Annotated in this window: 56 protein-coding genes (1 of these 56 only partly in view); 26 read left to right on the top strand and 30 right to left on the bottom strand. The window is 72.7% G+C overall.

Annotation, left to right across the window (positions count from 1 at the left end):
- Positions 1-219 precede the first annotated feature (219 nt).
- Complete coding sequence (locus tag AW271_RS21690; protein ID WP_062339237.1) at positions 220-1,254, top strand: LacI family DNA-binding transcriptional regulator; 1,035 nt, start codon at positions 220-222, stop codon at positions 1,252-1,254.
- A 108-nt stretch (positions 1,255-1,362) separates the two neighbouring features.
- Complete coding sequence (gene xynC / locus AW271_RS21695; RefSeq protein ID WP_275935771.1) at positions 1,363-3,066, top strand: glucuronoarabinoxylan endo-1,4-beta-xylanase XynC; 1,704 nt, start codon at positions 1,363-1,365, stop codon at positions 3,064-3,066.
- A gap of 1 nt (position 3,067) precedes the next feature.
- Here xynC and AW271_RS21700 read toward each other — a convergent pair whose 3' ends face one another.
- Positions 3,068-6,181 carry an ATP-binding protein gene (locus AW271_RS21700; protein WP_062339238.1) on the bottom strand — a complete coding sequence of 1,038 codons (3,114 nt, stop codon included), beginning with the start codon at positions 6,179-6,181 and terminating at the stop codon, positions 3,068-3,070.
- 98 nt (positions 6,182-6,279) lie between these two features.
- Here AW271_RS21700 and AW271_RS21705 point away from each other — a divergent pair, with 98 nt between their 5' ends.
- A complete protein-coding gene (locus tag AW271_RS21705) occupies positions 6,280-6,909 on the top strand; it encodes a DUF998 domain-containing protein (protein ID WP_062339239.1) in 630 nt (209 codons plus the stop codon).
- Here AW271_RS21705 and AW271_RS41540 read toward each other — a convergent pair.
- The 16 genes from AW271_RS41540 to AW271_RS21785 form a co-directional block, all read right to left on the bottom strand.
- Positions 6,899-7,555, bottom strand: a complete 657-nt coding sequence (locus tag AW271_RS41540) for a response regulator (protein ID WP_062339240.1) — start codon at positions 7,553-7,555, stop codon at positions 6,899-6,901. The two genes, AW271_RS21705 and AW271_RS41540, sit on opposite strands and share 11 nt — an antisense overlap.
- Complete coding sequence (locus AW271_RS41545; protein WP_218008119.1) at positions 7,552-8,664, bottom strand: sensor histidine kinase; 1,113 nt, start codon at positions 8,662-8,664, stop codon at positions 7,552-7,554. Before AW271_RS41545 ends, AW271_RS41540 begins: the two co-directional genes overlap by 4 nt.
- A 9-nt stretch (positions 8,665-8,673) precedes the next feature.
- Positions 8,674-9,420: a CPBP family intramembrane glutamic endopeptidase gene (locus AW271_RS21720; RefSeq protein ID WP_062339241.1), complete on the bottom strand. Its 747-nt coding sequence runs from the start codon at positions 9,418-9,420 to the stop codon at positions 8,674-8,676.
- Positions 9,421-9,509: 89 nt separating this feature from the next.
- The gene (locus AW271_RS21725; RefSeq protein ID WP_063818069.1) at positions 9,510-12,428 is read right to left on the bottom strand and encodes a right-handed parallel beta-helix repeat-containing protein; all 2,919 of its coding nucleotides are present in this window, start codon (positions 12,426-12,428) and stop codon (positions 9,510-9,512) included.
- Positions 12,429-12,510: 82 nt separating this feature from the next.
- Positions 12,511-13,506 (bottom strand): alpha/beta hydrolase family protein, encoded by a 996-nt coding sequence (locus AW271_RS21730; RefSeq protein WP_062339242.1) that lies wholly within the window; start codon positions 13,504-13,506, stop codon positions 12,511-12,513.
- Positions 13,503-14,507: an amidohydrolase family protein gene (locus AW271_RS21735; RefSeq protein ID WP_062339243.1), complete on the bottom strand. Its 1,005-nt coding sequence runs from the start codon at positions 14,505-14,507 to the stop codon at positions 13,503-13,505. Before AW271_RS21735 ends, AW271_RS21730 begins: the two co-directional genes overlap by 4 nt.
- A complete protein-coding gene (locus tag AW271_RS21740; RefSeq protein ID WP_062339244.1) occupies positions 14,507-15,031 on the bottom strand; it encodes a 3-hydroxyanthranilate 3,4-dioxygenase in 525 nt (174 codons plus the stop codon). The genes AW271_RS21735 and AW271_RS21740 overlap by 1 nt, the downstream gene beginning before the upstream one ends.
- Positions 15,028-15,453, bottom strand: a complete 426-nt coding sequence (locus AW271_RS21745) for a RidA family protein (RefSeq protein WP_062339245.1) — start codon at positions 15,451-15,453, stop codon at positions 15,028-15,030. Before AW271_RS21745 ends, AW271_RS21740 begins: the two co-directional genes overlap by 4 nt.
- 31 nt (positions 15,454-15,484) lie before the next feature.
- Positions 15,485-16,210 carry a 2-keto-4-pentenoate hydratase gene (locus AW271_RS21750; RefSeq protein ID WP_062339246.1) on the bottom strand — a complete coding sequence of 242 codons (726 nt, stop codon included), beginning with the start codon at positions 16,208-16,210 and terminating at the stop codon, positions 15,485-15,487.
- Positions 16,207-17,214 carry a 4-hydroxy-2-oxovalerate aldolase gene (gene dmpG, locus AW271_RS21755; protein WP_062339247.1) on the bottom strand — a complete coding sequence of 336 codons (1,008 nt, stop codon included), beginning with the start codon at positions 17,212-17,214 and terminating at the stop codon, positions 16,207-16,209. The genes AW271_RS21750 and dmpG overlap by 4 nt, the downstream gene beginning before the upstream one ends.
- Positions 17,211-18,086, bottom strand: a complete 876-nt coding sequence (locus AW271_RS21760) for an acetaldehyde dehydrogenase (acetylating) (protein ID WP_062339248.1) — start codon at positions 18,084-18,086, stop codon at positions 17,211-17,213. Before AW271_RS21760 ends, dmpG begins: the two co-directional genes overlap by 4 nt.
- The gene (locus AW271_RS21765) at positions 18,083-18,871 is read right to left on the bottom strand and encodes a 2-keto-4-pentenoate hydratase (RefSeq protein ID WP_062339249.1); all 789 of its coding nucleotides are present in this window, start codon (positions 18,869-18,871) and stop codon (positions 18,083-18,085) included. Before AW271_RS21765 ends, AW271_RS21760 begins: the two co-directional genes overlap by 4 nt.
- A complete protein-coding gene (locus AW271_RS21770; RefSeq protein ID WP_245653151.1) occupies positions 18,868-20,361 on the bottom strand; it encodes a 2-hydroxymuconic semialdehyde dehydrogenase in 1,494 nt (497 codons plus the stop codon). Before AW271_RS21770 ends, AW271_RS21765 begins: the two co-directional genes overlap by 4 nt.
- Positions 20,358-21,683, bottom strand: a complete 1,326-nt coding sequence (locus tag AW271_RS21775; protein ID WP_062339250.1) for an FAD-dependent oxidoreductase — start codon at positions 21,681-21,683, stop codon at positions 20,358-20,360. Before AW271_RS21775 ends, AW271_RS21770 begins: the two co-directional genes overlap by 4 nt.
- The gene (kynU, locus tag AW271_RS21780) at positions 21,680-22,915 is read right to left on the bottom strand and encodes a kynureninase (protein WP_062339251.1); all 1,236 of its coding nucleotides are present in this window, start codon (positions 22,913-22,915) and stop codon (positions 21,680-21,682) included. Before kynU ends, AW271_RS21775 begins: the two co-directional genes overlap by 4 nt.
- Positions 22,916-22,928: 13 nt before the next feature.
- Positions 22,929-23,786 (bottom strand): tryptophan 2,3-dioxygenase, encoded by an 858-nt coding sequence (locus AW271_RS21785; RefSeq protein WP_062339252.1) that lies wholly within the window; start codon positions 23,784-23,786, stop codon positions 22,929-22,931.
- 120 nt (positions 23,787-23,906) lie between these two features.
- On the opposite strand from AW271_RS21785, the gene AW271_RS21790 reads away from it, so the two are divergent.
- On the top strand, positions 23,907-24,356 hold the full coding sequence (locus AW271_RS21790; RefSeq protein WP_062339253.1) for an Lrp/AsnC family transcriptional regulator: 450 nt from the start codon (positions 23,907-23,909) through the stop codon (positions 24,354-24,356).
- Here AW271_RS21790 and AW271_RS21795 read toward each other — a convergent pair.
- The 3 genes from AW271_RS21795 to AW271_RS21805 are packed head-to-tail and all read right to left on the bottom strand — an operon-like array spanning position 24,328 to position 26,221.
- On the bottom strand, positions 24,328-25,347 hold the full coding sequence (locus tag AW271_RS21795) for an LLM class flavin-dependent oxidoreductase (RefSeq protein WP_062339475.1): 1,020 nt from the start codon (positions 25,345-25,347) through the stop codon (positions 24,328-24,330). The genes AW271_RS21790 and AW271_RS21795 overlap by 29 nt on opposite strands.
- A 20-nt stretch (positions 25,348-25,367) precedes the next feature.
- Complete coding sequence (locus AW271_RS21800; RefSeq protein ID WP_062339254.1) at positions 25,368-25,688, bottom strand: TIGR04076 family protein; 321 nt, start codon at positions 25,686-25,688, stop codon at positions 25,368-25,370.
- The gene (locus AW271_RS21805) at positions 25,685-26,221 is read right to left on the bottom strand and encodes a helix-turn-helix domain-containing protein (RefSeq protein WP_062339255.1); all 537 of its coding nucleotides are present in this window, start codon (positions 26,219-26,221) and stop codon (positions 25,685-25,687) included. Before AW271_RS21805 ends, AW271_RS21800 begins: the two co-directional genes overlap by 4 nt.
- 247 nt (positions 26,222-26,468) lie before the next feature.
- Between AW271_RS21805 and AW271_RS21810 the strand changes: the two genes are divergently transcribed.
- The 10 genes from AW271_RS21810 to AW271_RS21860 are packed head-to-tail and all read left to right on the top strand — an operon-like array spanning position 26,469 to position 37,721.
- Complete coding sequence (locus tag AW271_RS21810; protein WP_062339256.1) at positions 26,469-28,055, top strand: ABC transporter substrate-binding protein; 1,587 nt, start codon at positions 26,469-26,471, stop codon at positions 28,053-28,055.
- The gene (locus tag AW271_RS21815) at positions 28,042-29,124 is read left to right on the top strand and encodes an ABC transporter permease (RefSeq protein WP_083977016.1); all 1,083 of its coding nucleotides are present in this window, start codon (positions 28,042-28,044) and stop codon (positions 29,122-29,124) included. The genes AW271_RS21810 and AW271_RS21815 overlap by 14 nt, the downstream gene beginning before the upstream one ends.
- A complete protein-coding gene (locus AW271_RS21820; protein ID WP_062339258.1) occupies positions 29,121-29,957 on the top strand; it encodes an ABC transporter permease in 837 nt (278 codons plus the stop codon). The genes AW271_RS21815 and AW271_RS21820 overlap by 4 nt, the downstream gene beginning before the upstream one ends.
- A 2-nt stretch (positions 29,958-29,959) precedes the next feature.
- Positions 29,960-30,934, top strand: coding sequence for an ABC transporter ATP-binding protein (locus tag AW271_RS21825; protein ID WP_062339477.1), 975 nt, complete (start codon positions 29,960-29,962; stop codon positions 30,932-30,934).
- The gene (locus AW271_RS21830) at positions 30,931-31,872 is read left to right on the top strand and encodes an ABC transporter ATP-binding protein (RefSeq protein WP_062339259.1); all 942 of its coding nucleotides are present in this window, start codon (positions 30,931-30,933) and stop codon (positions 31,870-31,872) included. The genes AW271_RS21825 and AW271_RS21830 overlap by 4 nt, the downstream gene beginning before the upstream one ends.
- Positions 31,873-31,890: 18 nt before the next feature.
- Entirely contained in the window at positions 31,891-34,230 is a 2,340-nt protein-coding gene (locus AW271_RS38680; protein WP_218008120.1) for a DUF885 family protein, read from the top strand.
- Complete coding sequence (locus AW271_RS21845; RefSeq protein WP_062339260.1) at positions 34,227-35,231, top strand: LLM class flavin-dependent oxidoreductase; 1,005 nt, start codon at positions 34,227-34,229, stop codon at positions 35,229-35,231. The genes AW271_RS38680 and AW271_RS21845 overlap by 4 nt, the downstream gene beginning before the upstream one ends.
- The gene (locus AW271_RS21850) at positions 35,228-36,466 is read left to right on the top strand and encodes an amidohydrolase family protein (protein ID WP_062339261.1); all 1,239 of its coding nucleotides are present in this window, start codon (positions 35,228-35,230) and stop codon (positions 36,464-36,466) included. Before AW271_RS21845 ends, AW271_RS21850 begins: the two co-directional genes overlap by 4 nt.
- The gene (locus AW271_RS21855; protein ID WP_218008121.1) at positions 36,463-36,894 is read left to right on the top strand and encodes a nuclear transport factor 2 family protein; all 432 of its coding nucleotides are present in this window, start codon (positions 36,463-36,465) and stop codon (positions 36,892-36,894) included. The genes AW271_RS21850 and AW271_RS21855 overlap by 4 nt, the downstream gene beginning before the upstream one ends.
- Before the next feature lie 23 nt (positions 36,895-36,917).
- A complete protein-coding gene (locus AW271_RS21860) occupies positions 36,918-37,721 on the top strand; it encodes a hypothetical protein (protein ID WP_157554473.1) in 804 nt (267 codons plus the stop codon).
- On the opposite strand, the gene AW271_RS41130 is transcribed toward AW271_RS21860, so the two are convergent.
- Positions 37,711-38,277, bottom strand: a complete 567-nt coding sequence (locus AW271_RS41130) for a hypothetical protein (RefSeq protein WP_174553109.1) — start codon at positions 38,275-38,277, stop codon at positions 37,711-37,713. The two genes, AW271_RS21860 and AW271_RS41130, sit on opposite strands and share 11 nt — an antisense overlap.
- A 113-nt stretch (positions 38,278-38,390) precedes the next feature.
- On the opposite strand from AW271_RS41130, the gene AW271_RS21870 reads away from it, so the two are divergent.
- The 4 genes from AW271_RS21870 to AW271_RS21885 all read left to right on the top strand — a co-directional run bounded on the left by AW271_RS21870 (position 38,391) and on the right by AW271_RS21885 (position 42,953).
- Positions 38,391-38,594 (top strand): hypothetical protein, encoded by a 204-nt coding sequence (locus tag AW271_RS21870; RefSeq protein ID WP_062339263.1) that lies wholly within the window; start codon positions 38,391-38,393, stop codon positions 38,592-38,594.
- Positions 38,595-39,022: 428 nt separating this feature from the next.
- Entirely contained in the window at positions 39,023-40,531 is a 1,509-nt protein-coding gene (locus AW271_RS21875) for a hypothetical protein (RefSeq protein ID WP_174553110.1), read from the top strand.
- Positions 40,532-40,722: 191 nt separating this feature from the next.
- Positions 40,723-41,925 carry a hypothetical protein gene (locus AW271_RS21880; RefSeq protein ID WP_062339264.1) on the top strand — a complete coding sequence of 401 codons (1,203 nt, stop codon included), beginning with the start codon at positions 40,723-40,725 and terminating at the stop codon, positions 41,923-41,925.
- 47 nt (positions 41,926-41,972) lie between these two features.
- Positions 41,973-42,953 (top strand): hypothetical protein, encoded by a 981-nt coding sequence (locus tag AW271_RS21885; RefSeq protein ID WP_062339265.1) that lies wholly within the window; start codon positions 41,973-41,975, stop codon positions 42,951-42,953.
- Here AW271_RS21885 and AW271_RS21890 read toward each other — a convergent pair.
- Positions 42,928-43,419: a winged helix-turn-helix transcriptional regulator gene (locus AW271_RS21890; protein WP_062339266.1), complete on the bottom strand. Its 492-nt coding sequence runs from the start codon at positions 43,417-43,419 to the stop codon at positions 42,928-42,930. The genes AW271_RS21885 and AW271_RS21890 overlap by 26 nt on opposite strands.
- Before the next feature lie 76 nt (positions 43,420-43,495).
- On the opposite strand from AW271_RS21890, the gene AW271_RS21895 reads away from it, so the two are divergent.
- Both AW271_RS21895 and AW271_RS21900 read left to right on the top strand, forming a co-directional pair.
- Positions 43,496-44,092, top strand: coding sequence for a dihydrofolate reductase family protein (locus AW271_RS21895; RefSeq protein ID WP_062339267.1), 597 nt, complete (start codon positions 43,496-43,498; stop codon positions 44,090-44,092).
- Complete coding sequence (locus tag AW271_RS21900) at positions 44,086-44,895, top strand: MBL fold metallo-hydrolase (protein ID WP_062339268.1); 810 nt, start codon at positions 44,086-44,088, stop codon at positions 44,893-44,895. Before AW271_RS21895 ends, AW271_RS21900 begins: the two co-directional genes overlap by 7 nt.
- Here AW271_RS21900 and AW271_RS21905 read toward each other — a convergent pair.
- A complete protein-coding gene (locus AW271_RS21905; RefSeq protein ID WP_062339269.1) occupies positions 44,892-45,326 on the bottom strand; it encodes a hypothetical protein in 435 nt (144 codons plus the stop codon). The genes AW271_RS21900 and AW271_RS21905 overlap by 4 nt on opposite strands.
- 93 nt (positions 45,327-45,419) lie before the next feature.
- Between AW271_RS21905 and AW271_RS21910 the strand changes: the two genes are divergently transcribed.
- Positions 45,420-46,493, top strand: coding sequence for a serine hydrolase domain-containing protein (locus AW271_RS21910; RefSeq protein WP_062339270.1), 1,074 nt, complete (start codon positions 45,420-45,422; stop codon positions 46,491-46,493).
- A gap of 3 nt (positions 46,494-46,496) precedes the next feature.
- Here the strand turns inward: AW271_RS21910 and AW271_RS21915 are convergent, their stop codons facing one another.
- Positions 46,497-46,946 (bottom strand): TIGR03618 family F420-dependent PPOX class oxidoreductase, encoded by a 450-nt coding sequence (locus AW271_RS21915; RefSeq protein WP_218008122.1) that lies wholly within the window; start codon positions 46,944-46,946, stop codon positions 46,497-46,499.
- Between the two features lie 91 nt (positions 46,947-47,037).
- On the opposite strand from AW271_RS21915, the gene AW271_RS21920 reads away from it, so the two are divergent.
- Positions 47,038-47,487, top strand: a complete 450-nt coding sequence (locus AW271_RS21920) for a winged helix-turn-helix transcriptional regulator (protein ID WP_062339271.1) — start codon at positions 47,038-47,040, stop codon at positions 47,485-47,487.
- Here the strand turns inward: AW271_RS21920 and AW271_RS21925 are convergent.
- Positions 47,462-48,115 carry a maleylpyruvate isomerase family mycothiol-dependent enzyme gene (locus AW271_RS21925; RefSeq protein ID WP_245653152.1) on the bottom strand — a complete coding sequence of 218 codons (654 nt, stop codon included), beginning with the start codon at positions 48,113-48,115 and terminating at the stop codon, positions 47,462-47,464. The two genes, AW271_RS21920 and AW271_RS21925, sit on opposite strands and share 26 nt — an antisense overlap.
- Before the next feature lie 55 nt (positions 48,116-48,170).
- Between AW271_RS21925 and AW271_RS21930 the strand changes: the two genes are divergently transcribed.
- Complete coding sequence (locus AW271_RS21930; protein ID WP_062339273.1) at positions 48,171-49,139, top strand: sigma-70 family RNA polymerase sigma factor; 969 nt, start codon at positions 48,171-48,173, stop codon at positions 49,137-49,139.
- Here AW271_RS21930 and AW271_RS21935 read toward each other — a convergent pair.
- The 3 genes from AW271_RS21935 to AW271_RS21945 are packed head-to-tail and all read right to left on the bottom strand — an operon-like array spanning position 49,090 to position 50,881.
- Positions 49,090-50,058, bottom strand: a complete 969-nt coding sequence (locus tag AW271_RS21935) for an aldo/keto reductase (RefSeq protein ID WP_062339274.1) — start codon at positions 50,056-50,058, stop codon at positions 49,090-49,092. The genes AW271_RS21930 and AW271_RS21935 overlap by 50 nt on opposite strands.
- A complete protein-coding gene (locus AW271_RS21940; protein WP_062339275.1) occupies positions 50,055-50,459 on the bottom strand; it encodes a MerR family transcriptional regulator in 405 nt (134 codons plus the stop codon). Before AW271_RS21940 ends, AW271_RS21935 begins: the two co-directional genes overlap by 4 nt.
- Positions 50,460-50,515: 56 nt before the next feature.
- The gene (locus tag AW271_RS21945; protein ID WP_062339492.1) at positions 50,516-50,881 is read right to left on the bottom strand and encodes a DoxX family protein; all 366 of its coding nucleotides are present in this window, start codon (positions 50,879-50,881) and stop codon (positions 50,516-50,518) included.
- A 72-nt stretch (positions 50,882-50,953) separates the two neighbouring features.
- Here AW271_RS21945 and AW271_RS21950 point away from each other — a divergent pair, with 72 nt between their 5' ends.
- Positions 50,954-51,331: a winged helix-turn-helix transcriptional regulator gene (locus AW271_RS21950; RefSeq protein WP_062339276.1), complete on the top strand. Its 378-nt coding sequence runs from the start codon at positions 50,954-50,956 to the stop codon at positions 51,329-51,331.
- Between the two features lie 33 nt (positions 51,332-51,364).
- Here AW271_RS21950 and AW271_RS21955 read toward each other — a convergent pair whose 3' ends face one another.
- Complete coding sequence (locus AW271_RS21955) at positions 51,365-53,062, bottom strand: glycoside hydrolase family 6 protein (protein WP_062339277.1); 1,698 nt, start codon at positions 53,060-53,062, stop codon at positions 51,365-51,367.
- A 100-nt stretch (positions 53,063-53,162) separates the two neighbouring features.
- Positions 53,163-54,311: an FAD-dependent oxidoreductase gene (locus AW271_RS21960; protein ID WP_062339278.1), complete on the bottom strand. Its 1,149-nt coding sequence runs from the start codon at positions 54,309-54,311 to the stop codon at positions 53,163-53,165.
- 43 nt (positions 54,312-54,354) lie between these two features.
- On the opposite strand from AW271_RS21960, the gene AW271_RS21965 reads away from it, so the two are divergent.
- Together AW271_RS21965 and AW271_RS21970 are read left to right on the top strand one after the other, a co-directional pair.
- On the top strand, positions 54,355-54,915 hold the full coding sequence (locus AW271_RS21965) for a PadR family transcriptional regulator (protein ID WP_245653153.1): 561 nt from the start codon (positions 54,355-54,357) through the stop codon (positions 54,913-54,915).
- 28 nt (positions 54,916-54,943) lie between these two features.
- Positions 54,944-55,775 carry the 5' portion of an NAD(P)/FAD-dependent oxidoreductase gene (locus AW271_RS21970; protein ID WP_062339280.1) on the top strand. It continues 407 nt past the right edge of the window, so 832 of the gene's 1,239 nt are visible here — the first part of the coding sequence; it begins with the start codon at positions 54,944-54,946; its stop codon lies off the right edge, out of view.

Consider the following 55,775-nt stretch of genomic DNA (forward strand, 5'->3'; position numbering starts at 1 on the left):
CGCCAGCTTTGCTTTCGGTGCGAGGTGGCGGTTCTCCCGCCGCACCGCCGGATTGCCGCGCAAGGGAGTGTCCCTGGTCAGTGAAACTTTTCTCGCCAGATTCGATAGTTTTCAGAACAATGTTCCGCCCACATTTGATGGAGCGAACCCCTCTATGCCCGGGGATCAGCGGAAACGAAGCCATGTATCGGCCGAAAACTTACGCGTAAACTTTCCGGTATGACCTCGACCGAGGATGTCCCTCGTGCCCCCTCCGACGCCCTGACCCTCGCCGAGATCGCCGGACTGGCGGGTGTGTCGGTGGCCACCGTCTCCAAGGTCGTCAACGGCCGGTCCGAGGTCGGCTCCGAGACCCGGGCCCTGGTCGAAGGTCTCATCCAGGAACGGGGGCTGCGGCGGCAGCGTCGTCGTATCAAGCCGGCGGGCCTGGTCGAGGTCGTCTTCCACGAACTGGCCGGCGACTACCCGATAGAGATCGTCAAGGGCGTCCGGGCGGCGGCGGAGCACCACGGCGTCAACGTGATCGTCTCCGAGCTGGGCGGACGGCACGTGCCCGGCCAGCGGTGGATCAAGGACGTGCTCGGGCGGCGTCCCGCCGGGCTCATCACGGTGTTCTCCGGCCCGACCGAGGAGCAGCGCCTGCTGCTGGCCACGCGTGACATGCCCCTGGTCGTGCTCGACCCGGCGGGCGACCCCGGCCGCGGGGTGCCGTCGGTCGGGGCGACCAACTGGAGCGGCGGCCTGGAGGCCACCCGCCACCTGCTCGAACTCGGCCATCGCCGGATCGCGATGATCACCGGCCCCGAGTTCGCCTTCTCCGGCCGGGCCCGCCTCGACGGCTACCGCACCGCGCTCGACGCCGCCGGGATCCCGGCCGATCCCGTGCTGATCCGCCGGGGGAACTTCCAGATCGAAGACGGCGTCGTGCACGCCCGCCGCCTGATGGAACTGCCCGACCCCCCGACCGCGATCTTCACCGCCAACGACGGGATGGCCATCGGCGTCTACCGGGCCGCCCACGAGCTCGGCCTGCGTGTCCCCGACGACCTCAGCGTGGTCGGGTTCGACGACATGGCCGCCTGGCGGTGGGCCAATCCGCCCCTCACGACCGTCCGGCAGCCCTTGGCCGAGATGGGGTCGGCGGCCACCGAGATGCTGGTCAAACTAGCCACGGGGGAGCCGCTGCCGCAGCGACGGGTGGAACTGGGCACCGAGCTGATGATCCGGGGCAGCACGGCCGGCCCGGGGCGCTGATTCCTTTCGGGTGTTCACCTGCGTCGACGGGTGAAATTTTCACCGCCTTCTGCGGATTCGCGCAGCGTGCCGCCCGGCCGGGCCGGGTCCTGTTTGACGCTTCTCGTGATGCGGCGTTCGGGTGTGCGGGAACAGCACCCCAGCGACGCCGGAGACGTGATGACGGAAGACCAGAACGAGCCCAGGAGCGGCGGGCTGAGCCGCCGAGCCGTGCTGACCACCATGGGGGCCCTGCCGGTGATCACGGCGGCGTCGGTCGTGGGGGCCTCGGAGGCGGCGGCCGCGACGGCGGTCATCGACCCTGCGACGCAGCGGCAGACGATCCGCGGGTTCGGGGGCATGGCCCACGCCGCGTGGATCGGCGATCTGACGGCGGCGCAGCGGGAGACGGCGTTCGGCACCGGTGAGGGCCGGCTGGGGTTTTCGGTGCTGCGCATCCCCGTGCCGGAGAGCTCGGCCGACTTCAGCCGCGACCTGGCCACCGCCCGGCGCGCGGCCGAACTGGGCGTGCTGGTGTTCGCCTCACCGTGGAACCCGCCCGCCTCGATGATCGAGACCTTCACGCGCGGCAGCCAGACCAACGCCAAACGGCTGCGGTACAACGCCTACGCCGCCTACGCCCAGCACCTGAACGACTTCACCACCCACCTGCGCAACAACGGCGTGAACCTGTACGCCATCTCGGTGCAGAACGAGCCTGACTACGCCCACGACTGGACCTGGTGGACCGCTGCGGAGATGCTGCGTTTCCTGCGCGAGAACGCCGGCTCGATCAGCACCCGGGTCATCGCGCCCGAGTCCTTCCAGTACGTCAAGAGCATGTCCGACCCGATCCTGAACGACGCCACCGCGCTGGCCAACGTCGACGTCATCGGCGCCCACCTGTACGGCACCTCCTACGCCAACTTCCCCTACCCGCTGTTCCAGCAGCGCGGCGCGGGCAAGGAGTTGTGGATGACCGAGGTGTATTACCCCAACAGCAGCGACTCGGCCGACCTATGGCCCCAAGCGCTGGACGTGGGCGAGCACATCCACCGCGCCATGGTCGACGCCGAGTTCCAGATGTACGTCTGGTGGTACATCCGGCGCGGCTACGGCCCCATGCGCGAAGACGGCACGGTCAGCAAACGCGGCGCGATGATGGCCCACTACGCCCGCTTCGTCCGCCCCGGCTCGGTCCGCATCGCCGCCACCGCCACCCCCGCCTCCAACGTCTACGTGTCGGCCTACCGCAACGGCACCACGGTCGTCATCGTGGCCGTCAACAAGAACACCTCAGCGGTCAGCCAGCAGTTCACCATCTCCGGCAGCACCGCCACCAGCGCCTCCTCCTGGGTCACCGACGCCAACCGCACCGTCGCCCCGCAGGGCGCCACGGCCATGACGAACGGCTCCCTGACGGTGTCGCTGCCCGCCCGCAGCATCACCACCTTCGTCACCAACGCGGGCCCCGTCCCATCGCCCACGCCCACGCCGTCTCCCAGCGGCGGGACGGGGCAGTTCCGGGTGGCGTACACGATGAACGCCTGGAACAACGGCTTCACCGCCAACATCAGCATCACCAACACCGGCACCTCACCGGTCAACGGCTGGACGCTGGTCTTCACCCTGCCCTCCGGGCAGACGATCACCTCCGGCTGGAACGCCACCTACTCGCCGACGAGCGGCCAGGTCAGCGCCCGCAATGTCAGCCACAACGCCACGCTCGCCCCCGGCGCGACCATCGACGTCGGCTTCCAGGCCACCCACACCGGCAACACCGCCGAACCGGGGGCGTTCACCCTCAACGGCGTGGCCTGCACCGTGATCTGACTCAGGGCTCCGGTTCCCAGCCCTGGGTGTACGCCGACCCGAACCCCGCTTCACCCAGGGCGGCGTGGCCCCGGAGGGTGAGCTCGCGGACCCGGGGATCGGTGTGGTCGTGGGCGCCCCGCAGCCGGGCGGCGGCGCCCAGCAGCACGGCCGCCTCGTGCGGCCGCCCGCGTGCCTCGGCGAGCGCGGCCGCCTGCACCGCCACCAGTGACAGGACCGGCAGCTCCCCGGTGGCCAGCGCCGCCGCGCACGCCTCGCGCAGGGAATGGTCAGCGCCCGGAAGGTCGCCCTGCGCGAGGCGGAGCGCGGTCCGCGCGGTCGCGGCCGAAGCGCGGGCGGTGTCGCCGGGCGACCCCCGTCCGGCGGCGTCGAGCAGCTCGGCGGCCCGGCCGAGGTCGCCGAGCCGGATGCGCAGGTCGGCCTCGCGGGCGTCGATCAGGGCCGGGAGCTCCGCCGACGACGCGTGCGGCGCGCGGTCCCTGGCGGCGGCGAGCAGCGTGAGCGCCTGGTCGGTGTCGCCGCGCCGCACGTGCAGGTCGATCCAGCGCAGGTCGGCGTAGAGCTGGTCGCCGACGCTGAGCGAGCCGAACTCGGCGGCCAGGCTCCTGGCCTCGCGCAGGTCGGCCAGCGCGCCGTCGAGGTCGTCGTAGCGGCGCAGCTGGGCGCGCATCGGCAGGGTGGCGGCCCGGCCCCAGCGGTCGCCGGCCTCGTGGAAGCGGGCCAGGGCCGCCGCCACGTGGACGCGGGTGCGGTCGAGCGCGCCCGCGTTCTCGGTGAGCTCGGCCAGGAACATGTGGGCCAGGCCGGACAACCACACGTCGTCGCCGTCGGCCAGCCGCGCGAAGGCCGCGAGGGCGGCGTCCTTGTCGTACAGGAACAGCAGGATCGGGCCGAACACGCGGTGGTGGCCGGGCAGTTCCGTGTGGGCGAGCAGCCGGCCGGCCAGGTCCCGCTCATCGCCGACGGTGGTCTCCGGGCGCAGGTCGGCGCGGTTGAGCAGGCAGGCGGCCAGCGCGCAGTCGCGTTCGGGAGTCGGCCCGCCGCCGGGCACCGCGAGGGCCTCTTCCAGCCAGTGGGCGGCGTCGGCGTGGCGGGCGAACATCTGCCAGTACCAGATCAGGCTCAGGGCGAGGGCGAGCGCGCCGGGGGAGTCGTGCGTGGCGCACCGGTGGCGCAGGGCGGCCAGGACGTTGTCGTAGTCGGCGCCGACGGCCTTCATGGCCGCGACCTGGCCGTGTCCGCGCAACTCGGGATCGTGGCGGGCCATCAGCCCGGTGAAGTGGGCGGCGGCCAGGTCGCGGGCGACGCCCAGCTCGCCGGTGTCGGCCAGGCGCTCGGCGCCGTACTCGCGGATGGTCTCCAGCATGCGGTGGCGGCCCGGGGCGAGCTGCAGCAGGGACCGGTCGACCAGGGCGGCGAGCAGGTCGGGCACGTCGGCGGCGGCCACGGCGGTGCCCGCGCACACGGCCGCCGCCGACTCGGCGGTGACGCCGCCGGGCAACACGGAGACCCGCGCCGCGACCGTGCGTTCGGGCTCGTCGAGCAGGTCCCAGCTCCACGCGATGACGGCGCGCAGGGTCCGGTGGCGGGGCGGCGCGGTGCGGCTGCCGGCGGTGAGCAGCCGGAACCGGTCGGAGAGGCCGTCGGCCAGGTCGGGCAGCGCCAACGTGCGCAGCCGGGCGGCGGCCAGTTCGAGGGCGAGCGGCAGGCCGTCGAGGCCGCGCACCAGGCGCACGACGTCGGGCAGCGTGGTCTCGTCGAGGTCGAAGCCGGGGCGCACGGCGGCGGCCCGCTCGGTGAACAGGCGGACCGAGGCGGCCGTCCGGGCCTGCTCGACGCCGTCGCCGGGGCCGGGCAGCGCGAGCTCGGCCAGCGGCAGCAGCGCCTCGCCGTCGACCGCGAGGGGTTCGCGGCTGGTGGCGAGCACCCGCAGCCTGGGGCAGCGGGACAGCAGCGCCACGACCAGGTGCGCCACGGGGTCGATCAGGTGCTCGCAGTTGTCGACCAGCAGCAGGCCGTCTCGGTGGGCCAGCTCGCCGACGAGCACGTCGAGCTCGGCCCGTCTGCGGGCGTCGAACATGGTGCCGCGCAGCCCGATCCCGGCCAGCACGGCCGTGACGATCTCCGCCGGTTCGGTGACGGACGCGAGGTCGGCGAGCCAGACGCGCTGCCCGCGACGGCGGGCGGCCTCCAGCGCGAGCCGGGTCTTGCCCGCGCCGCCGGGGCCGACGACCGTGACCAGGCGTCCGGTGGCGAGCAGGGCGTCGATGCGGGCGAGGTCGTCGTCGCGGCCGACGAAGCTGGTCAGCGGCGCGGGCAGGGCGGCCGGGGCGTCCGGCGCGGGGAGGGGCAGGTCGGCGCGCAGCAGGCGCAGGTGGCGGTCGCGCAGGGCGGTGCCCGGGTCGGCTCCCAGGTCGTCGGCCAGGGCCCGGCGGATGTGCTCGTAGACGGTCAGCGCCTCGGCCTGCCGTCCCTGGGCGGCCAGCGCGTCCATCAGCGCCGCGGCCGCCCGCTCGTGCGTCGGCTGCTCGGCCAGCACGCGGGTCAGCCGGTCGGCGGCCGCCTCGGGCAGCCCCAGGGACGTCTCGGCCTCGGCGAGGTCGGCGACCGCCTCGACCGACAACCGCGCCAGCCGGGTCGCGACGGCGGGCGCGACCTCGGCGACGAGCGCCGGTTCGACGCCCGGACGGTCGCCCCACGACGCCACCGCCTCGGCGAGGGCCGAGCGGGCGGCCTCCGGGTCGCCCGCCCGCAACCGCTCCCGGCCGGTGGCGGCCAGTTGTTCGAAGCGCACCGTGTCGACGTCGGCCGGGTCCACCGCCAGCCGGTAGCCGCCCGGCCCCTGCACGACGACGTCACCGGCCGTGCCGGCGGGGTCGAGGGCGCGGCGCAACCGGGAGACGAGGGTCTGCAGGGCGTGGGCCGGCACGCCCGGCGGCCGTTCGGCCCAGATCGCGTCGATCAGGGCGCCGGGCTCGACCGGCCGTCCACCGGCCAGCGCCAGCCGGACGAACAGGCCGCGCAACCGCGCGCCCGGCACCGGCAGGACGGCCGTGCCGCGGGACGCCCGCAGCGCGCCGAGCAGGGTGACGCGCAGCCGCGCCCTCTCGTCCATCCGCCCATCTTCGCGTGCCGCCGTGTGAGCGCGGTGACCGCCTCGTGCGAGCGACCGGCCCCAGGCTGTGCGGACCGTTTCGAATCACAGGAGGAACCATGTCGAACCGAGCAGCGGGGGCGGCGCTCATCGTCAGCGCGGCCGTCTACTTCACCGCCGAGTTCGTCGCCGCGGCGGCGTGGAGCGACCCGCCCTACAGCTACACGCACCACTTCATCAGCAACCTCGGCGTGCACGGCCCGGTGACCGCGTTCGGGCAGTTCATGTACTCGCCGCTGGCGTGGGTGATGAACACCGGCTTCTTCCTGTTCGGCCTCGCCGCGCTGGCCGGCGTCGTGCTGCTGCGTGGGCTGCCCGGCGTCCGCCGGTGGCCGGCGGTGGCGACGGCGGCGCTGCTGGGGGCCGGGGGCGTCGTGCTGGCGTTCTTCCCGGGATCGGGCGAGGCCGACCTGCACGCGGTGGGCGCCTTCCTGGGCTTCATCGGCGGCAACGTGCTCGCGATCCTCCTCGGCGGCCTGGGCCGCCACCTCGGGTTCTCCCGGAGGCTGGGCCGGGTTCTGGTGGCGGCCGGGGTGCTCGGGCTGGCGTTCCTGGTGGGTTACCTGGCGCTGCTCGAATCGGGCGCGGGCCTGCTCATCGGGCTCGTGGAGCGGGGCGTCGTGTATCCGTTCCTGCTCGGCTTCGTGCTGCTGGGCGCGGCCCTGCGGAAGCGCCCGGTCACGGGGTGATCAGGCCGATCCGGTACGCCAGCACGACCGCCTGCACGCGGTCGCGCAGGTCGAGCTTGGTCAGGATCCGGGACACGTAGGTCTTCACGGTCTCCGGCGTGATGAACAACGCGGCGGCGATCTCGGCGTTGGACAACCCGGCCGCCAGCTGCGTCAGCACCTCCAGCTCGCGGCGCGTCAGGACGTCTGCCACGTGGTGGCCGGGGGCGGCGGGGCGCACCCGTTCGGCGTGGCGGCCGATGAGGGCGCGGGTGACGGCGGGGGCCAGCAGGGAGTCGCCCGCCGCGATCGTGCGCACGCCGCCGACGAGCTCGGCCGGGTGGGCGTCCTTCAGCAGGAAACCGCTGGCCCCCGCGCGCAGGGCCTCGTAGACGTACTGGTCGACGTTGAAGGTGGTGACCACGAGGATCTTCGCGGGGTTCGCCGTGCCGGGCCCGGCCAGGCGGCGGGTGGCCTCGATGCCGTCGACGACGGGCATGCAGACGTCCATCACGATCACGTCGGGGTTCAGCCGCCGGGCGGCCTCCACGGCCGCGCGGCCGTCGGCGGCCTCGCCGACCACCTCCATGTCGGGCTGGGCGTCGAAGATGGTGACGTATCCGGCGCGCACCAGCGCCTGGTCTTCGCACACCAGCAGCCGGATCACGCCTCGCCCCTCGACGGGATCAGCGCCCGGACGGTGAACCCGCCCTCGGGGCCCGTTCCTGCGGTCAGCTCGCCGCCGAGCAACCGCAGCCGTTCGCGCAACCCGGCCAGGCCCCGCCCGCCCGGGGTGTCGGCGGGTGTGCCGGCGGGTGTGGCGGCCGGGCCCTCGGTGGTCACCTCGATCTCGACGTGGCCGTCGCCGTGGCGGACCAGCACGGCGGTCGGGCGGCCGGTCGCGTGCTTGAGCGCGTTGGTGAGCGCCTCCTGGACGACCCGGTAGACGGCCAGCTCGACGTCGGCGCCGCGCGCGAGCGGGCGGCCGTGCTCGGTCAGTTCGACGGGCTGGCCGGACGACCGGGCCTGTGCCACCAGGTCGTCCACGGTGCCGAGGGCCGGTGCGCCGGTGGCCTCCAGGACGCCGAGCAGGGAGCGCAGCTCCGTCAGCGCGCGGCGGCCGGTTCCGCTGATCGCCGTGAGCGACTCGCCGGCCCGGTCGGGCGCGCTCTCCAGCAGGTACTGGGCGGCGTCGGCCTGGACCACCATCGCGGTCACGTGGTGGGTGACCACGTCGTGCAGTTCGCGCGCGATCCGGGTCCGCTCGGCGACCACGGCCACCTCGGCCGACAACCGCCGCCGTTCGGCCTCCTCGGCCCGCCATCGGCGCACGCCCGCTCCGGCCGTCCAGATCACCGCCAGCACCGAATAGAACACGAGGAAGTCGGGCACCCGCTGGGGCGAGCCCAGCAGGTGGAGGACCGCCGCCAGCACGGCGTAGGCGGCGGTCGCCGCGAGCACGGTCGTGCGGCGCAGCCGGGTCTGATGGGCGCCGGCGGCGTAGAGCGCCAGGTAGAGGCCGACCGTGCCGAACGTCGGCGGGCAGGCGAGCGTCTGGTGCAGCGCGAACGCGAGGCCGACGACCGCCAGGCAGGCCCCGGGCCACCGGGTGCGCACGGCCATCGGGACGGTCATCGCCAGGGTCAGCGTCACGGCCAGGGCGTCGGACGGCCGCTTGGGCAGGTCGCCGATCTCGGCCCCGATGCCCGCCACGGTCGGCGTGAACGCCAGCAGCGTGAGGAGCGCGGCGAGCAGACCATCCCTCTTGGCGGACACCCGACGAGCCTAACGGCGCGCGCGGCGCAGCATCGCCGCCGCGATCACCAGGCTCACGACGACCGGGACGACCGAGGCCTCCAGCCCGAACCCGCCGCCGGTCAGCCACTCCGGCCCGGAGACGTGCGCGGTCAGCACCCCCTCGGACGGATGGCCGGAGACGGGGATGCCCAGCAGCGCCTCGGCGGCGTTCCACACGAAGTGCAGCCCCACCACGAACCAGATGGTGCGCCGCCACAGGAACGCGGCCCCCAGCAGCACGCCCGCCTCGACGGCGACGGCCACCGAACTCCACAGTGTGGCCCCCGGGTTGGCCAGGTGCAGGAGGCCGAACGACAACGCGGTGACCGCCAGCGCGACCCGGCCGCCGAACCACTCCTCCAGCGCCTGCAGCGCCAGCCCCCGGAAGAGCAGCTCCTCGGTGACGGCCGCGCCGATCGCCACCGCGACCACTGGCAACACGGCCGAAAGGCCGCGCGACCAGGTGAACGAGTAGCCGCCGAAGACCGTGATCACCAGCACCGAGACGAGGACGAACCCGAGGCCGACCGCTCCGCCGGCCAGCATTTCCCGGCCCGCGCCGTGACGTGCCAGTTCGGGCGCGGGACGCCGGGCCACGTACCGCATCACCGCCCAGTAGACGGCCAGGGCGGCCACCGCCGCCACGACGGCGAGCACCGGCCCGCCGGAGGTGAGCGCCGAGACGCCGCCGACGGTGAGCAGGCCGACCGGGAGCCAGATGAGGGGAGATCGCATGGGCAGCACGGTAGGAACACCGGCCGGGGACACGAATCCCCCGTGAGGCGACCACTTCGGGTAGCTCTCACGGGGGATGCGCCGGACGGTCAGCTCACGCTGAAGTCCTTGAAATCGAACTGGCCGGTGACGTTCGCCGCGTGGGACGTGGCGATGAGCCCCGCGTCCTGCCGTTCGGCGACGCCGGGCAGGGTCACGGTCGCGCCGACCTTCGTCCAGGTGGTGCCGTTCTTGGAGTAGTAGCCGCTGACCTGGGCGCCGGTGCGGACGAGCCGGACCCACACCGGCGCGGTGACGCCCGACGCCCCGCTGAAGGAGTCGAGGTAGCCGTTGCCGTTGGCGTCCCACTGGAAGGCCACCCCGTTGCCGGGGGTGGCGACGACGGCCGCGTAGCCCGGCGAGGACGCCGAACCGGTGACGTCGTTGCGCAGCACGACGCCCGCCTTCGCCCAGGCGTTGGTGTTGTCCATGCGGGTGACCTGCGCGGTGACGGTGGCGGTGGCGCCGGCCGCGTCGTCGCGGTAGATCGCCCCGTACTCGTCGAAGGAGCCGCCGGCGTCCTGCCAGATGTCGGTTCCCGAGGTCATGATGACGAACTCCGACCCGGCCTCGGCGAACTGGCTGGGCACCGAGCCGTGCCCCTTCATCGAGGTGAGCGGGTTCAGCGCCGACACGGTGACCGACCGGGTCAGGCTGAAGCCGGCCTGGTCGGCGCGGCCGGTGACGGTCGCCTTCACGTCCGCCCGGCTGACCGGGGTGGACACCGACTCGGGCGCGGTGACCTGCCACGTCTCGCTGTCGGAGACGCCGGAGTCGAGGCCGTAGCGCACGGGCTTGCCGACGCGCTCGGCCCGCCAGCCGCCGGGCACGGCGAGGGCGACGGCGAACTCCGAGGCCCGGCGCGGGCTGAAGTTCCGCACGGTCACGGTGACCTCCGTCGACTCCCCTGCCCGCAACACGGCCGGAGCCGCCGTGAGCGCCGCGCCGACCGGCGGCCGCTGCGCCTCGGGGGCGCCTCGGTGGTCGCCGGTGGGACCGGCCTGGTAGATCACCCGGCTGGCCTCCAGCGGCAGGGTGGCCTCGGTGACGGTGCGGTTCCCCCGCGCGACGTTGCCGCGCTGGCCGTTGGTGATGCCGGTGATCGCGGAGTTGGTGGCGTAGTTGTCGATCAGGGTGAGGTCGCCGGTCCGGTTGCCGTTCTGGTTGTTGGCGTGCGCCCACTGGGCGGCGGTCCGGACGAACACGTTGCGGCTGGCGCTCAGGTAGCGGGAGCCCTCGTCGAAGTAGAGGCCCAGCTGCCCGCTGCCCTCGCAGTAGTTCTCGTCGATGACGCTGCGCGGCATCGCCGACAGGGTGTAGATGCAGCCCGCGTCGAACATGGTCTGCACGACGTTGCGGACGTGGTTGCCGACGACGCGGACGTCGCTCAGGGTCGTCGGCGTGTCGTAGACGGGCTGGAAGTCGTACAGGCCGCGGTTGACGTACTCGGGGCTGCCGCCCGGGTCGTTGGCGCCCCAGCCGTAGCCGAGCCCGATGCCCGTGTACGGCATGTCCGAGACGTAGTTGTGCTCGATCGACAACCGGGTCACGTAGCTGGCGAAGATCGCGTCCTGGTCGAGGTACTCCAGCGCGGTCGCGTAGACGCGGTTGTCACGGATCGAGATGTCGCTGTTGACCATGCGCGGGTCGGAGGGGTGGTGCGCGTCGGGGCGCACGCCGCCGACCATGATCCCGCCGCCCGCGCTCGCGGTGAACGTGCTCCCGACGACCGACACCTTGTGCGCGCCCAGGCCGACGTCGCTGGCGTGCGCGTTGGCGTCGTTGCCGATGCCGAGCGCGAGGGAGCCGAGGTTGGTGAAGGTGTTGCCGGTGAACACGATGTCCTCGGCGGCCGACACCTGGACGGCCGACGCCGACTGGGCCCAGCCGTTGCGGGAGCCCTCGAAGCCCTTGCAGCCGAACGCGCAGGAGGTGAAGGCGTCGGCGGGCCGGTGCGGCTGGACGCCGCTGATGAACACGCCGGTCTGCTGGTTGGCGTAGCCGTCGGAGGTGCTGGGGTGCAACCACGAGGTGCCGGTGAAGGTCAGGTTCTCGAACCGCAGGTTGCGGGCCGGGGCGTCGTAGGTGCCGCCGACCTGGAGCAGCGACTCCAGGCGGGGCAGCTCGACCCGGGCCTCGGACATGTCCTGGCCGGCCAGGGGCTTGTAGTAGAGCACGCCCGCGGTGGTGTCCAGGTACCACTCGCCGGCCTCGTTCAGGAAGCTCTTGGAGTTGAGCAGCGTGAAGGTCCCGGCGCGCAGCGGCTGCTGGATGGCGTCGTAGCCGTAGGTGTTGTTGTTCCAGGCCGGCTGCTGCATGACGACCGTGGTGCCGGTGATGCTCTCGACGGGCGCGAACCGGTTGGTGAACGACAACATCGCCTGGAACTCGATGCGCTTCTGGTCGGGCAGGCCGGCCAGGTAGGACAACGCGGGGTTGTTGACGGTGAAGCCGTTGGCGTTGAACGTGACGTCGCCGCGGGCGAGGCGCAGCCGCGCCTTCTGGGCGAGCTTGCCGTCGACGTACAGCTGGCGGGTGTCGAAGCCGGTGCCGACGGCGGCCCTGTAGACGCCGGTCGCGGCGTCGTCGAGCTCCCAGCCGGTGACGGGCCTGGCGCCGCTGATCACCGGGTGGGCGTCGCGGGCGGCCGTCCAGGTGACGGTCGCGCCCTCGCCGGGGGAGTCCGCCGCGGTCAGGCGCAGCGGCTCGGTCAGCCGGTGGACTCCGTCGAGGAGCTCGACGGTCACGTTGACGTCGCCCTTGGCGAGGGCGGCGCGGACCCGGCGCTGCGCCTCGCCGAGCGTGGCGAGCGGGTCGTCGCGCCGGCCGTCTCCGTTGTCGTCGGCGCCGGCCGCGCCCGTCGGCGCGACCACGATGGTCTGACTGGAAACGGCTGCCTGGGCCGGGACGCATAACGTCCCGGCGACGAGTGCGGTGGCGAGAGCGGCCGCCAGGGCGGAGAGACGCACGGGAGTTCCCTTCTTCCGGTACGAGGGCACTTGGCCCACCGGGGGAACGTAATTCGTATGACGTCTTACGTCAATAAGGAACTCACAAGCGAGCGGCCACCTCCGTGATGGTCGCGGCCCAGATTCCGGACCCCGGATCGATCACCGCGAAGTGGTCGCCGGGCAGCTCCAGATAGGTGACGTCGTCGCCCGCCGCGCGGGCCGCGGCGGCGTAGCGGCGGTTGAAGTCGATCAGGTCGAGGTCGTCGTCCCCGGCCGTCACGACGAGCTGCGGCACGCCGAGCGGCAGGCGGCGCATCGGGTCGGCGGCGGCGTACACGCCGGGGAGGTCGGCGGACGGGCCGCCGAGGGCGTGCGCGACCGCGCCGGCGCCGACGCGGCGGCGTTCGCCCTCGGCGAGGTCGAGCACCCCGGCCAGGGAGACGGCCAGGGAGATCCGGCCGTCGTCGGCGGCGGCGCGCAGGGCGAGCTGGCCGCCCGCCGAGTGGCCGAAGACCACGATGCGATCGGAGTCCACGGCGGCGAGGCCGGCCGCGACGTCGGCGACGGTGGCCGCCCAGCCGTGCCGGTCGGGGCGGCGGTATTCGAGGTTCCAGGCGGCGTAGCCCCGGGCGGCCAGGTCGATCGCGAGGGCGTCCATCAGGTCGGCGGCCCAGATCGAGCGCCAGTAGCCGCCGTGGATCAGCACCGCCGCCGGCGGGCGGCCGCCGTCGTGTCCCGGCGGCAGGCGCAGGTCGGCCCACTGCTCGTCGCCGGGGCCGTAGGCGATGCGCTCGGCGGGGTGCCGCAGCCGGTGCACGGCGTGCCGGATCGCCCAGGCCAGGCCCCAGAGGCCGCGGCCGTACAGGTGAATGGAGCCGGGGGAGACCGCGACCGGGCCGGCGCCGGCGGGGTCGTACCAGACGACGGGGGCGGGGTGCGGCACCGGTTCGCCCACCGCCACCACGGCGTCTCCCGTGGCGTCGAGCCCGGTGACCACGCGGCCCTCGACGCCCAGCTGCCGGAACTCCGACTCGGCGACGCGCCGGACCAGCTCGGGGTCGGCCCTCAGGCCCGGGGTCAGCGCCACCACGATCACCGGGTCCTCCCGAGGAAACGCAGGGCGTTGCCCGACAGCAGCTTGTCCCGCTGTTCCGCGCCGAGGAAGTCCGCCTCGTGCACGACCCGGCCGGCCGGGCGCTCGCCCAGCGGGTAGGGATAGTCGCTGCCGACCATCACCTGGTCGTCGCCCAGGACGTCCACGAGCAGCCGCAGCGCCGCCGGGTCGAACACGACGCTGTCGACGGAGAAGCGGCCGACGTAGTGGCTCGGCGGATGGGCCGACCGGCCGCGCACCACGTCGCCGCGACGGCGCCAGGCGTTGTCGGCGCGGCCGAGCCAGAACGGGAAGCTGCCGCCGCCGTGCGCGAAGCACAACCGCAGCGTCTCCGGCACCTGGTCGAAGACGCCGCCGAGGACGAGCGCCAGCACCGACAGGTGGGTCTCGGCCGGCATGCCGGTCAGCCAGCGCGCCATCCACCGGTCGAGCCGGGGGCCGCCGGGCATGTCCCACGGGTGCACGAAGACCGGCGCGCCGACCTCCGCGCAGTGCCGCAGGAACATCACGACGCCCGCGTCGTCGAGGTCGCGGTCGCCGACGTGGTTGCCGATCTCGACGCCCGCGTGGCCGTCGGCCAGGCAGCGGTCGAGCTCCGCGCACGCCGCCTCCGGGTCCTGGAGCGGAACCTGGCAGAACGGCACCAGCCGGTCGCTCTTCGCGGTCAGCTCCAGCGTGAGGTCGTTGAAGACACGGGCGACCTTCACGGCCTGGTCGGCCGGGCGGTCGTAGGAGAAGAAGACCGGCGTGGGGGAGACGACCTGCACGTCGACGCCGTCGGCGTCCATGTCGGCCAGGCGGGTGCCGGCGTCCCACGCCTCGGCCCCGATCGGGCGGAACTCGGTCTCGCCCACCATGATCATGGCGGCGCGTTCGGAGTCGACGCGGAGCCAGGGCCAGCCCGTGCCGCCGCACCGGGCGGCCAGGTCGGGCCAGCCCTTCGGCACCAGGTGGGTGTGGACGTCGACGACGGGCCCGGCCATCAGCCCTTGCCCGGGTGGAGCGCGCCGCACGCGGCGCAGGTGCGGGCGGCCTCGTCGGCGTAGAACGCCTGGAAGACCGGCGGCAGGTCCTGGACGATGTCGCGGACCTGGAGCTCGACCTCGTGCAGCAGGTTCCCGCAGTCGGGGCAGTACCACTGGAACCTCTCCAGCGTGCCCTCCTCGCGCACCCGCTCGACCACCATGCCGATCGACCCGGCCTCGGGCCGCTGCGGCGAGTGGGGCACGTTCCCCGGCAGCATCCACATCTCGCCCTCGCGGATGTGCACGGTACGCGGCCCTTCCGGCGTCATGAGGTTGACGTGCATGGTGCCCTTGACCTGGTAGAAGAACTCCTCGTAGGGGTCGACGTGGAAGTCGGTGCGCTGGTTGGGGCCGCCCACGACCTGCACGATGAAGTCCGATCCGCCCGGGAACATCTCCTTGTTGCCGACCGGCGGCTTCAGCAGGTGCTTGTTGCCCTCGATCCAGCCGGGGAAGTTCACCGGCTCGGTGATGTCGGTCATTCGTCGACTCCTTCCGGGAGTAGCGCCACGGCCTGTATCTCGATCAGCAGATGGGGATGGGGGAGCTGGTGCACCGCCACGGTGGTGCGGGCGGGCCCGGTCTCGTCGAAGTACTCCGCGTAGACCTCGTTGTAGCCGCCGAAGTCGTTCATGTTCACCAGGTAGGTCGTCACCTGCACCAGGTCGGCCAGGCCCGCCCCGGCGGAGGCGAGGAGGTCGCCGATGTTCTCGATCACCGCCCGGGTCTGCACCCGGATGTCGAGGGAAGTCGTGCCCATCGCGTCGGCGCTCGCGCCCGCGATGCTGTTGTCCGGACGCCGGCTGGAGGTGCCGGAGACGAAGGCGAACCCCCCGGCGACCTTCAGGTGCGGGAACCGCCCGCGCGGGGTCGCCTTACCGGGAACGATCTTGCCCGCGCTCATGAGTCCGCTCCCGGCGCGATCGGCGTGCCGCTCATTTCGCCGCCTTGAACGAGGCCGTGCCGAGCTTTTCAACCACCGCGCGCACGTGGTCGCCCGGGTTCAGGGGCACCGCCGCCGTGGCGGCCCCGGCCAGCACGATCCAGCCGTCGCGCAGTTCCACGCCGCGGCCCCCCGCCAGGCGGACCGCCGCGTCGAAGGCCCGGCGCGGGTCGCCGAGGATGGCGGCCGTCGAACCCGTCTGGACGACGCGGCCGTTCACCTCCAGCAGCACGCCGAGGTTGCCGAGCCCTTCGGGCACCGGCCGCCAGGGGCCGACGACGAAGCCGGACGCCGAGGTGTTGTCGGCGATCACGTCGGGCAGCGAGAAGTCGAAGCCCTCGAAGCGCGAGTCGATCACCTCCAGCGCCGGGGCGACGGCCTCGACGGCCGAGTGGGTGACCAGGAACGCGACCTCCGGTTCCGCCCGCGCGTGGATCTGCCGCGTGAGGTCGAGCACGCCGCCGTCGGCGATCCGCATGCCGTCGGTCAGGTGGCCCCAGATGACCTCGTCCACGCCGACCTGGGCCATCTTGGCGCGGCTGGTCAGGCCCATCTTCACGCCGGCCAGGCGCTCGCCCCGGGCCAGCCGCCGTTCGACGAGCGCCCGCTGCACGTCGTAGGCCGCCGGCGGGTCGAGACCGGCCGCCGCCGCGAGGCGCGGGATGGCCGTGGCCGTCAGCGCCGCCCGGTCGAGGCGGTCGGCGAGTTCGCTGATCATGGGGTCCCTCCGAGGTCGAGCGCCACGTCGACGATCATGTCCTCCTGGCCGCCGACCATCCGGCGGCGGCCCAGTTCGACCAGGATGGCCCGCACGTCGACGCCGTAGCGGCCGGCGGCGCGTTCGGCGTGCCGCAGGAAGCTGGAGTAGACGCCGGCGTAGCCGAGCGAGAGCGTCTCCCGGTCGACCCGCACGGGCCGGTCCTGCAGCGGCCTGACCAGGTCGTCGGCGGCGTCCATCAGCGCGAACACGTCGCAGCCGTGCGGCCAGCCGTGCAGGTCGGCGACGGCGGCGAACACCTCCAGCGGGGCGTTGCCCGCCCCCGCGCCCATGCCCGCGAGCGAGGCGTCGACCCGGGTGGTGCCGTGCTCGACGGCGACGACGCTGTTGGCGACGCCGAGCGACAGGTTGTGGTGGGCGTGGATGCCGATCTCGGTGCCCTCGTCGAGCACCTGCCGGTAGGCGTCGACCCGGTCGGCGACGTCGCGCATGAGCAGCCGGCCGCCCGAGTCGGTGACGTAGACGCAGTGCGCGCCGTACGACTCCATGAGCTTGGCCTGCCCGGCCAGGGTGGCCGGGTCGGCCATGTGGGACATCATCAGGAACCCGGCCACGTCCATGCCGTTGTCCCTGGCCCAGGCGATGTGCTGGGCTGCGATGTCGGCCTCGGTGCAGTGCGTCGCGACGCGCACGCTGGTGACGCCGAGGTCGCGGGCGGCCTTCAGGTCGGCGATGGTGCCGATGCCGGGCAGCAGCAGCGTGGTGAGCCGGGCCCTGGTCATGACGGAGGCGGCGGCCTCGATCCACTCGGCGTCGGTGGCCGCGCCGTGGCCGTAGTTGACGCTGGAGCCCGCCAGCCCGTCGCCGTGGGCGACCTCGATCGCGTCCACGCCCGCCGCGTCGAGCGCGGCGGCGATCTCGGCGACCTGGGCGGGGGTGTAGCGGTGGGCGACGGCGTGCATGCCGTCGCGCAGGGTCACGTCCTGGACGTAGAGGCGGTTCACCGGGTCACCATCCGTTCGGCCGTGCGCAGCGCGGCGGAGGTCATGATGTCCAGGTTCCCGGCGTATTCGGGCAGGTAGTGGCCCGCGCCGGAGACCTCCAGGAAGACCGACACCTGCAGACCCGTGGGCACCGGGTCGAACTGCACCTCCTGCTTGAGGCGGTAGCCGGGCACGTACTCCCGCACCGAGGCGACCATGTCGGCGACCGAGCGGGCGATCTCCGCGCGGTCGCCGTCGGCGCACAGGCAGTAGACGGTGTCGCGCATGAGCAGCGGGGGTTCCGCCGGGTTCAGCACGATGATCGCCTTGCCGCGTTCGGCGCCGCCGACCACCTCGATCGCCCGGGACGTCGTCTCGGTGAACTCGTCGATGTTGGCGCGGGTGCCCGGCCCGGCCGACCGGGAGGCGATCGAGGCGACGATCTCCCCGTACACGACCGGGGCGACCCTGCCCACGGCGGCCACGATCGGCACGGTGGCCTGGCCGCCGCAGGTGACCATGTTGACGTTGCGCTCGCCGAGGTGCTCGTCGAGGTTGACCGGCGGCACCACGTAGGGGCCGACGGCGGCCGGGGTGAGGTCGACGACGATCTTGCCGTGTGCGCGCAGCACCTCGTCGTTGTGCCGGTGGGCCCCGGCCGAGGTGGCGTCGAAGACCACGTCGACGCCGGCGAACTCCGGCAGCGCGACCAGGCCCTCGACGCCCTTGTCGGTGGTGGCCACGCCCAGGCGCCGCGCGCGTGCCAGGCCGTCGGAGGCCGGATCGATTCCGGCCATCGCGACCATGCGCAGGCTCTTCGATAGGCGCAGCACCTTGATCATCAGATCGGTGCCGATGTTGCCCGACCCGATCACCGCCACTCCGGCGCTCATGCCGCCCCTCCGAAACAGGTCCTGACCGAGCCGAGGCCCGAGATGCGCGCCTCGTAGGCCGCGCCCGGCGTCACCGGCACCATCGGCCCGAGCGCGCCCGAGAGCACCACGTCGCCGGCCCGCAGCGGGCGGCCCGCCGTCGCGAGCGTCCCGGCGAGCCAGGCCACGGCGTGCGCGGGGTTGCCCAGGCAGGCCGCGCCCGCGCCGACCGAGACCGGCTCGCCGTCGTGTTCGAGCACCGCGCCGCAGAGCCGCAGGTCCACGTCGGCGATCCGCCGGGGGCTGACGCCGAGCACGAACAGGCCGCTGGAGGCGTTGTCGGCGATGGTGTCGACGATGGAGATGTCCCAGTTCGCCACCCTGCTGCCGACGATCTCGATGGCCGGCAGCAGGTGGTCGGTGGCGCGGACGACGTCCACGACCGTCACCTGCTCGTGCGGCAGGTCGGCGCCGAGGACGAACGCGATCTCCGCCTCGACGCGCGGCTGGAGCACCCGGCCGGGGGCGACCTCCGCGCCGTCGGGCACCGCCATGTCGGCGAACAGCACCCCGAAGTCGGGCTGGAAGACCCCGAGGGCCTTCTGGACGACGGGATTGGTCAGCCCGATCTTCGCGCCGACCGGCCGCCGCCCCTCGGCGGTCCACCGCTCGACCTGCGCCCGCTGCACGGCGTAGGCGGTGGCGACGTCCCCTTCGGGCAGCAGGCCGCCGCGCAGGGGCGGGCACGGCGTGCCGGTGTCGTAGGCGTCGCGCAGGACCTGCGCCGCCCGCTGGATGTCGGTCATGTGAGGTCCACGCAGACGTTGGTGAGCTCCGAATAGAAGGCGAGTGAGTGTACGCCGCCCTCCCGGCCGACCCCCGACGCCTTGACCCCGCCGAACGGGGTGCGCAGGTCGCGCAGGAACCAGGTGTTGACCCAGACGATCCCGGCGTCGAGGCGGGCGCCGGCCCGGTGGGCGCGGCCGACGTCACGGGTCCAGACGGTCGCGGCCAGGCCGTAGGCGCTGTCGTTGGCCAGCGCGAACGCCTCGTCCTCGTCGTCGAACGGGGCGACGTGGCAGACCGGGCCGAAAATCTCCTCCCGGTTGGTGCGGGCGTCCGGCCCGAGGCCGGTGAGCACGGTCGGCCGCACGTACGCGCCGCCGTCGCGCGCGTCGCCGAAGACCGGCACGTCGCCGCCGGCCAGCACGGTCGCGCCCTCGGCGCGGGCCAGGTCGTAGTAGCCGAGCACCTTGTCGCGGTGCCCCCGGGAGATCAGCGGCATCGTGCCGGTCGCCGGGTCGGACGGCCACCCGAAACCCTGCTCGGCGGCCCGCCGGGCGAGCCGTTCGGTGAACTCCTCGAAGACGGGCCGCTGCACGTAGAGCCGTTCGGTGCACAGGCAGACCTGGCCGCCGTTGGTGAAGCTGGAGCGCACCGAGCCCTCGACGGCGGCGTCGAGGTCGGCGTCGGCGAAGACCAGCCCGGCGTTCTTGCCGCCCAGTTCGAACGACACCGCCTTCACCCCGTCGGCCGCGGCCCGCATGATCGTGCTGCCGGTGGCCGACTCCCCGGTGAAGGTGATCGCGTCGACCCCGGGGTGCGTGGTGAGGAACTCGCCCGCCGAATCGGGGCCGAAGCCGTGGACGAGGTTGAACACCCCGTCGGGCACGCCGACCTCGGCCATCACCTCGGCCAGCAGCGTGGCCGAGGCGGGCGTCTCCTCCGACGGCTTGACGACCACCGCGTTCCCGCAGGCCAGCGCGGGCGCGACCTTCCAGGTCAGCAGGAGCAGCGGCAGGTTCCACGGCACGATGACCGCCACCACGCCGACCGGCTTGCGCACCGCGTAGTTGATCGCCCGGCCGCCGGTGACGAACGACTCGGTGGGGGCCGTCGCGGCGATCTCGGCGAAGGCCCGGAAGTTGGCCGCGCCGCGCGGGATGTCCAGCGTCCGGGCCTGGGAGATCGGCTTGCCGGTGTCGGCGACCTCGGCCGTGACCAGGTCGTCGAAGCGCCGGTCGAGCTCGTCGGCGACGGCGTTCAGCAGCGCGGCGCGCTCGCGCACGTCCATGCGCCCCCACGGGCCGCGCATCGCCCGGCGGGCCGCCCGCACGGCCGCGTCGACGGTGTCGCGACCGGCTTCGGCGACCTCGAAGACCGTCTCCCCGGTGACCGGGCTGACCTTGGCGAACGGCTTCCCGTCCGGGACGAACCGGCCGTCGACGAAGTTGCGCAGCAGCCCCGGTTCGCCGGCGGGGCGGCCGGACATCAGGTCCGGCGTCCACAGGGTCATGCGTTCCGCCTCCCTCTCAGGATCGCGCCGCCGATGAGCAGCGCCCCGGCCCCGACGGCCGCGCCGAGCACCCGGTGCTGACGGCGGACCCGCCGCCACACCTGGGCGTAGGGGACGGTCGAGAAGGAGACCAGCTCGTAGCGGGAGACGTAACGGCCGGGCAGGGCCCGCTCCAGCGCGTGCTCCACCTTCTTCTGGAGCTGGAAGACGGGGGAGGCGACCTTGTCGCGCATCTCGACGAAGTTGGCCAGGGCCATCCGGGCGATGGCCTCGGTGTTGTCCCTGCGCCGCTCCTCGTAGAGGGGCAGCGCGCGGGCCCAGTCGCCGCCGGTCTCCTCCAGGCAGCGGTCGAGTTCGACGACGTCCTCGAAGGCGCAGTTGGCGCCCTGGCCGTAGAAGGGCACGATCGCGTGGGCGGCGTCGCCGATCAGGGCGGCGGCGCCGCCGATGTGCCAGGGGGTGCAGCGCACCGTGCCGAGCGGGCCGACGGGGTTGTGGCGGTAGTCCTCGACGAGGGTGGGGGCCAGCTCGATCAGGTCGGGGTAGTGCTCGGCGAAGTGGCGTTCGATCGCCGCCGGGCTGCCGATCGAGGCGAAGCTCGCGGTGCCGCTGGTGGGCCAGAACAGGGTGCAGGTGAACGACCGGTCGGGGTTGGGCAGCGCGATCATCATGGAGGTGCCGCGCGGCCAGATGTGCAGGGCGTCCGGGGCCAGCGCGAACTCGCCGTTCCGGGGCGGGATGCGCAGCTCCTTGTAGCCGTAGTCGAGGAAGTCGAGGCTCTCGGTCAGCCCGGCGTGCGCGAGCAGCTGGGCCCGCACCGCCGACCCCGCGCCGTCGGCCCCGAGCACCACGGCCGCCTTCGTGTGGACGACGCCGCCGGGGGTCTCGTACGTCATCTCGCCCGTGCGCGGGTCGAGGCCGGTCAGCCGGTGGTCGAAGGCGATGCGCACGCCCGGCTGGCCGGCCGCCGCGGTGAGCAGGGCGTTGTTGAGGGCCGAGCGGCTGATCGAGTTGATCGCGCGCTGCCCGTCGTGGCTGTAGGGCTGGAAGTCGAGCTCGCCCCGCACCGGGTGGATGACCCGGCCGCGCATCGGCAGCGCGTCGGCCATGACCTGCTTGTCGAGGCCGACGCGGCGCAGCGCGTCGAGGCCGCGCTCCGACAGGGCGAGGTTGATCGACCGGCCCCGCTCGACCGCGCCGGTCCTGGGGTCGGGACGCCGTTCGTACAGGGCGACCCGCAGGCCGCGCCGGGCCAGGAAACAGGCGAGCAGGCAGCCGGCCAGGCCGGCGCCGACCACCGCGATCTCGTCCGGGTCGCTCATCGGGCCTCCTCGATGACGTGGGCGAGGGCGTCGGCCAGCCGCCAGCAGTCGTGGTAGGTGCAGTACAGGGGGACCGGCGCGGCCCGGACGATGTCGGGCTCCCGGGCGTCGGTGATCACGCCGAACTCGAAACGCAGCCGTTTGGCCAGCTCGTGGGCGCTGCCGCCGCCGATCCGCAGGGAGAGCTGGCTGCCCCTCCGATCGGGGTCGCGCGGGGTGACCACGGTGATCGGGAGCTCGTCGAGCAGCGATTCCAGGTAGCCGGTGAGGCGACGGCTCCGGGCCCGGAGCGCGGTCATGCCGACGCGGTCGAAGATCTCCAGGGAGGTGCGGACCGGGCCCATGGCGTAGATCGGCGGGTTGGAGATCTGCCAGGCGTCGGCCGTCGCCGGGGGACGGGAGACCGGCGCCATCTCGAAGCGGGTGGCCGCTTCGGTGCTCCACCAGCCCTCGAACCGCCGCACGGCCGGGTCGCCGAGGTGCCGCTCGTGCACGAACACGCCGCCGAGCGCGCCCGGCCCCGCGTTCAGGTACTTGTACGAGCACCACGCGGCGAAGTCGGGCCCCCATTCGTGCAGCTCCAGCGGGACGTTCCCGGCGGCGTGCGCCAGATCCCAGCCGACCAGCGCGCCCGCCTCGTGGCCCGCGCGGGTGATCGCCGGGATGTCCATGAGCTCGCCGGTGAGGTAGTTGACCCCGCCGAGCAGCACCAGGGCGACCTCGTGGCCCTCGCGGGCGAGGTAGCCGAGCACGTCGGCGGGGTCGAGCCGGACCACCGTCGCGTCGGGGTCCAGATCGTGGAAGCGGGCCTGGCTGCGGACCGCGTAACCGTCGGACGGGAAGGCGGTGTCCTCGATGACGATCTTCGTCCGGGCGCCGGCGGGCCGGTAGAAGGACACCATCAGCAGGTGCAGGTTGACCGTCAGCGAGTTCATCACCACGGTCTCCTGCGGCAGCGCGCCGACCAGCCGGGCCGCCGTGCCGGTGAGGAGCTCGTGGTAGGGCAACCACGGGCGGGCCGCGTCGAGATGGCCCTCGACGCCGAGCCGGGCCCAGGCGTCCAGGTCGTCGAGCAGGTCGCCCCGGGTCGCCCGGGGCTGCAGGCCCAGGGAGTTGCCGGCCAGGTAGGCGGCCTCGGCGTAGCGGCCGCCGTCGGCCGGGGGGACGTGGAAGAGGTCGCGGTGGCCCGGGTCGGCCAGGTCGCGTTCGAGGGCGTCGGCCTCGGTGAACATCGTCGTACTCCGCTCAGACGAGGGTCCTGGCGGACCAGAGTTCGGGGAAGACCACGCGGGCCATGCTGCGGCGCAGCCAGTTGGCCCCGGCCGAGCCGCCGCTGCCGGCCTTCTCGCCCATGGTCCGCTGCACCGCCTTGAGGTGCTGCCAGCGCCAGTCGCCGAAGCCGTCGGCGAGGCCGGTGAGCGCCTCACCGAGCGACCAGAGGTGGTTGCCGGGGGTGTTCTCCCGGTAGATCTCGACCCAGGCGGCCTCGACGGCCGGATGGCCCTCGTGCTCGACGGTCACGTCACGGTCGAGCAGGTCACCGGGGATGTCGAAGCCCTGCCGGGCCAGCGCCGCGATCACGTCGTCCCACAGGCTGGGGTTGCGCAGGGTCTCCTGGAGGGCGGCGTACACCTCGGGCTGGCGGTGGAAGGGCCGCAACAACGACGCGCTGCGCAGGCCGAGGAGGAACTCCAGGTGCCGGTACATGGCCGACTGGAAGCCCGACGCCTCGCCCAGCTGGTCGCGGAAGCGGTTGAAGTCGGCCGGGGTCATCCAGTCGAGCCCGCGCCAGGCGGCGTTCAGGCCCTCGATGTCGAGGGTGGCCCGCTTCAGCGGGGCCAGCGCGCCCCAGACGTCGTCGTCGCGCAGCAGCCGCTGGGCCTCACGCAGTTCGAAGCAGGTCAGGCCGAAATAGAGCTCCATGATCTGGCTGACCATGAGGAAGGACATCTCGCCGGGGTCCTTGCTGATGGTCTGCTGGAGCGAGTGCAGGGTGTCGGCGTGCACGTACACGTCGTAGGGCAGGCCGTCGGCGAACTCCAGGGTGGGGTTCCCGCCGTTGGCGGCGGCCCTGGCCGCGCGGGTGCTGTTCGTGCTCTCCACAAGACCTCATGCTCCACCAAACGGTCATATACCGAGAAGAAGCACTTAACGGTACGATGCGCCCCTGGCCTGTTGTTTCACGGCCAAACCGCTCAACCGCTTAAAGAACCGAAGGTCGCCATGGACGATATGGATTGGGCGCTGCTGCGCGAGTTGCAGGTCGACGCGCGGTTGTCCTTCAGCGAGTTGTCCCGCCGGGTCCACCTGTCGCCGCCCGCCGTGGCCGAACGGGTGCGGCGGCTGGAGGAGACCGGCGTCATCTCCGGCTACCACGCCCGGGTCGACCTGGCCCGGACCGGCTGGCCGGTGATGGCGATCATCCGGATGTCCTGCTACGGCCCCCGCTGCATGTTGCGCGACCCGTCGGTGGCCGAGTGGCCCGAGGTGCTGGAGATCCACCGCATCACCGGCGACGCCTGCTGCATCCTCAAGGTCGCCGCCGAGACGATGGACGCCTTCGAGCACGTCATCGACCGGCTCGCGCCCTACGGCCAGCCGTCGAGCACGATGGTGTTGTCGACCCCGCTCGCGTGGCACTCGGTCACGCCGCCCCGAACCTCTCCCGCCTGAGAGCGGGCAGCACCGCCGAGCCCAGCAGTTCCACCCCGCGCCGGTCGCTCAGCCCGTGGGGGGTGCCGAACTCGACCCGGCGCACCCCCGCGTCGATCAGCGCCTGGGCCTGCGCGGCGACCTGGTCGGGGGTGCCCGCGAACGCGAACAGGTCGAGCAGGTCGCCGGGGATGAGCCGGCCCGCCTCCGCGTGCCGCTCGGCGTCGACCAGCTCCTTCACCCGGGCCACCAGGTCGGCCGGGATCTCCAGGGTGGGGTCGAGCTCGGCCACGACCGCCAGGTACATGGCCACCTCCGCCCGCGCCCGGGCCCGCGCCGCCGCGCCGTCGGAGTCGACGACGGTGACCGCGCCGAGCACGATCCCGACGTCCTCGGCCGCGCGTCCGGCGGCCTCCGCGCCCGGCCGCAGCCGCTCGCGGATCACCTTCACCATCGCCGGGTTGGCGCTGCCGCCCACCTTGATCTCGTCGGCGATGCGCCCGGCCAGCGCCGCGCCCTTCGCGCCCCACGCGCCGAGCAGCAGCGGCGGGTCGGGGCGGTGCACCGGGTAGCGCAGCGTGGTGCCCGGGGCCAGCCGGAACACCCGGCCCTCGTAACCGGCGGCGTCGCCGCGCAGCAGCCGGTAGACGACCTGCGCCGACTCCTCCAGGGTGGTCAGCGGGCGCGACTGCTCGATGCCGACCGCGCCCAGCCAGGTGCCTCGCGCCAGGCCGAGGTAGGCCCGGCCCTTCGAGGCCAGGTCGAGCGCGGCGATCTGGCCGGCGATCTCGTAGGGGGCCAGGGAGTAGGGGTTGAGGCAGGCCACGCCCAGGCGCACCCGCTCGGTGGCCGCCGCCATCTCCAGCAGCGGGAAGATCGGCGGCTGGAACATCAGGTCGCCGAAGACGGTCAGCACGTCGAAGCCGTGCTCCTCGGCGCTGCGCGCCAGTTCGGCGTAGTCGCCCGCGCCCTTGTCGCTCTGCAGGCCGAGCCCGATCTCCACCCTGTCCATGAGCGGGTCCATGAGCGGGCTCACGTCAGGTCGGCCGAGTTCATCCGCCGCCGGCAGGTGCGCGAGACCTGCATGACCAGGCGTTCCTCCGGGTCGGGGCAGGCGAACTGGGTGTCCTGGGCCAGCCAGTCGCCCGCCGCCAGGTCGCGCTGCTTGGCCGCGAGGAAGGGCAACACGGAGGCCAGGGCGTACACGCAGAAGTGCTGGCCGTCGGGCAGCCTCAGGTGGGCGCTGTTGGTCAGGTCGAAGTGGTCGCCGACGTTCATGCCGCAGACCGACCGGCCCTCGATGCGTTCGACGGTGACCCGGAGGTCGTAGAGCTCCATGTCGGGTTCGCTCATGGTGTCGGGGGGTTTATGGCCAAAACGATCTCCGTATTGGTCGCAGAGTCATTCAGGTAGCGGTGGGGGCGGTTGGAGTCGAGCGTCAGGCTCTCGCCGGCGGCGACGGTGTAGACCGACCGCTCGACCTGGACGGTCAGCATGCCGGAGACCACGTACACGCACTCCAGGGACGGGTGGCTCCACAACTCGTCGCTGGAGACCTCGCCGGGGGCCAGCACGGCGTGCAGCACTTCGAGCTGCCCGTTGCCGGGGGTCAGCCGCTCGTAGCGGATCTGGCCGTTGGGCGCGCCGAGGGTGGAGCGCTCACCGGGCCGGCTGATCCACACCGCGGGCGCGGCCGGGTCCTCGAACAACGAGGCGATGGACGCGCCGAACACCCCCGCCAGGCGGCGCAGGGTCGACAGGCTGGGCTCGGTGACGCCCCGCTCGATCTGACTGAGCAACGTGGGGGAGACGCCGGCCTGCTCGGCCAGGGCCCGCAGGCTCATCCCCCGTTCGGTGCGCAGCTCGTGCAAGCGATCTCCGATCACCCGCGCCGTCCTTCCTACCATCGCAGTGTCACGTGCAGGTTAACTACACGCGTGGGCAGCACCGTAAGGGTGCCGATGTTCGCCGTCAACAGACAGTCGTGAGCAGGTGATCAGCGGTGACGGGTCTTGACGTGGTCCCTGCCCACGGCCTAGCGTGCCCGGTCAACGTGCAGTAAGGCTGCACGAGAGTCATGACATCGCCCCATATGTCTGAGCGGGCCCCCGTAGCCCGGCCTTGGAGTCCCTCATGAAGATCCGCCGGTCTGCCGGTGCGCTCACCGCCGCAGTGGCGCTGAGCCTGCTCACCGCCTGCGGCGGCGGCAACGCCGCCGGCCCGTCCTCGCCCGGCGGGCAGGGCGGCAAGACGCTCGTCATCGACACCGCGTTCCAGCTCAAGACCACCGACCCGGCCCGCATGTACGAGCCGTCGGGGCTGCTGATCGACCAGACGATCTACGACACGCTGCTCACCTTCAAGGGCAGCGACGTGACCAAGCCGGTCCCGGCGCTCGCCGAGTCGTTCACCGCCTCCGACGACGCCAAGACCTTCACGTTCAAGCTGCGCACGGACGCGAAGTTCTCCGACGGCACCCCGGTCACCTCGGCCGACGTCGCCTTCTCGCTCAACCGCGTGAAGAACGTCAAGGGCAACCCGTCGTTCCTGATGGCGGGCCTCACGGTCACCGCGCCCGACGCGACCACCGTCGTGATCGCCAGCGAGGAGCCGAACACCGCCATCCCGTTCATCCTGCCCAACCCCGCGCTGGGGATCGTCAACTCGGCGGTGGCCAAGAAGAACGGCGCCACGGACGCCGAGGACGCCGACAAGACCGACACCGCCGAGGCGTTCTTCAACAAGCAGTCGCAGGGCAGCGGCCCGTACGTCCTGGAGAGCTACAGCACCACCTCGCAGGTCGTGCTGAAGCTGAACGAGAACTACTGGGGCCCCAAGCCCGTGTACTCCCGGGTCGTCGTGCGCAACACGCAGGCCAACGTGCAGCGGCTCAACGTGCAGAAGGGCGAGTCGCAGATCGCGGTGGACCTGTCGCCCGAGCAGGCCAAGAACATGGGCGACCTCCAGGTCGTCAACGGCGCCTCGCCGAACGTGTTCTTCCTGTTCGCCAACGACAACCCGGAGATCTCCAAGATCTCCTCGAACCCGAAGTTCCAGGAGGCCGTGCGCTACGGCGTCGACTACCAGGGACTCGTCGACCTGGCCGGTGAGGGAGCCGTGCAGGCGCCCGGCATCGTCCCGTCGCTCTTCCTCGGCGCGCTCCCGGCCGCCGACGGGATCAAGCGCGACGTCGCCAAGGCCAAGGCCGCGCTGGCCGAGTCGGGCCTGCAGAACCCGACCGTCAAGCTGAACTACCCGAGCGACGTGCAGGTCAACGGGCTCAACTTCGGCGACCTCGCCGCCCGCGTGCAGGCCAACCTCAAGGAGGTCGGCATCAACGTGGAGCTGGCCCCGGCGTCGGTGCAGACCGCGCTGGAGTCCTACCGCGGCGGCACCGAGGAAATGGGCCTGTGGCAGTGGGGCCCGGACTTCCCCGACCCCAGCAACTACCTCAACTTCCTGCCGGGCCAGACCGTGGGCCTGCGCGCCGGATGGGCCGAGGGCGCCGCCCCCGACCTGGAGGAGCTCGGCGGCAAGGCCCGCACCACCGTCGACGACGCCGCCCGCTCGGCGCTGTACGTCGACATCCAGCACAAGATGAACGAGGCCGGCCCGATCATGCCGCTGATCCAGCCGGCCCAGATCCTGGTCGGCGCCAAGTCGGTGCAGAACCTCCAGTCCAACGCCCTCTGGCTGGTCAACGTCCGTGAGCTCGGCTAAGCCGAAAAGCGGTACCCCCGGGGCGGGCCGGCGTCCGGCCCGCCCCGGCGGGGTGCTGCTGCGGTTCCTCGTCCGGCGGCTGGCGGCCGCCCTGCTGCTGTGCGTCGGCATCACACTCGTGGCCTTCACCCTGACCCAGCTGGTCCCGGGCGATCCCGCCGCCGCCAACCTGGGGCAGTCGGCGGTCGACGACCCGGCCGCGGTGGCCGCGTTCCGCGCCAAGTACGGGCTGGACCAGCCCGTCCCGGTGCAGTACCTGACGTACATCGGCAACGTGTTCCAGGGGAACCTGGGCGTCTCGCAGCAGAGCCACCGCCCGGTGGCGGAGGACCTGGCCGAGTTCGTGCCCGCCACCATCGAGCTCGCGCTGTTCGCGATCGTGCTGTCGCTGGTGGTCGGCGTCGCCCTCGGCGTCGTGGCGGCCGTCAACCGCGACCGCTGGCCCGACCAGCTGCTCCGGGTGGTCAGCCTGGGCGGGGTGTCCATGCCCACCTTCTGGGTCGCGCTCGTCGCCTTCTACCTGCTGTCGTTCAAGTTCGACCTGCTCCCGGGCACCGGACGGCTCGATCCGGTGCTGAGCCCGCCGCCGTACACGACCGGCTTCTACTCCGTGGACGCGGCCCTCGCCGGACAGTGGGACGTCATGTGGTCGGCGCTCGGCCACCTGGTGCTGCCCTCGCTCGTGCTGGCCGTCTACACGGTCGGCATGCTGATGCGCTTCAGCCGGGCGTCGGTGCTGGAGATCCTCGGCAACGACTACGTGCGCGCGGCCCGGGCCAAGGGCCTGCCCGAACGGGTGGTCATCGTGCGCCACGTGCTGCGCCCCGCGATGGTCGCGATCATCACCGTGGCCGGCGTCGCCTTCGGCAGCCTGCTGTCGGGCGCGGTGCTGGTGGAGAAGATCTTCTCCTGGCCCGGCGTCGGCCAGTACGCCTACCGCAGCGCCGTCAACCTCGACCTGCCCGGCATCATGGGCGTCAGCATCGTCGTCGCCGGCGTGTACATCCTCATCAACCTGCTCGTCGACCTGCTGTACGGGGTCATCGACCCGAGGATCAGGCTCACATGACGACTGGATCCCGCACCCCGTGGCGGCAACCCCTGGCCCTGGTCGGCGCGGCCTTCGTCGTGTTGTGGGTGCTCGTGGCGGTGCTCGCCCCCGTGCTGGCGCCGTACGGCCCCCTCGACCAGATCGCCGACAAGCTGCTCGAACCCTCGGCGCAGCACCTGTTCGGCACCGACCAGCTCGGCCGCGACGTGCTCAGCCGCGTGATCTACGGCGCGCAGGTGTCGCTGCCGCTGGCGTTCCTGCTGGTGGCGCTGTCGGCGGTCATCGGGTCGGTCGTCGGCGCGGTCGCCGGGTTCTTCGGCGGCTGGGTCGACGGCACCCTGATGCGGCTGGCCGACCTGGTGTTCGCCTTCCCCGGCATCATCCTGGCCATGGCGGTCGCCGCCGCGCTCGGCCCCGAACTGCGCAACGCCGTGCTCGCGGTCGTGGTGGTGTCGTGGCCGTCGTACGCGCGGCTGGTGCGCGGTCTGGTCATGTCGGCCAGGAACGCCGAGTACGTCGCCGCCGGGCGGCTGCTCGGCTCCTCGTCCGTCCGCACGATGATCGTGGACCTGCGGCCGAACGTCGCCGGTCCGGTGCTGGTCATGGCGGCGCTCGACGTCGGCAACGCGGTGCTGCTGCTGTCGGGCCTGTCGTTCCTGGGCCTCGGCGCGCAGCCGCCCATGGCCGAGTGGGGCTCCATGGTCGTGTCGGGAATGGACTACTTCGACCTGTGGTGGTTGTGGCTGTATCCGGGCCTGTCCATCCTCACCGTCGTGCTCGCCTTCAACTTCGTCGGAGACACGCTGCGGGACGCCCTCGATCCGCGCACCGCGCGTGCGATCAGGGGGTGACCGTGGGAACGCTACTCGAGGTCGAGGACCTCACCGTGTGGCTCGCCACCAGGAACGGCCCCCGCAAGGCCGTCGACGGCCTGTCGTTCCGGGTCGACTCCGGCGAGGTGTTCGGCATCGCGGGGGAGAGCGGCAGCGGCAAGACGATGACCGCGATGGCGCTGCTCGGCCTGCTGCCGCACGCCGCCAAGACCAGCGGCCGGGCCGTCTTCGAGGGCCGCGACCTGCTGGCCATGAAGCCGCGCGCGCTGCGCGACGTGCGCGGGCGCAACATCGCGATGGTGTCGCAGGACCCGTCCACGAGCCTGCACCCGATGCTCAGCATCGAGACCCAGGTGACCGAGCACATGCGCCACCACCTGGGGATCGGCAGGTCGGAGGCGCGCGGGCGGGCCGTCGAGCTGCTGTCGACGGTGCGCATCCCCGATCCGGAGCGGGCGCTGAGGGCGCACCCGGCGCAGTTCTCCGGCGGCATGCGCCAGCGCATCGCCATCGCGGTGGCGCTGGCCTGCGAGCCCCGGCTGCTGCTGGCCGACGAGCCGACGACCGCGCTCGACGTCACCGTGCAGGCGGGCATCCTGCGGCTGCTCGACCGGCTGCGGCGCGAGCGCGACCTGGCCGTCGTGGTGATCACCCACGACCTGGGCGTGATGTCGGCCGTGGCCGACCGCATCTGCGTCATGTACGGCGGCCGCACCGCCGAGGTCGGCCCGCGCGAGACCGTGCTGACGCGTCCCCGGCACCCCTACACCCGGGGCCTGCTCGACGCGCTGCCGCACCCGGAGGGCGGCGCGGCCACGCTGCGGCCGATCCCGGGCAGCCCGCCGTCGCTCGGCGCGGTGCCCGGCGGGTGCCCGTTCCACCCGCGCTGCGCGTTCGCCGTCGGCTCCTGCCAGGAGGAACGCCCCGAGCCGGTGCTCATCGGAACCGATCACCGGGTGGCCTGCCCGCCCGACCCGCTGGGAGGCGCCGCGTGAGCGCGCTGCTGGAGGCGACCGGGGTCGCCGTCGAATACCACCGGACGGGCGCGCCGCCGCTGCGCGCCGTCGACCACGCCGACCTGACCCTCGCCCGGGGCGAGATCCTCGGGCTGGTCGGCGAGTCGGGCTGCGGCAAGTCGACCCTGGGCCGCGCGATCGTCGGGCTCCAGGGCACCACGTCCGGGGAGATCCGTTTCGACGGCCGCCCGGTCGCGCCGCTGGGGCTGCGCCGCCGCCCGGCCGCCCTGCGCGGGCTGCAGATGGTCTTCCAGGATCCGTACGCCTCCCTCAACCCCCGCCGCCTGGTGGGCGACCAGGTCGGCGACGGGTTTCTGCTCGGCGGCACGTCCAAGGCGGAGGCCCGCCGCCGGGCCGGGGAACTGCTCGAACGCGTCGGCCTCCCCGCCGACGCGGTGAAGCGGTACCCGCACGAGTTCAGCGGCGGCCAGCGCCAGCGCATCGCCATCGCCCGCACCCTGGCGGCCGGGCCGAGCTGCATCATCGCCGACGAGCCGATCAGCGCGCTCGACGCCTCGGCGCAGGCGTCGGTGGCGAACCTGCTGGTGGAGCTGGTCCGCGAGCTCGACATGGGCCTGGTGTTCATCTCGCACGACCTGTCGGTGGTGCGGCAGATCGCCGACCGCACGGCGGTCATGTACCTGGGGCGGGTCGTCGAGGTCGGGCCGACCCGGCAGGTGTGGTCGGAGCCCGCCCACCCGTACACCAAGGCGCTCATCTCGGCGGTGCCCCGGGCCGACGGCGGGGGTGTGCTGCCGGTCGAGCTGCCGGGAGACGTGCCCGACCCGTCGCGGCCGCCCGGCGGGTGCCGGTTCCATCCGCGTTGCCCGGTGGCGCTGGCGTCGTGCGCGCACGACGACCCGCCGCTGGCGATCCTGCGCGACGGCCGGTCGGCCGCCTGCGTCCTGGCGAAGTGACCAATGGAAGGACATGACGTGCTCGCGGAGCTGACCGAGCGGTTCTGGGCCTGGCGGCTGGCCACCACGCCGCGGACCCGCGACGACATCCCCCGGGTGGTCCGGCCCGCCGGGTGGCGGCCGGAGTGGGACGCCCTCACGGTCGAGGAGGACCGGCGTTTCCTGGCCGGGATCGAGGACGACCTGGCGGCCGTCGCGCCGTCGGACGACCCGGCGGTGGAGGTCCCGCGCCGGCTGCTCGCCTCGGCGACCGCGCGGGTGCGGTGGGAGCTCGACGTCGTGCGGAGCTGGCGGCGCGACCCCTGGTTCTACCTCGACCAGACCGTCGGCCACGTCTACGACGCGCTGCTGCCGCCCGGCCCCTTCGACGCGGCCCGCAGCGCCGACCTGGTCGAGCGGCTGCGCTGGATCCCCGGCACCCTCGACACCGCCCGGGACAACCTCGACGGCGCCGCGACCCGCGAGTTCGCCGAACTCGCCCTGGCCGACAGCCGCGAGGTGGACGACCAGCTCCGGACCGCCGTCGGGCTGCTGCTGCCGCACCTCGACCCGGCCGCCCGCGACGCCGCCGCGAAGGCGGCCGACGCGGCGGCGGAGGCGCTCGCCGAGTGGCGGGCCTGGCTGACCGGGCGGCTGCCGGGCTTGGCCCCGCACCGGCCCGTCGGCGCGGAGGCGTTCGGCTTCTTCCTGCACCGGGTCGCCCTGCTGCCCTGGTCGACCGCCGAGATCCTCGCCCTGGCCGCCCAGGAGCGCGACCGGGCCGAGGCGTTCGAGCTGTTCGAGCGGGCCAGGTCGGGCCCGCCCGAGTGGCCGCCGCCCCCGGAGAGCGCCGAAGCCCAGAGCGCGGCCGAACGGGCCGCCGAGCTGGAGGTGCGCGCCTTCTACGAGGAGCGCGGCCTGCTGTCGCAACCCCCGGAGCTGCGGCACTACCGGAACCTGCCCCGGCCCGACTACCTGGAGCCGCTGCGCTGGCTGGGCGTCAGCGACGACCTCACCGACGAGCACCGGCTCGACCAGGACGGCGTCAGCTACGTCCCGGCGCCGGGCCCCGACCTGCCCTACTTCTACCGGGCCAACGCGGCCGACCCCCGCGCCGGGATCATCCACGAGGGCGTGCACTACCAGCAGCTCGCGCTGACCTGGCGGCACCCCGATCCGGCCCACCGCCGGTTCTACGACTCCGTGCCCAACGAGGGCATCGCCTTCTACAACGAGGAGATGATGCTCCAGGCCGGCCTCTTCGAGGACGCGCCGCTCAGCCGGGCCATCGTCTACAACTTCATGCGGCTGCGCGCGATCCGGGTCGAGGTCGACGTGCGCCTGGCGCTCGGCGAGATCGACATCGACGGCGCGGCCCGCATGCTGCATGAACTCGTGCCGGTCGACCTGGAGACCGCCCGCGAGGAGGCCGCCTTCTTCGCGGCGACGCCGGGCCAGGGGTTGTCGTACCAGGTCGGGAAGGCACAGGTGACCCGCCTGCTGGCCGACGCCGCCCGCCGCGACCGCGACGGCTTCGACCTGCGCGCCTTCCACGACGCGCTCTGGGCCGACGGCAACGTCCCGCTGGCCGTGCGGCGCCTGGACCTGCTGGGCGACGCGGGCGAACTGGAGAAGGCCGACGCGCTGGCCGGTGACATGCGCGCCTTCGCGGCCGAGCTGCTGGACGCCATCACCTCCGGCGACGTCGCCCGCCTCGACCGCCTGTACGCCGACGACATCCGCGTCTGGCACAACTACGACGGCGTCGACCGGGACAAGGTCGAGAGCCTCGACGCGATCCGCCTCATCGACGCCGGCATCGAGGGTTTCCACGCCACCGACGTGCGCGTCGACCCGGTGCCGGGCGGCTACGTGCAGCGCTGCGTCTACCGGGGCCGCGACCGCGAAGGGGGCACCGAGATGGCCGTCGACGCGATGATGCGCGTCGAGGTGCGCGGCGGCCGGGTCACCCGGATCGAGGAGTACACCGACCCGGCGCAGGGCGCGGTCCCGTCGCTCACCCGGATCAAGGACGGCTCGGGCTGGGAGGAGCAGGCCGGCTACTCCCGCGCCGCCCGCGAGGGCGACCTCATCGCGGTGAGCGGCACCACGGCCGACGGCCCGGACGCCTACGCCCAGACCCTCGACGCCCTGCGGCGGGGGATCGCGGCGGTGGAGGCGCTGGGCGGTTCACGGGAGACCGTGTTCCGCACCCGGCTGCTGCTCACCCCCGAGGCCGACTGGGAGCAGGCCGCGCGGGCCCACGCCGAGGTGCTCGGCGACGTGGCCCCCGCCAACAGCACCTACGTCGTCAACGCCCTCATCGGCGCGGGTTTCCTGGTCGAGGTCGAGATCGACGCGAAGGCGGTCCGGGCATGACGTTCTCGCTGCGGGTCAACAACGACCTCGACCTGCCGACCCTGGTCGACCTGGCGCGGCGGGCCGAGAAGCACGGCTTCGACCAGCTGTGGGTCTCCAACGACCTGTTCCTGCGCTCGGCCCCGGTGCTGCTCGGCGTGCTGGCCGCCAAGACCGAGCGCATCAAGCTCGGCGTCGGCATCATGAACCCCTACTCCGTGCACGTCTCGGAGATCGCGATGATGGCCGCCACCATGCGCGAGGCCACCGGCGGCCGGTTCCTGCTCGGGGTGGCCGCCGGGTCGGCCGAGTTCCTCGGCTGGGCCGGGATCGAGCGCCCGCGTCCGCTGTCGCGCACCGCCGAGGCGGTCACCGTGCTGCGCGCCCTGCTCGGCGCGGAGGAGGTCAGGGGCGAGCTGCCCGCGTGGTTCGGCCCGCTGTCGGAGCTGCGCCTGCCGCCGGGCGACCCGGTGCCCGTGTACGTCGGCGCGATGAGCCCCAAGATGCTCCAGATGGCCGGGCGGCTCGCCGACGGCGTGCTGCCGCTGCTCTATCCGCCCGAACACTTCACCACCGCGCGGTCCGAGGTCGCGAAGGGCGCCGAGGAGGCCGGGCGCTCCGTCGACGACCTGGACATCCCGGCCTGCTTCTGGGTCTCCACCGGGGACGACGACGAACAGGCCCGGCTCGCCATGGCCGCCAAGATCGCCTATTACGGGCCGTCGTTCGCGCCGTACCTGCTCAGCCGGGCCGGGCTGGCGGTCGACGACTTCGCCCCGATCACGGCCGTGCTGGAGCGTGAGGGCCTGGACGCCGCCGCGCGGCTGGTCGACGACCGCATGTTGTCGCTCGGCATCACCGGCGGCACGGCCGACGTGGTCGAACGCTGCCGGGCGCTGCGCGCGGCGGGCGCCACCCACCTGTCGTTCGGGCCCCCGCTCGGCCCCGACCTGCGGGAGGCCGTCGAGAAGCTCGGCAGCGAGGTGCTGCCCGAGTTGTCGGAAAGGAACAGCCCTTCATGAACTCGACCGTGCTGACCGGCTGCACGGTGGTCGACGCCCGCGTGCTCGACGGCGTCGCCCCCCTGCGCGACGCGGGGGTCTGGGTGCGCGGCGACCGCATCGCCGCCGTCGGCCCCGCCGCCGACGTCCTGGCCGAGGCCGGGCGGGACCACCCGCGCGTCGACCTCGGCGGCGCGTTCGTGACGCCCGGCCTGGTCAACATGCACACCCACCTGTCCCTGTCGCTGCCCGGCCAGGGCGGCGACGCGGTCAAGGGCCTGAGCCCCCACGACCTGGCCTTCTACATGGCCGACGGCGCCCGCCGCACCCTCATGTGCGGGGTCACCACCGTCCGCTGCGTCGCCGAGAAGGACCACGCCGACTTCGCGCTGCGCCGCGCCATCACCGCGGGCCGCGCGACCGGCCCGCGCCTCTTCACGGCCGGACGGGCGCTGGTCTCCACCGGAGGCCACGGCCACGAGGGCACGGACACCCTGGAGTGCGACGGCCCCGACGGCTTCCGCCGGGGGGTGCGCAGCCAGGTCAAGGCCGGGGCCGACCTGATCAAGGTGATGATCTCCGGCGGCATCGCGGGCGAGCACGAGGACATCGACACCCGCCAGCTCTTCGCCGACGAACTGGCCGCCGTCATCGAGACCGCGCACGCCTGGGGCCGCAAGGTCACCGCCCACGCGGGCCCCGCCCCGGTGATCGCCGAGGCCGTGGAACTCGGCCTCGACTGCGTCGAGCACGGCTACCAGCTCACCCCCGAGGTGGTCGCCGCGATGGCCGCCAGGGGCACCGCTCTGGTGCCGACCCTGCTGGTCACCCGCTGCAAGGCGTTCTTCGACGAACTCGGCGTGCCCGAGTGGATGCAGCGGCGTTCGCTCGGCGCGGGCCCCCGCCACCTGGAGAGCTACGCGATGGCGCTGGCGGCGGGCGTGGACGTGCTGCTCGGCAGCGACATGCCCCCCTTCTGGGACTTCGAGGGCACCAACGCCACCGTCCGCGAGCTGGAGCACATGTCGGACGCCGGCCTCGGCCCCGCCCGCGCCCTCCACGCCGGCACCCTCGGCCCGATCCGCTGGCTCGGCGCCGAGGCCGATCTCGGCACCGTCGAGCCCGGCAGGTACGCCGACCTCGTCGCCATGGACGCCGACCCGCTGGAGTCGGCCTCGGCGTTCCGCGGCGTGCGCTGGGTGATGTCCGGCGGCGAGATCGTCCGCGACGACCGCACCGGACGGGCCGCCCGGTGACCGGCTTCGACGCCGCCACCCGCGGCACCGCCGCCGCCGACGTCGCGGCCGCCATCGACGACATGTACGACGCCTTCCTGGCGGGCGACCGCACCCGCTTCGACAGCCACCTCCACCCCGACGTGACCACCTGGGAGAGCCACCTGCCCGGCCCGCTGCGCACCCGCGCCGAACTCGACGCCTACCGCGCCGAGCGGGACGCCGCCGGAGCACGCCCGTCGCTCGACTCGCTGAGCGCCAGGGAGATGCGCGTGGACGTGTGGGGCGACACCGCCGTGGCCCGGTACGTGCTCGTCGCGGTCGCGCCGGGCGGCCCGCCGGAGCACACCCGGGTCACCGACGTGCTGCGCCGCTCGGCGACGGGCTGGGCCATCGTGCACCACCACGCGGAGCTCGTCCGCGACGATCCGTACGTGATCATGTCGTGACCTGGGATTGTGAGACTTCGCGGGTGAAGCGAGTGATGGCCGTGACGCTGGTGGCCGCGGGCGCCCTGGTGGTGCCCGCGCAGCCGGCGGCGGCGAAAGTCGATCCGATCAGAGCGCTGACGGCGCAGTTCGTGACCGGGAAGGGCGTCAAGCTCAAGACGGTGCTGCAGGTGCGGCCGAAGGGCGGCAAGGGAAGCGTCACCCAGGAACTGGGAGCGATCCAGTTCGGCCCGAAGGGCCCGATCGCCGCCGACCTCAACGAGAAGACGCGCTACGACAAGGGCTTCTTCGACGACGCCGACAACGACGAACGCGGCGTCCGCAAGAGCCTCGAGGCCCCCGGGCGGGTGATCTCCCTGCCGAAGTTCACCTACGTGCAGGGCCCCCGCGCCGGACAGGGCTTGCCCGAGGGCAAGTACTGGGTGCGCAAGCGCCCCCTCCCGCCGGTCCCCGGCGGCGTCATCGTCAACGTGTTCGAGCCGAACACGGTCAAGACGCTGATCGCCAAGGCCGCCTCGACCCGCGGCGGCGTGGTGCGGGGCACCACCACGAGCGCCAAGATGGCCGCGCTCTCCCCGGTGTTCCGCAAGCAGTTCGGCCCCGGCGGCAAGAGCGAGAGCGGCCAGATCTCCACGATCGCGTACGCGTTCACGCTCAGCAAGGAGGGCCTGGTCACCCGCCTCAGCGTCACGATGCGCATGCCCGTCGGCGGGGGCACCGTCGTCGACTACACCTCGGAGACGCGCCTGTACAACTGGGGCACGAAGGTGGCCGTCGTCGCGCCCCGCGCCGAAGCGGTGATCGACGAGAAGGACGTCAAGCGCTGAATCTGAAGACCGCGTCCGAGAACCCCTCGGACGCGGTCCAGACGAGCCTGACCCGGACATGGGTGGCGTTGCGGACGAAGGTCACCTTCCGCCCGCCGTCGGACACGGTGGCCCGCGCCCAGCCGTCGAACTTCCGGGTCAGGTGATGCTCCCACTTCTTGAGGTCGCCGACGGCCACCGCGGCGATGGACTCGGTCGGCGGCTCGCCGTCGGAGCAGTAACGCCCGAAGTTCGCGATCGCCGTGACCGTGCCCTCGTCCTCTTTGAGCCGGATGCTCTGGCAGGGGTCGGTCTCGGTGCCGTAGACGAGACGCGGGTGCGACCACGCGCCGGTCTCCGGGTCGTAGTGCTGCTCGGACAACCCCCGGCCGGCCTCGTACCGCATGGCGACCCGGCGGCCGTCGGGGAGGGTCAACTCCTCCGACGCGGGTTCCGGCAGAGCTTCGGCGGTGGGCGTGGGGGTCGGCGTGGGGCTCGGCCGGGCGACCGGCTCGTCCTGCCCGCAGGCCGCCGCGGACACGAGCAGCGTCAGGCAGATCAGGGCGCCTCGTATCACGCCTTTCAGGCTAACGGTGAATCTTTCAGCCACGGCGGGGGACCGGTCCAGGTCATCGTCCAGGCAAGATCGACCCGCTGGTCGGCGGGACGCCGGGATGCGACTCTCGCGCCATGCGCAAACTGATGGTCTCCGCACTGCTCGCATTCGGCTTCGTGCTGTCCGTGGGCGCCGCGCCCGCGCAGGCGGCCACTCTCCGCAACGTCTACTACTACAACTGGGACTGCAACCGGGTGGGCAACCTCGGCATCACCGAGGGCTGGTGGACGTCCTACCAGTGCGTCCCGGAGCACGGCTACTGGTTCCTCTACGCGTAGCCCGGGACGACGCGGCCGGGCCGCGCACCCGAGCCGGTGCGTGGCCCCGTCGCCCGAGGTCTGATCACGGCTGATCCGCTCCACGAACGCACCCTCCCTGACCAGGCGACCTCCCACGGGCGTGTCGAGACGTCGCGCCACCGCCAATCGAGGCGGGACTGGCGTGCGACCCGCGGGCCGGCTCGTCCGCGCTCAGCCACAGGCCGATGAGCACGCGCGCCACCATCTTCGGCAAGCCCATCCCGACCGCCGTCTCCACGGCCTCGCAATCCACGAGGCCGGCCCCGGGCGAACGGGCCCGGGGCCACAACGCGCCGATCGAACTGCCTGGGGACCTCGATCGTGGGAGCGGCCTTCGGCCAGGCAGGACGCGTCAGTCCATCGCGGGCCGGATGGCCGTTCGATCCTGCTCGGGCATGATTCCTCCTGTGCTCCACGCTCTCCTCGGGCTGGCCGAGAACACGGCGCTACCGCCCCAACTGATCGATCAGCTCATCGCGACTGCGGACCCGGACGTCGCCGAGGCCGTGGCCTGCCGGTCGGATCTCAGCCGTGTGCAGGTGGCCGCGCTGTCACGCTTCGAGGGAGCCGCCGTACGACTCGCCCACGAAGGGCGGCTCACGGCCGACGACGTCGATCCGGTAGCCCGGCCACGTGTCGCACTCGCCCTCCTTGAAGAACGTTCCGGCAGGCCGGAGTGGGCGAGACTGCTCGCTGCCGATCCTCTGGCGGAGACGCGGGAGAAGCTGGCGGCCTGCCCCGGCCTGCCACCCGATGTGCTGCGGACACTCGCCTCCGACCCCGATGTCCGGGTGGTCGCCGAGCTCGCGCTGTGGGCGCCCGCGGACCTGGCCGGCGAGCTTGCGGCGCATCCGCATGCCGATGTCCGTCGTTCGGTGGCGGCCAACGAAAAGACGCCGGCAACGGTACTGGCGTCGTTGCTGACCGGTGAGGGGCTCCCGCCGGCGCGGTCCTGCTTGGTCTGTGATCGAGAACCGGTCCCCTTCGTTCACGATCCGGGCTGCGAACGATCTGACTGCTCACTGCCGCCGGGCGTTTCCTGCGATGGCTCCCATGAGTCGGCTGTGCGGGAAATCCAGCAGATGGCGCTGAGGAACCCGGCTGCCCCGGTCGACGCCGTCGTGGGCTTCGTCAGTCATCCTTCGACTCTGATGCGCGTCGACTTGGCGGCCCGCACCGATCTGCCCGCACACGTGTACGCGCAGCTCGCCGAGGATCCCATCCCGTGGGTGCGCGCGACGCTCGCGGGCAACCCCTCGATCAGGGAGGACCTGATCCGCGCCGTGGCCACCGATCGCGGCCACGACGTCCGGTATCGACTTGCCCACCATCCCGAGCTGCCGCTCGACGTCCTGTCCGACATCGCAGGCGACACCCGGCTCGGCCAGGTGCTCCTGCCGCGCATCGCATCCGCCTCCGTGGCCGAAGTCACGGCACTGGCCGCGTCACCGATCCCGGCGGTTCGCATGCTGCTCGCCCAGCGGCGCGACCTGTCACCCGAAATCCGTGGCGCGTTCGCCGACGATCCCGACGCGAGGGTGGTCAAGTCCGTCGCGCCGCACCCGGGCCTGTCCGAAGCGCAGCTCCGTGCGATGGTCACGCGCCACGGCGCGCGGGTGCTGGCGAAAGTGGCCGTCAACCCGGACGCCACGGCCCCGCTGCTGGAGGACCTCGCTCAGCACCGGCCGCCGGTGCGGAAGGCGTTCCGCGCGATCGCCCGGCATCCCAGCGCCACGGCCACGGCGCTGCTCGCCTGCCTCGACGATCACCAGGCCAGACCCCTGGCCGCCCGCCACCCCGCCCTGCCGCTCTCGGCGATCGTCGAACTACTCCACGACGAAGACTGGCAGGTGGTAGAGGCCGCGGCCGCCAACCCGTCGTTGCCGCTCGCCGCGATGCGAGAGCTGATTCCCTGAGACGCGATCCGCTTGACCGTCGGGTCGATCGACGTCATACGCACCTAGAAGACACGACCGACAGGACCCGGGCATCATGGCCATGCCGCTATTCGCTCCCGCAGCGCCGCCTCCACCCCGGGGATACTGCATGCCGATGACCGAATATGACAGTCCGGCCTCGTTCCGCGGTCAGCTCCAACGGGGACGCGGTGCATCGCACGTCGACCGCCCCCGGCGCGGCCGACGCGGTGTATGAGTGCGTGATCACGGACCCGCGCTGGGACCGACAAGTCGATCAACGTGACGGCTACCTCGCCGGTCTCATCGCTCGGCTCGACCTGCCACTGGCGCCGATTGAACAGCACCTGCTCACGTACGACGGCGAGGACGCCGAACCGGTTGAGCTCGCCTTGCGGGTCCTTGCCCTGCTCCCGATGGCCGGTCGGCTCGACGCGGCGGCCGTGCTGCGCGGATACGCGATCGACGGGCCGCATTGGTCCACGGCACTGGAGGCGATCGGCGACAGCGGCGCGATGACGCTTCCCGCCATCTGGGACGGGCTCGCGGACGACATCATGGCCAACCGCGACGATGCCCAGCTTGCACAGGCGATCTGGTGCGACTCGGAGCCGTGGACGACGTTCGCGCGCTCCCAGCCACGCGTCCGGCGAATCATCGTCGAGCGCAACGCCTCCCGTCCACCCGGACCGGCCAGGCGCGACACCCGACCCGGAATCGTCGCCATCGGCACCGAAGACCTGATCGGGCTCGTCGCCGCCGGCGGCTCCGGGCGGCGGCGGGCGCTGGAGGAACTGGGCAGGCGCGGCGATCGCGTCGTCTTCGACTTCGCCGAGGACCCCGGCCTGCGCAACGCGGCCGGGTGGCTGCCGGGTATCCCACAGGCGCTCCACCACCTCGGGCGAGACGCGCTGCCACGCGCCCGCACGTGGATCGGCAGCGGCGACGACACCCTCGTCGCGTTCGGGGAGCGGGTGGTGGCAGAGGTCGGTGACCGGGGCGATGCGCCGGCGTTGCTGGCCGCGTTGCACCGCACGGTCGCCGCCGGAGAATGGTGCGCCGCCGAGGTTCCCGCACGAGGCCTGGGCCGGTTGGGGATCCAGGAAGCCGCGAGCGAGCTCATGGCCGCGTGGGAAGGCACGCTTCATTCGCTCGCCCGGGAAGCGTTCCTAGACGGGCTTCGGGGATGTGCGCCGCGTGAAGCCGAAGCCCTCGTGGTCGAGGGACTTGACGACTGCGAGCCGACGGTGCGGCGGCGCGCGTGTGAGGCGGCGCCAGACACGGCCGCAGTCCGCTCGCGTCTGCGGGAGTTGACCGCCGACCCCCTGGCAGCCGAGGTCCATGAGGCCGCGAACACGCGACTGCGGGTCCTGGCCGTGCGCGGCATCACCTGACCAGAAGCCGGCAGGACGGCGAGCACCCTGTGGGAGGATGCGGACCCGTGAAGTCAAAGATCGCGGGGATCGGCGTCGCCGTCCTCGCCTCCGTCGTGCTCGTCCCCTTACCCGCCGAGGCCGCCGCCCCCGACCCGGTCGCGGCCGTGAAGCGGCTGCTGGCGCAGAAGCGCACGGCGAAGGTCATCGAATGGGGCACGGTCATGCTGGGCGGCCGGGGCCGCAAGATCAACAGCATGATGCACCTGTTCGACTACCACTTCGAGCGCAAGGGCTGGCTCCAACTGGGGCCGGGCGGCGTGGTCGGCTCCGACCTGACCAGGAAGCTCATGTTCAAGCGCGACGGGACCCTCGCCATCGCCAAGGAGGACGCGGCGGGCGGCGACCTCCAGGCCAGGAGCCTGCTCGCCCAGACCTCCCTCCACCGGTCGGTCACGGCGAACGGCCGCCACTACTCGTCCGGGAAGCTCTACTCCGCGGCGCTGCCGAAGGGCAGGCCGTGGGCCTACCGGGGCAGGGCGGTGAGCGGCGGCGCCTTCACCGACCAGATCGTCAACGTCTTCGAGCCCAGGACGCTGCGGCGCCTGCTGTCCGACACCTACGAGAAGAAGTACATCTCCGGACCGGTCTTCATCGACCCGCTGGGCCGCTCGCAGCAGAACCTCTACTCGTGGCGGGGCAAGCTCACCTTCGACGACCTCTACGCCGTCTCGCCGACCTTCCGGGCGCTCGCCCTGGCCAAGCCCGACGAGTCGTACGGCCCGGCGGAGGTGTGGTGGGACCTGCTGACCGACCGGGCCGGGGTGCCGGTGCGGTTCAACATCATGTGGGACACCGCCTACCAGGGGCACTACTCGTCGAAGGAACGCGCCGAGGGCAGCACGATCACCGACTTCGTCGGCTGGCGGACCGGCCTGCCGGTCAAGCCGCCCCACTCCACGAAGGTGGCGCCGCTGCCGAGCCCGGCGGCCGGGCTGCCCGAGTTCGACGACGTCATGGAGGTCATCCGGGGGCGGCGCCCCCGGTGACGGCGGGGCCCGCCAGGCGTTCGAACGCGCCCGGGCCCTCGTGGGGCTTCGGCGGGGCGTCGAGGTGGCGGGCGCGCAGTTCGTCCATCAGTTCCTCGACGAACGCCGGGCCCCCCTCCCGCATGAGCCGCTGACGGTCGCGCAGTCTCTCGTCGCCCGGCCGCCAGTCGAGGCCCCAGTTCCCGAGGGTGTAGATGATCGGCAACGTCTGGATGCCGGCCTCCGTCAGGCTGTAGCGGGCGCGCTGGCCCCGGGCGGCGGTTCCGCGGGTGAGCAGGCCGGCCTCGACGAGCCGCACCAGGCGGTCGGCGAGGATGTTCGAGGCGATGCCCTCGGCCGAGCCGGTGAGCAGGGCCCGGAAGTGGCGAAGGTCGCCGAACATGACGTCGCGCAGCACCAGCAGCGACCACCGATCTCCGAGCACCTCGACGGCGGCGTTGATCGGACACCCGGACCGTGGGTCCACGATTCCCTCCTTGACAGGCGTTTCGCCGTCCCGATAGTAGTTGCAGAATACAACCACTTGTGGAGAGGGGAAGCCGATGGGGCGGTTCGTCTATGCGATGCAGGTCTCCCTCGACCTGCGGATCGAGCAGGTTCCCGGCGACAACGGCGCCGGTGAGTGGCTGCGGATCCACGAGGAGCTGCACCGCGAGGCCAACGCGCGCACGCGGGCGCTCTCGCTCCTCGTCCACGGCCGCGTCTACTACGAGGTCATGGAGGAGTTCTGGCCGAGGGCGCACGAAGACCCGACTCTGCCCGACTACATGCACGAATACGGCGAGATCTGGACGTCCAAGCCCAAGATCCTGGTCTCCCGCACGCGCCGCAGCGCCGGCCACGACACCCGGATCATCGGCGGCGACGACGCGATCGAGCGGCTCGCCGCCCTGCGGGCCGAGACCGAGGGCGGCATCGGGGTGGGCGGGGCGGCGCTCGCCACCCAGCTGCTCCGGGCGGGGCTGCTCGACGAGCTGCTGCTCTTCACCCACCCCTCGATCCTCGGTTTCGGCCGCACGTTGTTCGACGACTACGACCGGCCGGTCGACCTCGACCTGATCGAGCAGCGGTCGTTCGAGCAGGGCGTCACCCTGCACCACTACGCGGTCGTCGACGCGAAGGAGGCGGGCGCGTGCTGACCCGGGTCGCCGAGGGCGTGCTGGTGCACGAGAGCATGTTCGTGCAGAGCAACGCTGTCGTGGTGCGGGGCCCGGACGGCGTGCTGCTCGTCGACCCGGGGGTGACCGGAGCCGAACTCGGTTGTCTCGTGGACGACCTGGCGGAGCTGGGGCAGACCGTGGTCGCGGGCTTCTCGACCCATCCCCACTGGGACCACGTGCTCTGGGACGCCCGGTTCGGCGACGTCCCCCGCTACGGCACGGCGCGCTGCGCGGCCGCCATCCGGGAGGAGTTGTCGGACGCGGGCGCGAAGGACCGCATCGCCGACCACCTGCTGGAGACCGAGATCGCCGGGCAGGTGCCGCTCGACCTCCTCGGCCTGGTCGCCGGCCTGCCCGCCGGCGCCACGGTGATCCCGTGGGACGGCCCCCGGGTCCGGATCATCGAGCACCAGGCGCACGCCCCCGGCCACGCGGCGCTGCTGATCGAGGACCGTGGTGTCCTGATCGCGGGGGACATGGTGTCCGACGTCCTGATCCCGATGTTCGAGTTCGACGAGGCCGCCGACCCGATCGGCGACTACCTCACCGCGCTGACGCTGCTCGAAGATGTCGCGGACGACGCCCACGTCGTCATCCCCGGCCACGGGTCGGTCGGCGGACCGGGCCAGGCGCGGGCCCGGATCGACCGGGACCGCGCCTACGTGCTCGCGCTGCGGGACGGCCGGGTCCCGGACGACCCCCGGATCGGCCCGGCGGCCAAGCCCGGCTGGGAGTGGGTGGGCGACGTCCACGAAGGGCAGTTCCGGCGGTTCGCCCGTTAGTCGAGCACCTGAACGTGCCCGACCTGGACGACCTCCTCGTCGGCCTGGCCGACGAGCACCAGAGCGGCGGCGGCGACGACCAACGCCGCCACGGCGGCCGCCCACCGGGGCCGGCGTCGTGGACGAAGAGGAGACGGTTCCGGCGGCACACCCAGGTCCAGCCGGGTGCGCACGGTGTTCCACGCCGTGGCCGCCTGTTCGTCCAGGCCGCAACCGAGGACGAACGCGGTGAGCGCCTCCTGGCGGGGGAGCGAGTCGCGTTTGAGCATCCCGGCCGCGGTCGAATAGGGCAGATGGCGGCCGGCCCGCTGCGCGTGCAGCTGGATGTCGCGGTAGCTGCGTCCAGACCAGGTCTTGAGTGTGCGCAACTGGGCCACGAACTCGGCGTCGGTGCGCGCGGCGGCCGGGTCGGGACGGGCTTCTGGGCTCATAACCCGGCAGTACAACGGAGTCGCACGGATCCGCACAAGCCGGAACGGCACATTCGTTGCCCCGGATCCGCGGGATCGGCCAGCGTCGATCACATGATCTCTCCCTGGTTGCCCGCCGCCCTTGCTGGAGTCCTGCTGTCCACCGCTCCCGTCCATCCGCGGATCGAGGCGTTCCTTGACCGGACACTGCCGACCGGCCCCGGCGGCACCGTCGCGGTGGCCCGCCACGGCACGCTCGTGCACTGCGCCGGGTTCGGCCTGGCCGATCGCGAGGCCGGGACGCGGGCCGGATGCGACACCGCCTACGACGTCATGTCGATCACCAAGCAGTTCACCGCCGCCGCGATCATGAAGCTGCAGATGGCGGGCAAGCTGCGCACCACCGACCGGATCTCCGTCCACCTCGGCCGGGTGCCGGCCGACAAGCGGCTCATCACCGTGCGCCACCTGCTGACCCACACCTCGGGGCTGACCGACCTCGGCGACGACTACGACCCGGTCTCCCGCGACACCATGGTGCGGCGTGCTCTGACGTCGCCCCTGCGGTCGGTGCCCGGAACGGAGTTCCACTACTCCAATGTGGGCTACAGCCTGCTGGCCGCCGTCGTCGAGAAGGCGTCCGGCCGGTCGTACGAACAGTTCCTGGCCGAGCGGCTGTTCGCCCCCGCCGGCATGACGAGCACCGGCTACGTGTTGCCCCGCTGGGCGCCGGGCCAGATCGCGGTCGAGTACGACCGCGACGGCGAGAGACGGGGGCGGCCCACCGAGCACCCGTGGGCGGCCGACGGTCCCTACTGGTACCTGCGGGGCAACGGCGGCATGCTCTCCACCGCCCGTGACATGTACCGCTGGCACCGGGCGCTGGAGGGGGACACCATCCTGTCCCGGAAGGCCAAGGCGGAGATGTTCCGGGCGCGGGTGCTCGTCGACCGGACGGCGAAGCTCTACTACGCCTACGGCTGGGGCGTGTTCCCCCGCACCGAGTTCGGCCGGGTCGCCGAGCACGACGGCGGCAACGACTGGTCGTACGGCGACCTCGCCCGTTCCCTCGACAAGGGCGTGATGGTCTTCTGGATCACCAACCACGCCTACCGGCAGGGGAGGTGGAACCTGGAGGAACTCAACGGCGAACTCACGCCGGGGCTCCTCCGCGCGTCCCTGAAATGAGGGTCAGCCGACGCCGATCCGCTGGAGTTCGGGCTCGATCAGGGCCACGACGCGGTCCTGGTCGCGGCCGTAGGGCTGCCCGGTGTACTTCAGGGCCAGCCGGTCGATGATCTCCCACCCCGCCTCGCCGTCGACCCACCCGACGACGCGGCCCCGGATCACGACGGGCTCGAACGGGTTGTCGGCGGGCGCGATCGAGATCGCGAGCCGGGGGTCGCGGCGCAGGTTGCGCGCCTTGCGCACCTCCGGGCCGGTGAAGACGACGACGTGGTCGCCGTGGGTCCCGATGAAGACGGGCACGTTGTGCGGCGAGCCGTCGGGCAGGACCGTGGCGAGGTGGGCGATCGAGACGCCGTCGAGGACGCGGCGGACGTCGGGCTCGATCAGGTGGACGGGTCGGCGCGCCACCACCTCGTCGACCGGCACCGCGTGGGCCGTGATGACCTCGTTCATCTGGCGACATCCTTTCGGGGTTCCTTGAGGAGACTCCGTAACCGTACCAACTTAAGTTCCTTCAGGGAACCCCAAAGGCTAGAATGGGGGCATGCAACGCACCCAGTTCGGCGACATGGCCTGCTCCATCGCGCGCACCCTCGACGTCATCGGCGAACCCTGGTCGCCGCTGATCCTGCGCGACGTCTGGGTCGGCCTGAACCGGTTCGACCAGCTCCAGGCCGACCTCGGGATCTCCCGCAAGGTGCTGACCGAACGGCTCGGCCACCTCGTCGAGCAGGGCGTGCTCGAACGCCACCCCTACGACAACCGGCCACGCTACGAGTACCGCCTGACGGCCAAGGGCGCCGAGCTCGTCGACCTGCTCATGGTCATGACCGCGTGGGGCGACCGGTGGCTCGCCGGCGAGGCGGGCCCGCCGGTGCTCTACCGCCACCACGCGTGCGGTGAGATCAGCGGCGTCGACCTGCGCTGCGCCCACTGCGGCGAGCCGATGCACGCCGGCGACGTCGAGCTCATGCCGGGGCCGGGCGCCCGGTGAACCGGGCGGCGGCGGCTCCGTCGAGGTGGCCGGGCGGCAGCCGCCGTCCGCAGACCACGAGCAGCAGGTCCTGGGCCCGGCCGGTCACCGTCGATCCCGTCCCGAGAGACCAGTCGAGGTCGGTGGCCCGCAGTCGCACGCCGCTGAGATCGGCGCCGAAGAAGGCGATGTTCCTCGGCGCCATGCCGGCGAAGACCATCGCGATCCGGTCGGGCGGCACGATCCGGCCCAGCCCGAGGGCCACGGTGATGTCGAGGCCGTGGATGACGTCGTGCGACAACGCGCCGGTCGCGCCGCCGCCGGGCGGCGTCCAGGGGTGGGCGAGGTTGGCCCGCAGGAGGGCCAGCAGGTCGGCGGCGCTCATCCGGCCCGCGTCGCGGCGGGCCAGCCGGTCGGCCATCGTGTTGAAGCTTCCCCGGGCTCTGACCAGTTCCACCAGCATCCGCCCGGCCGACTGCCGGAACGGCATCGTCGTGTGGGCCACCACCTCCCTGACCCGCCACCCCTCGCACAACGTCGGGGCGTCCCACTGGTCGGGCCGGAGCGCGGCGAGGATCTCGGCCTGCTCGGCGCGCTCCGCGCGCACCGCCGCCCGTACGGTCTCATCGGTCGTCTTCGAATTCGTCACACCGGACATACGGACCGGAGGCCGGGAACTCATCGGTCGCCCGTAAGGTCGACGCATGCTGGAACGTCTGGAGCGGCACCGGACCGAGCTCACCGGCTACTGCTACCGGATGCTGGGGTCCGGCTTCGAGGCCGAGGACGCCGTGCAGGAGACCCTGGTCAAAGCCTGGCGGGCGGTCGAGAGCTACGACGAGCGGCGCGGTCCGCTGCGCGGGTGGCTCTACCGCATCGCCACCAACGTCTGCCTCGACATGCTGCGCAGCGCCCAGCGCCGGGCCCTCGCGATCGACCTCGGCCCGGCTTCGCAGGCGGGCGGTCCGCTGGGGCCGCCGATCGCCGACGAACGGTGGATCCACCCGATCCCCGACGCCCGCGCCCTCCCGGAGACCGGCGACCCCGGCGAGCTGGCGGTACGGCGTGAGACGATCCGCCTGGCGTTCGTCGCCGCCCTCCAGCACCTGCCGGCCCGCCAGCGCGCGGCGCTGATCCTCTGCGACGTCCTGTGCTGGACGGCCAAGGAGACCGCCGACCTGCTCGACACCACCGTGGCCTCGGTCAACAGCGCCCTGCAACGGGCCCGCGCGACCCTCAGGACCAAGGCCCCGGACGAGGCCCGGCCCGACGACGCCGCCCGGCGGGACCTGCTCGACCGCTACTGCGCCGCGTTCGAACGCCACGACGTCGACACGCTGGTGTCCCTGCTGCACGAGGACGTCACGATGTCGATGCCGCCGTTCGCCTGGTGGCTGCGCGGCCGCGACCAGGTCCGCCTGGCCCTGTCCGACCCGGCGGCGTCGTGCGCGGGGGCCCGGTTGTGGCCGGCGGGGGCGAACGGGTCAGCCGCCTTCTGGCAGACCCGCCCGGACGCCGACGGCGTCCATCACCCGTTCGCCCTGGTCGTGCTGGAGGCGGCCGACGGGGCGATCACCGACATCGTCACCTTCCTCGGCGCCGACCGGCTGCTTCCGCTGTTCTTCACCGATGGTTCCTGGCCAGGCCGGCAGGGGTGTCACGGGCGCCGGTGACCGATCCGGCCGGGACGGCCTCGCCGAGCTCCGTCAGCTCGGCGGCGGTGAGGGCGAGGTCCATCGCCGCCGCGTTCTCCTCCAGGTAGCGCCGCCGCTTGGTGCCGGGGATGGCGACCGCGCCCTGGGCGGCGACCCAGGCCAGTGAGATCTGCGCGGGCGTCGCGCCCCGGGCGGCCGCGACGGCGGCGACCCGGTCGACCAGGTGCCGGTTGGCGGTCATGTTCTCCGGGGTGAACCAGGGCAGGGTGCGGCGGGCGTCGTCGGCGTCGAGATCGTCGACCTTGGCGATCGCGCCGCTCAGCAGGCCGCGGCCGATGGGGGAGAAGGCCACCAGGCCGATGCCCAGCTCGTCCAGGACCTTCTTCACGCCGTTGTGCAGCACGTCGGGGGCGAACAGCGACAACTCCGACTGCACCGCCGCGATGGGGTGGGTCGCGTGGGCCCGGCGGATGGTGGCCGGCGCGGCCTCCGACAGGCCCAGGTGGCGCACCTTCCCGGCCGTGACCAGCTCGGCCATCGCGCCGACGGTCTCCTCGATGGGCACGTCGGGGTCGACGCGGTGCAGATAGTAGAGGTCGATCACGTCGACCTCCAGGTGCCGCAGGGAACGTTCCACCGCGCGGCACACGTGGGCGGGGCTGCCGTCCATGACCGCGCCGTTCTCGAAGTCGAGGGCGAACTTGGTGGCGATGGTGATCTCGTCGCGGCGCGCCCCCAGCGCCCTGGCGATCAGCTTCTCGTTCTCGTAGGGGCCGTACGCCTCGGCGGTGTCGATGTGGGTGACCCCGAGGTCGACGGCCCGGTTGAGGGTGGCGATGGCCTCGGCCTCGTCGCGGGCGCCGTAGAAGGCGCTCATGCCCATGGCCCCGAGGCCCTGGCGGGAGACGCGGAGTGCGCCGAGACTGACGTCGTTCATGTGGTGACTGCCTCGTATCTGGAGATCTTCGCTTCGATGGCGCGCAGGTGGCGCTGGGTGCGCCGGACCTCGGCGAGCACGCGTTCCCGGTGCCGGGTCAGCAGCTCCAGGCGCTCCTTCTCGGTGCCCTCACGGCGGCACAGCTCGGCCATGAGCCGGATGTCGGCGATGGACATGCCGGTCTCGCGGAGCATGACCAGGCCGCCGATCCAGGCCAGATCACCCTCGCGGTACCGTCGGCGGCCGCCGGCGTCGCGGGGCGTGGGATCCAGGAGCAGCCCTTCGCGCTCGTAGTAGCGCAGGGCCTCGACGCCGATCCCGGTCGCCCGGGACACCTCGGTGATCGACAGGCCCTGGGGCGGCACCTCCACGGTGACCTCGGGAAGCAGAACCTCGCTCATGCGTCCACAGTGCCACCTGTAGCGCACTACAGGTCAAACGGGCATCCCCGGCCTGATCAGAGCCAGATCGTGGCGAGCCAGACCTCGGCCGCCGCGAGCACGATCAGGGTGACGTTCAGCCCGGTCTCCTTGACCTCGCCACGCGACAGGTGCAGCCCGGTGGCCAGCACCTGGAGCACCGTGAACCCGGCCGCGGCGGCCAGCGCCAGGCCGGGCAGGATCCCGGTGACCGGGGGAAGGACGAGCCCGGCCGCCCCCAGCACCTCCAGGGCGCCGATCGTCCGGACCATCGGCATCGGGACGGTGTCGACCCAGCCCATCATGGGCTGGAGCCGCTCCTTGCTCTGGACGATCTTCTTGCCCCCGGCGTAGAGGTAGAACAGGCCCAGCAGGGCGGCGATGATCCAATAGGCCACGGTCATGGCGCCCATGATGGGGGACCGCCGGATGCCGTACAAAAGGAACATCAGTGTGCGTGGTAACCGGGAGTCGCCGTGTCACAGAACGAGAAGACCTGTCTGATCAGGGGAGACGCCGGCCGGACGGTCCGCGCCATCCTCGACCGCATCGGCAGCAGGTGGACCCTGCTGATCGTCGCGACCCTGCACGGGCGGCGGCTGCGGTTCACCGAGTTGCAGCAGCACATCCCCGGCGTCTCGCAGCGCATGTTGTCGCTCAGCCTGCGCCGGCTGGAACGCGACGGGCTCGTCTCGCGCACCGCCCACGCCGAGGTGCCGCCCCGGGTGGAGTACGAGCTCACGCCGATGGGCCAGACCCTGATCGCCCCGGCGATCACCCTCGCCGAGTGGGCGGCGGAGCACAATCCCGCCATCGAACGCAGCCAGGCGGCCTACGACACCCGCGAGGACTGACCGTTTCGGGCCTGCTCCGTCCGCGGACGCCGGTCAGAGCGGCGGATACGCGTTCCGGACGAGCGTCCCGAAGTAGGACGGCCAGAAGACGCCGTAGGCCGGACCGCCCGGCGTCGCTCCCGACGGCCGGTACGAGCCCATCGGCGGGGCGAACGTGGGGTCGCACCACCGGTTGACGCCGTCGCTCGCGCCGTCCGACTCGCCGGGCGGCCGGGCCCAGATGAAGGCGTCGACCCCGGCTCTGGGCGCGGCGGCGGGGCGTTCGCCGATGCCCGCGTTGAGCTGGTTGCACCAGTTGTAGCGGTTGACGCGCCGGTCGAGCCGCGACTGGTCGACGTAGGTGTTGACGTCGGTGGAGACGCTGACGGCGGTCGGCCGGGCGGTGCCGCCCCAGCCGTTGCGCGAGGTGTCGATCAGCATGCCGATGTCCGCCGGGAGGCCCGCCGCGATGAAGGCGGTGCGCAGGTGGCGCGTGTAGTGGTCCTCGTCGATGTGCGGGTTCCAGTCGACCCACCGGCTCCAGAGCAGCGGCTGCCCGGCGACCAGCTTCCCGGTGTCCGGGAGGAAGACCTCGTCCACCGGGACGTAGTTGGCGACGTTGGTGACGAACCCGTGCACCCCCGGCGTGCCCTCGACGACCTCGGCGAGCACGTCGACCAGCGGCCCGGAGACCTCGGTCCAGCCGGCCACCGACGACCGGCCGGCGTCGAGGTAGACGTACACGTTGGGGACCAGGCCGAGGGTCGTGACGGCCTGCTTCAGACCTGCGACGTACAGGCCCGACGTGCGCGCCTCCACGCACTGGGTCTCCTGCGGCCAGCTGACCATGCTGCCGACGGTCTCCGGCTCGACGAGCGTGACGATCCTGAGCTGGGCGTAGCGCGGGTCGGCCAGGATGGCCGCGATGGGGTCGAGGAACTGGTTCCTGTACGCCGTCACGCCGTCGGCGCTCAGGGGGAACTCCGCCGTGGGCCACCACGACGAACACTCCTTGCCCGGCAGGTCGCTCAGCACGAGCGTCACGACGACGGGGTCGTCGTTCCCCTGCGACAACGCCTGGACGCGCGCCCGCTCCAGATGTTGCCGCAACCCCATGCCGCCCCTGATCGACCCGATCGCCGCCACGGAGTCGAGCCACAGGGCGGTCGGCTGGAACGCGACCTTCCGCATCGCGGCGCCGACCTCCCCGCCCGTGGCGGTGGCGGCGGCCTCGACGTTCGCGACGTACTCGGGGTTCAGGTAGCCGCGTGCGCCGAGGTAGGGATTGTCGACCCGCGACGGACTCGGGGAAGGACTCGGGCTCGGCGAAGGTGACGGGCTCGGACTCGGCGAGGGGCTCGGTGACGGCGGGCCGCCGCAGGTGGTGCCGTTCAGGGTGAAGCGCGTCGGCGCGGGGTTGGCGCCGGTCCAGCTGCCGTTGAAGCCGATGGTCACCGTCGCGCCCGGTGCGATCACCCGGTTGTGCGGCTCGTTCACCGCCTCGACCCGCGCCCCCGACTGGCTCCACCGCGCCGACCAGCCGTGCGTGACCGTCTGCCCGGCGGTGAAGTCGAACCGCAACGTCCAGCCGGTGACCCGATCGCCGGTGTTCTTGATGGTGACGCCGGCGGTGAACCCGCCCGGCCACGAATTCGCCCCGTACGTCACCACGCATCCCGGAGCGGCCCACGCCACCCCCGGCAGCACGACGAACACGAGCAGCACACCGACAAGCACGCGCAGGAGCCTCATGGCATCCCCCAGGACGCGACGACCGACCCCCGAACGTCACCCCAGATGGCCCGCCCCCGGCAACCCGGCCCGGCGAATCCCCAGGTCGGCCCTGAACCTTTCAGGCGTCCTCCCAGGCGATGCGGTGGTCGTACATCCAGTTGAGGGACCCGCGCCTGGCCACCTGCCGCAGCACCACCGGCAGGAAGAGGTCGCGCAGGTAGGCCCCGACCGGGCCGGGCGCCTTGCCGTCGCCGTTGCGTTTGCCCTGGGCGACGATGCGCTCCACCCGCCCCCGGCGCAGCCGTTCGTAGGCGGCGAACGCCTCCGGCGTCTCGTGGTCGCGCAGGCACGTGGCCAGCACGACCGCGTCCTCGATCGCCATCGACGCCCCCTGCCCGGATGACGGTGAGGTCGCGTGGGCGGCGTCGCCGACGATCACCATGTGGGAGTTCGACCAGGTGGGAACCGTCGGCAGGTCGTAGGTGTTCCAGGCCGGCAACACGTGGGGCGTGGCCGCGATGATGTCGCGCATCGGCCCGGCGTCGTCGCGGAACAGCTCGATGAGCGCCGCCGGGGTGACGGCCGCCAGGTCGTCGGCCGTGGGCTCCTTCGGGCTGGCCGGGTTGGCGAACCACCAGACCCCGCCGTCGGGGTGGACGAGATAGCCGAAGAAGCACCGCCGGCCGAAGACGAAGTGGCTGACGCCGGGCCGTCCCGGCACGCGTATGCCTTCGGCGAACCCGCCCGTGTTGAGCAGCCCGAGGTGCCGGGGCCGGGGCGCGCCGGGGTCGATGATCGTCCGGGTCCGCGACCAGAGTCCGTCCGCGCCGACGAGCAGCGCGCCGTCCGCCGTGGTCCCGTCTTCGAACCGGGCCTGTACGCCGCCGCCGGCGACCCCCGCGCCGGTCAGCCGTTTGCCGTACTCGACGGTGACCCCCCGCCGGACCGCCTCGTCGCGGAGCGCCCGGTAGAGGTCGCCCCGCCGGAGAGTGCGGCTCGGTTGCGGGATGACGGCCAGTTCGCGGCCCTTGGCGTTGACCATCACCCCCTCGGGGGTGTCCATGCCGAGATCGGCCACGAGGTCGTGCAGGCCGAGGACCCGCAGCGCCTCCAGCCCGTTCCGCGCCAGGGTCAGGAACGCCCCGACGCCGTCGGAACCCCGGTCGTACGCCTCGAAGAGCCGGACGCCGAGCCCGGCCTTCCGGAGTGCCATGGCCGTGACCGGCCCCGCGATGCCGCCACCGATGATCAACGTTTCCTTGGTCATACTATGACTATACATAAAATGACTAACAAATACGATGGCCGTCATGACATCGCGGCGATCACCTCTGGCGATGGCGGTGCTCTCACTCGTCGTGGAGACGCCCATGCACGCCTACCGGATGCAGCAACTGATCAAGGAGCGCCACAAGGACGACGTCGTCAACGTCGCGCAGCGCAACAGCGTCTACCAGACGATCGACCGCCTGCTCCGCGACGGCCTGATCGCCGTCCAGACGACGACCCGCGACGAGAACCGCCCCGAGCGCACCGTCTACGAACCCACCGCCGCCGGCCGCGACACCCTCAGGGAGTGGATGCGGGCCATGCTCGCCGACCCCAGGCGCGAGTTCCCGGAGTTCCCCGCGGCCCTCGCCTTCCTGCCGGTGCTGACGATCCCCGAGGCCGTCGAGGCGCTGACCGAACGGCTCACCACCCTGGAGACCCGCACGGCCGCCCTCGACGCCGAACTCGCCGACGGGGCGAGCTTCCTGCCCCGGGTGTTCCTGGTGGAGACCGAATACCAGCGTGCGGTGGTGGCGGCCGAGGCCGAATACGTGCGGCGGCTGCTCGCCGACATCGGCACGGGCGACGTCACCTGGTACTGAGGCGGGAGCCCCCGGGTAGGACCAGCTCATGGCACACCAACAGCGGCAACCGGTGATCGTGGTCGGCGCGGGGCTGGCCGGGCTGGCCTGCGCGGTGCGGCTGCGCCGCTCGGGCGTCCCGGTCACCGTGCTGGAGGCCTCCGACGGGGTGGGCGGCCGGATGCGCACCGACGTCGTCGACGGCTTCCGCCTCGACCGGGGCTTCCAGGTGCTGAACACCGGCTACCCCGAGGTGCCCCGCGTGCTGGACGTCGAGGCGCTGCGGCTGCGCGCCTTCAACTCCGGCATGCTGGTCTTCCGCTCCGGCGGCGGCAGGGAGAGGGTCATGCTGCCGTGGAGACATCCGCAGTACGCCCTCACCGGCCTGACCGCCGGCCTCGGCACCCTGGCCGACAAGGCGGTCCTGGCCGCCATGACCACCCGCGACCTGGCCTTCCCCGCCTCGGCGTTGCGCGCGGGGGCCGAGCGCACCGTCCTCGACGAGCTCAGGCACTGGGGCATGTCACCGGTGATGGTCGAGCGGCTGATCCGCCCGTTCCTGGCGGGCGTGCTGCTGGAGCGGGAGCTGGAGACCTCCAGCAGGGTCTTCCACCTGATCTGGCGGTCGTTCGCGCGCGGCACCATCGGCGTGCCGGCATTGGGCATGGGCGAGGCCCCGGCGCAGCTGGCGAGCCGGCTGCCCGACGGGGCCCTGCGCCTGGAGTGCCCGGTGCGGTCGGTCGGCGGCGCGGGCGTGGTCCTGGACGACGGCGCGGAGTTGCCGGCCGCCGCCGTCGTGGTGGCGACCGACCCGGGCGCCGCCGCGACGTTGCTGCCCGACGTGACGGCGCCCGCCATGCGGGCCGTGACCACCTTCTACC

The sequence above is a fragment of the Herbidospora sakaeratensis genome (assembly GCF_001570525.1).
GTDB lineage: Bacteria > Actinomycetota > Actinomycetes > Streptosporangiales > Streptosporangiaceae > Herbidospora > Herbidospora sakaeratensis.

What these genes read in the sequence shown, in the direction of transcription:
- AW271_RS21690 (WP_062339237.1), top strand. Translation starts at nt 220, where the DNA reads ATGACCTCGACCGAGGATGTCCCTCGTGCCCCCTCCGACGCCCTGACC.
- xynC (WP_275935771.1), top strand. Translation starts at nt 1,363, where the DNA reads ATGCGGCGTTCGGGTGTGCGGGAACAGCACCCCAGCGACGCCGGAGAC.
- AW271_RS21700 (WP_062339238.1), bottom strand. Translation starts at nt 6,181, where the DNA reads ATGGACGAGAGGGCGCGGCTGCGCGTCACCCTGCTCGGCGCGCTGCGG.
- AW271_RS21705 (WP_062339239.1), top strand. Translation starts at nt 6,280, where the DNA reads ATGTCGAACCGAGCAGCGGGGGCGGCGCTCATCGTCAGCGCGGCCGTC.
- AW271_RS21720 (WP_062339241.1), bottom strand. Translation starts at nt 9,420, where the DNA reads ATGCGATCTCCCCTCATCTGGCTCCCGGTCGGCCTGCTCACCGTCGGC.
- AW271_RS21735 (WP_062339243.1), bottom strand. Translation starts at nt 14,507, where the DNA reads ATGGCCGGGCCCGTCGTCGACGTCCACACCCACCTGGTGCCGAAGGGC.
- AW271_RS21740 (WP_062339244.1), bottom strand. Translation starts at nt 15,031, where the DNA reads ATGACCGACATCACCGAGCCGGTGAACTTCCCCGGCTGGATCGAGGGC.
- AW271_RS21745 (WP_062339245.1), bottom strand. Translation starts at nt 15,453, where the DNA reads ATGAGCGCGGGCAAGATCGTTCCCGGTAAGGCGACCCCGCGCGGGCGG.
- AW271_RS21750 (WP_062339246.1), bottom strand. Translation starts at nt 16,210, where the DNA reads ATGATCAGCGAACTCGCCGACCGCCTCGACCGGGCGGCGCTGACGGCC.
- AW271_RS21760 (WP_062339248.1), bottom strand. Translation starts at nt 18,086, where the DNA reads ATGAGCGCCGGAGTGGCGGTGATCGGGTCGGGCAACATCGGCACCGAT.
- AW271_RS21765 (WP_062339249.1), bottom strand. Translation starts at nt 18,871, where the DNA reads ATGACCGACATCCAGCGGGCGGCGCAGGTCCTGCGCGACGCCTACGAC.
- AW271_RS21770 (WP_245653151.1), bottom strand. Translation starts at nt 20,361, where the DNA reads ATGACCCTGTGGACGCCGGACCTGATGTCCGGCCGCCCCGCCGGCGAA.
- AW271_RS21775 (WP_062339250.1), bottom strand. Translation starts at nt 21,683, where the DNA reads ATGAGCGACCCGGACGAGATCGCGGTGGTCGGCGCCGGCCTGGCCGGC.
- kynU (WP_062339251.1), bottom strand. Translation starts at nt 22,915, where the DNA reads ATGTTCACCGAGGCCGACGCCCTCGAACGCGACCTGGCCGACCCGGGC.
- AW271_RS21790 (WP_062339253.1), top strand. Translation starts at nt 23,907, where the DNA reads ATGGACGATATGGATTGGGCGCTGCTGCGCGAGTTGCAGGTCGACGCG.
- AW271_RS21795 (WP_062339475.1), bottom strand. Translation starts at nt 25,347, where the DNA reads ATGGACAGGGTGGAGATCGGGCTCGGCCTGCAGAGCGACAAGGGCGCG.
- AW271_RS21800 (WP_062339254.1), bottom strand. Translation starts at nt 25,688, where the DNA reads ATGAGCGAACCCGACATGGAGCTCTACGACCTCCGGGTCACCGTCGAA.
- AW271_RS21810 (WP_062339256.1), top strand. Translation starts at nt 26,469, where the DNA reads ATGAAGATCCGCCGGTCTGCCGGTGCGCTCACCGCCGCAGTGGCGCTG.
- AW271_RS21820 (WP_062339258.1), top strand. Translation starts at nt 29,121, where the DNA reads ATGACGACTGGATCCCGCACCCCGTGGCGGCAACCCCTGGCCCTGGTC.
- AW271_RS21845 (WP_062339260.1), top strand. Translation starts at nt 34,227, where the DNA reads ATGACGTTCTCGCTGCGGGTCAACAACGACCTCGACCTGCCGACCCTG.
- AW271_RS21850 (WP_062339261.1), top strand. Translation starts at nt 35,228, where the DNA reads ATGAACTCGACCGTGCTGACCGGCTGCACGGTGGTCGACGCCCGCGTG.
- AW271_RS21870 (WP_062339263.1), top strand. Translation starts at nt 38,391, where the DNA reads ATGCGCAAACTGATGGTCTCCGCACTGCTCGCATTCGGCTTCGTGCTG.
- AW271_RS21895 (WP_062339267.1), top strand. Translation starts at nt 43,496, where the DNA reads ATGGGGCGGTTCGTCTATGCGATGCAGGTCTCCCTCGACCTGCGGATC.
- AW271_RS21905 (WP_062339269.1), bottom strand. Translation starts at nt 45,326, where the DNA reads ATGAGCCCAGAAGCCCGTCCCGACCCGGCCGCCGCGCGCACCGACGCC.
- AW271_RS21910 (WP_062339270.1), top strand. Translation starts at nt 45,420, where the DNA reads ATGATCTCTCCCTGGTTGCCCGCCGCCCTTGCTGGAGTCCTGCTGTCC.
- AW271_RS21915 (WP_218008122.1), bottom strand. Translation starts at nt 46,946, where the DNA reads ATGAACGAGGTCATCACGGCCCACGCGGTGCCGGTCGACGAGGTGGTG.
- AW271_RS21920 (WP_062339271.1), top strand. Translation starts at nt 47,038, where the DNA reads ATGCAACGCACCCAGTTCGGCGACATGGCCTGCTCCATCGCGCGCACC.
- AW271_RS21930 (WP_062339273.1), top strand. Translation starts at nt 48,171, where the DNA reads ATGCTGGAACGTCTGGAGCGGCACCGGACCGAGCTCACCGGCTACTGC.
- AW271_RS21935 (WP_062339274.1), bottom strand. Translation starts at nt 50,058, where the DNA reads ATGAACGACGTCAGTCTCGGCGCACTCCGCGTCTCCCGCCAGGGCCTC.
- AW271_RS21940 (WP_062339275.1), bottom strand. Translation starts at nt 50,459, where the DNA reads ATGAGCGAGGTTCTGCTTCCCGAGGTCACCGTGGAGGTGCCGCCCCAG.
- AW271_RS21945 (WP_062339492.1), bottom strand. Translation starts at nt 50,881, where the DNA reads ATGACCGTGGCCTATTGGATCATCGCCGCCCTGCTGGGCCTGTTCTAC.
- AW271_RS21955 (WP_062339277.1), bottom strand. Translation starts at nt 53,062, where the DNA reads ATGAGGCTCCTGCGCGTGCTTGTCGGTGTGCTGCTCGTGTTCGTCGTG.
- AW271_RS21960 (WP_062339278.1), bottom strand. Translation starts at nt 54,311, where the DNA reads ATGACCAAGGAAACGTTGATCATCGGTGGCGGCATCGCGGGGCCGGTC.
- AW271_RS21965 (WP_245653153.1), top strand. Translation starts at nt 54,355, where the DNA reads ATGACATCGCGGCGATCACCTCTGGCGATGGCGGTGCTCTCACTCGTC.